General features: G+C 72.5%; 47 protein-coding genes (1 of these 47 cut by a window edge). 24 read left to right on the top strand and 23 right to left on the bottom strand.

The genetic code is table 11. The annotated features are described in order from the left end of the window. From AB0I79_RS14280 to AB0I79_RS14310, 7 genes are all read left to right on the top strand, one after another. A protein-coding gene (locus AB0I79_RS14280) for an AMP-binding protein (RefSeq protein WP_357871929.1) crosses the window boundary here: on the top strand, nucleotides 1–233 show its final stretch. 1,564 nt of this gene lie to the left of the window's left edge; only the last 233 of its 1,797 coding nucleotides appear in the window; the start codon falls outside the window, past its left edge; its stop codon occupies nucleotides 231–233. Further along, the gene (locus AB0I79_RS14285) at nucleotides 233–1,228 is read left to right on the top strand and encodes an acyl-CoA dehydrogenase family protein (protein WP_357871931.1); all 996 of its coding nucleotides are present in this window, start codon (nucleotides 233–235) and stop codon (nucleotides 1,226–1,228) included. The genes AB0I79_RS14280 and AB0I79_RS14285 overlap by 1 nt, the downstream gene beginning before the upstream one ends. Next, nucleotides 1,228–2,382, top strand: a complete 1,155-nt coding sequence (locus AB0I79_RS14290; protein ID WP_357871934.1) for an acyl-CoA dehydrogenase family protein — start codon at nucleotides 1,228–1,230, stop codon at nucleotides 2,380–2,382. Before AB0I79_RS14285 ends, AB0I79_RS14290 begins: the two co-directional genes overlap by 1 nt. After that, nucleotides 2,379–3,404 (top strand): bifunctional MaoC family dehydratase N-terminal/OB-fold nucleic acid binding domain-containing protein, encoded by a 1,026-nt coding sequence (locus AB0I79_RS14295; RefSeq protein ID WP_357871935.1) that lies wholly within the window; start codon nucleotides 2,379–2,381, stop codon nucleotides 3,402–3,404. Before AB0I79_RS14290 ends, AB0I79_RS14295 begins: the two co-directional genes overlap by 4 nt. After that, nucleotides 3,401–3,778, top strand: a complete 378-nt coding sequence (locus tag AB0I79_RS14300; protein WP_357871938.1) for a MaoC family dehydratase — start codon at nucleotides 3,401–3,403, stop codon at nucleotides 3,776–3,778. Before AB0I79_RS14295 ends, AB0I79_RS14300 begins: the two co-directional genes overlap by 4 nt. Continuing rightward, on the top strand, nucleotides 3,775–4,932 hold the full coding sequence (locus AB0I79_RS14305) for a lipid-transfer protein (RefSeq protein ID WP_357871940.1): 1,158 nt from the start codon (nucleotides 3,775–3,777) through the stop codon (nucleotides 4,930–4,932). The genes AB0I79_RS14300 and AB0I79_RS14305 overlap by 4 nt, the downstream gene beginning before the upstream one ends. A gap of 215 nt (nucleotides 4,933–5,147) precedes the next feature. Next, on the top strand, nucleotides 5,148–6,038 hold the full coding sequence (locus tag AB0I79_RS14310) for a sigma-70 family RNA polymerase sigma factor (protein WP_357871943.1): 891 nt from the start codon (nucleotides 5,148–5,150) through the stop codon (nucleotides 6,036–6,038). Nucleotides 6,039–6,090: 52 nt separating this feature from the next. Here AB0I79_RS14310 and AB0I79_RS14315 read toward each other — a convergent pair whose 3' ends face one another. Further along, a complete protein-coding gene (locus tag AB0I79_RS14315) occupies nucleotides 6,091–7,974 on the bottom strand; it encodes a hypothetical protein (RefSeq protein WP_357871945.1) in 1,884 nt (627 codons plus the stop codon). Between the two features lie 293 nt (nucleotides 7,975–8,267). Between AB0I79_RS14315 and AB0I79_RS14320 the strand changes: the two genes are divergently transcribed. From AB0I79_RS14320 to AB0I79_RS14340, 5 genes are all read left to right on the top strand, one after another. Continuing rightward, on the top strand, nucleotides 8,268–9,326 hold the full coding sequence (locus tag AB0I79_RS14320) for an ATP-binding cassette domain-containing protein (RefSeq protein WP_357871947.1): 1,059 nt from the start codon (nucleotides 8,268–8,270) through the stop codon (nucleotides 9,324–9,326). Then, on the top strand, nucleotides 9,319–9,999 hold the full coding sequence (locus AB0I79_RS14325) for an ABC transporter permease subunit (RefSeq protein ID WP_357871950.1): 681 nt from the start codon (nucleotides 9,319–9,321) through the stop codon (nucleotides 9,997–9,999). Before AB0I79_RS14320 ends, AB0I79_RS14325 begins: the two co-directional genes overlap by 8 nt. Further along, a complete protein-coding gene (locus AB0I79_RS14330; RefSeq protein WP_357871953.1) occupies nucleotides 9,996–10,688 on the top strand; it encodes an ABC transporter permease in 693 nt (230 codons plus the stop codon). Before AB0I79_RS14325 ends, AB0I79_RS14330 begins: the two co-directional genes overlap by 4 nt. Nucleotides 10,689–10,729: 41 nt before the next feature. Next, complete coding sequence (locus tag AB0I79_RS14335) at nucleotides 10,730–11,656, top strand: ABC transporter substrate-binding protein (RefSeq protein ID WP_357871956.1); 927 nt, start codon at nucleotides 10,730–10,732, stop codon at nucleotides 11,654–11,656. 130 nt (nucleotides 11,657–11,786) lie between these two features. Then, the gene (locus tag AB0I79_RS14340; protein WP_357871957.1) at nucleotides 11,787–12,275 is read left to right on the top strand and encodes a flavin reductase family protein; all 489 of its coding nucleotides are present in this window, start codon (nucleotides 11,787–11,789) and stop codon (nucleotides 12,273–12,275) included. A gap of 43 nt (nucleotides 12,276–12,318) precedes the next feature. On the opposite strand, the gene AB0I79_RS14345 is transcribed toward AB0I79_RS14340, so the two are convergent. The 3 genes from AB0I79_RS14345 to AB0I79_RS14355 form a co-directional block, all read right to left on the bottom strand. Continuing rightward, entirely contained in the window at nucleotides 12,319–13,767 is a 1,449-nt protein-coding gene (locus tag AB0I79_RS14345) for a sialidase family protein (RefSeq protein ID WP_357871959.1), read from the bottom strand. A gap of 214 nt (nucleotides 13,768–13,981) precedes the next feature. Next, nucleotides 13,982–15,679 carry a signal peptide peptidase SppA gene (gene sppA / locus AB0I79_RS14350; protein ID WP_357871962.1) on the bottom strand — a complete coding sequence of 566 codons (1,698 nt, stop codon included), beginning with the start codon at nucleotides 15,677–15,679 and terminating at the stop codon, nucleotides 13,982–13,984. A gap of 80 nt (nucleotides 15,680–15,759) precedes the next feature. Further along, a complete protein-coding gene (locus AB0I79_RS14355; protein WP_357871965.1) occupies nucleotides 15,760–16,749 on the bottom strand; it encodes an NAD(P)-dependent alcohol dehydrogenase in 990 nt (329 codons plus the stop codon). Nucleotides 16,750–16,907: 158 nt separating this feature from the next. On the opposite strand from AB0I79_RS14355, the gene AB0I79_RS14360 reads away from it, so the two are divergent. Further along, on the top strand, nucleotides 16,908–17,558 hold the full coding sequence (locus AB0I79_RS14360; protein ID WP_357871967.1) for a DUF2306 domain-containing protein: 651 nt from the start codon (nucleotides 16,908–16,910) through the stop codon (nucleotides 17,556–17,558). Here AB0I79_RS14360 and AB0I79_RS14365 read toward each other — a convergent pair. Beyond that, nucleotides 17,545–18,192 carry a response regulator transcription factor gene (locus AB0I79_RS14365; protein WP_357873050.1) on the bottom strand — a complete coding sequence of 216 codons (648 nt, stop codon included), beginning with the start codon at nucleotides 18,190–18,192 and terminating at the stop codon, nucleotides 17,545–17,547. The genes AB0I79_RS14360 and AB0I79_RS14365 overlap by 14 nt on opposite strands. Nucleotides 18,193–18,356: 164 nt before the next feature. After that, nucleotides 18,357–19,505 (bottom strand): histidine kinase, encoded by a 1,149-nt coding sequence (locus AB0I79_RS14370; RefSeq protein WP_357871970.1) that lies wholly within the window; start codon nucleotides 19,503–19,505, stop codon nucleotides 18,357–18,359. 163 nt (nucleotides 19,506–19,668) lie between these two features. Here AB0I79_RS14370 and AB0I79_RS14375 point away from each other — a divergent pair, with 163 nt between their 5' ends. Then, on the top strand, nucleotides 19,669–19,938 hold the full coding sequence (locus tag AB0I79_RS14375) for an SMR family transporter (protein WP_357871973.1): 270 nt from the start codon (nucleotides 19,669–19,671) through the stop codon (nucleotides 19,936–19,938). Nucleotides 19,939–20,017: 79 nt separating this feature from the next. Here AB0I79_RS14375 and AB0I79_RS14380 read toward each other — a convergent pair whose 3' ends face one another. The 4 genes from AB0I79_RS14380 to AB0I79_RS14395 form a co-directional block, all read right to left on the bottom strand. Beyond that, nucleotides 20,018–21,409 carry a S8 family serine peptidase gene (locus AB0I79_RS14380; RefSeq protein ID WP_357871976.1) on the bottom strand — a complete coding sequence of 464 codons (1,392 nt, stop codon included), beginning with the start codon at nucleotides 21,407–21,409 and terminating at the stop codon, nucleotides 20,018–20,020. Nucleotides 21,410–21,602: 193 nt separating this feature from the next. After that, a complete protein-coding gene (locus AB0I79_RS14385; RefSeq protein WP_357871979.1) occupies nucleotides 21,603–23,555 on the bottom strand; it encodes a S8 family serine peptidase in 1,953 nt (650 codons plus the stop codon). Between the two features lie 97 nt (nucleotides 23,556–23,652). After that, nucleotides 23,653–25,815 (bottom strand): 1,4-alpha-glucan branching protein GlgB, encoded by a 2,163-nt coding sequence (gene glgB / locus AB0I79_RS14390; RefSeq protein WP_357871982.1) that lies wholly within the window; start codon nucleotides 25,813–25,815, stop codon nucleotides 23,653–23,655. 200 nt (nucleotides 25,816–26,015) lie between these two features. Beyond that, a complete protein-coding gene (locus AB0I79_RS14395) occupies nucleotides 26,016–29,219 on the bottom strand; it encodes a BTAD domain-containing putative transcriptional regulator (RefSeq protein ID WP_357871984.1) in 3,204 nt (1,067 codons plus the stop codon). A gap of 90 nt (nucleotides 29,220–29,309) precedes the next feature. Between AB0I79_RS14395 and AB0I79_RS14400 the strand changes: the two genes are divergently transcribed. Beyond that, on the top strand, nucleotides 29,310–30,161 hold the full coding sequence (locus AB0I79_RS14400) for an NAD(P)-dependent oxidoreductase (RefSeq protein ID WP_357871987.1): 852 nt from the start codon (nucleotides 29,310–29,312) through the stop codon (nucleotides 30,159–30,161). On the opposite strand, the gene AB0I79_RS14405 is transcribed toward AB0I79_RS14400, so the two are convergent. From AB0I79_RS14405 to AB0I79_RS14415, 3 genes are all read right to left on the bottom strand, one after another. Beyond that, nucleotides 30,158–31,489: an aminoglycoside phosphotransferase gene (locus tag AB0I79_RS14405; RefSeq protein ID WP_357871989.1), complete on the bottom strand. Its 1,332-nt coding sequence runs from the start codon at nucleotides 31,487–31,489 to the stop codon at nucleotides 30,158–30,160. The two genes, AB0I79_RS14400 and AB0I79_RS14405, sit on opposite strands and share 4 nt — an antisense overlap. A 3-nt stretch (nucleotides 31,490–31,492) precedes the next feature. Continuing rightward, complete coding sequence (gene treS, locus AB0I79_RS14410; RefSeq protein WP_357871992.1) at nucleotides 31,493–33,193, bottom strand: maltose alpha-D-glucosyltransferase; 1,701 nt, start codon at nucleotides 33,191–33,193, stop codon at nucleotides 31,493–31,495. 72 nt (nucleotides 33,194–33,265) lie between these two features. Then, the gene (locus AB0I79_RS14415; protein ID WP_357871995.1) at nucleotides 33,266–35,356 is read right to left on the bottom strand and encodes an alpha-1,4-glucan--maltose-1-phosphate maltosyltransferase; all 2,091 of its coding nucleotides are present in this window, start codon (nucleotides 35,354–35,356) and stop codon (nucleotides 33,266–33,268) included. Between the two features lie 243 nt (nucleotides 35,357–35,599). Here AB0I79_RS14415 and glgP point away from each other — a divergent pair, with 243 nt between their 5' ends. Continuing rightward, nucleotides 35,600–38,182: an alpha-glucan family phosphorylase gene (glgP, locus tag AB0I79_RS14420; RefSeq protein ID WP_357871998.1), complete on the top strand. Its 2,583-nt coding sequence runs from the start codon at nucleotides 35,600–35,602 to the stop codon at nucleotides 38,180–38,182. Between the two features lie 89 nt (nucleotides 38,183–38,271). Beyond that, on the top strand, nucleotides 38,272–39,168 hold the full coding sequence (locus AB0I79_RS14425) for a MurR/RpiR family transcriptional regulator (RefSeq protein WP_357872001.1): 897 nt from the start codon (nucleotides 38,272–38,274) through the stop codon (nucleotides 39,166–39,168). On the opposite strand, the gene AB0I79_RS14430 is transcribed toward AB0I79_RS14425, so the two are convergent. From AB0I79_RS14430 to AB0I79_RS14450, 5 genes are all read right to left on the bottom strand, one after another. Further along, a complete protein-coding gene (locus AB0I79_RS14430; RefSeq protein WP_357872004.1) occupies nucleotides 39,131–41,044 on the bottom strand; it encodes a peptidoglycan recognition family protein in 1,914 nt (637 codons plus the stop codon). The two genes, AB0I79_RS14425 and AB0I79_RS14430, sit on opposite strands and share 38 nt — an antisense overlap. A 127-nt stretch (nucleotides 41,045–41,171) precedes the next feature. After that, nucleotides 41,172–42,992, bottom strand: coding sequence for an ABC transporter ATP-binding protein (locus AB0I79_RS14435; protein WP_357872007.1), 1,821 nt, complete (start codon nucleotides 42,990–42,992; stop codon nucleotides 41,172–41,174). Nucleotides 42,993–43,036: 44 nt separating this feature from the next. Next, nucleotides 43,037–44,923 carry an ABC transporter ATP-binding protein gene (locus AB0I79_RS14440; RefSeq protein ID WP_357872010.1) on the bottom strand — a complete coding sequence of 629 codons (1,887 nt, stop codon included), beginning with the start codon at nucleotides 44,921–44,923 and terminating at the stop codon, nucleotides 43,037–43,039. A gap of 123 nt (nucleotides 44,924–45,046) precedes the next feature. Then, a complete protein-coding gene (locus tag AB0I79_RS14445) occupies nucleotides 45,047–46,024 on the bottom strand; it encodes a zinc-binding dehydrogenase (RefSeq protein WP_357872013.1) in 978 nt (325 codons plus the stop codon). 74 nt (nucleotides 46,025–46,098) lie between these two features. Continuing rightward, nucleotides 46,099–47,028 carry a zinc-binding dehydrogenase gene (locus tag AB0I79_RS14450; RefSeq protein WP_357872016.1) on the bottom strand — a complete coding sequence of 310 codons (930 nt, stop codon included), beginning with the start codon at nucleotides 47,026–47,028 and terminating at the stop codon, nucleotides 46,099–46,101. Nucleotides 47,029–47,125: 97 nt separating this feature from the next. On the opposite strand from AB0I79_RS14450, the gene AB0I79_RS14455 reads away from it, so the two are divergent. Then, a complete protein-coding gene (locus tag AB0I79_RS14455) occupies nucleotides 47,126–47,764 on the top strand; it encodes a TetR family transcriptional regulator (protein WP_357872018.1) in 639 nt (212 codons plus the stop codon). A gap of 121 nt (nucleotides 47,765–47,885) precedes the next feature. Here the strand turns inward: AB0I79_RS14455 and AB0I79_RS14460 are convergent, their stop codons facing one another. After that, nucleotides 47,886–49,073, bottom strand: coding sequence for an XRE family transcriptional regulator (locus tag AB0I79_RS14460; RefSeq protein ID WP_357872020.1), 1,188 nt, complete (start codon nucleotides 49,071–49,073; stop codon nucleotides 47,886–47,888). Next, a complete protein-coding gene (locus tag AB0I79_RS14465; RefSeq protein WP_357872022.1) occupies nucleotides 49,066–49,824 on the bottom strand; it encodes a hypothetical protein in 759 nt (252 codons plus the stop codon). The genes AB0I79_RS14460 and AB0I79_RS14465 overlap by 8 nt, the downstream gene beginning before the upstream one ends. Nucleotides 49,825–50,070: 246 nt before the next feature. On the opposite strand from AB0I79_RS14465, the gene AB0I79_RS14470 reads away from it, so the two are divergent. From AB0I79_RS14470 to AB0I79_RS14485, 4 genes are all read left to right on the top strand, one after another. Then, nucleotides 50,071–50,850 (top strand): TIM barrel protein, encoded by a 780-nt coding sequence (locus tag AB0I79_RS14470; RefSeq protein WP_357872025.1) that lies wholly within the window; start codon nucleotides 50,071–50,073, stop codon nucleotides 50,848–50,850. 35 nt (nucleotides 50,851–50,885) lie between these two features. After that, nucleotides 50,886–51,764, top strand: coding sequence for a 2-hydroxy-3-oxopropionate reductase (locus AB0I79_RS14475; protein WP_357872028.1), 879 nt, complete (start codon nucleotides 50,886–50,888; stop codon nucleotides 51,762–51,764). Nucleotides 51,765–51,899: 135 nt separating this feature from the next. Further along, entirely contained in the window at nucleotides 51,900–52,520 is a 621-nt protein-coding gene (locus AB0I79_RS14480; RefSeq protein WP_357872031.1) for an HNH endonuclease family protein, read from the top strand. Continuing rightward, nucleotides 52,521–52,802: a hypothetical protein gene (locus tag AB0I79_RS14485; protein WP_357872034.1), complete on the top strand. Its 282-nt coding sequence runs from the start codon at nucleotides 52,521–52,523 to the stop codon at nucleotides 52,800–52,802. 331 nt (nucleotides 52,803–53,133) lie between these two features. Here AB0I79_RS14485 and AB0I79_RS14490 read toward each other — a convergent pair whose 3' ends face one another. Further along, nucleotides 53,134–53,886 carry a hypothetical protein gene (locus AB0I79_RS14490; RefSeq protein ID WP_357872037.1) on the bottom strand — a complete coding sequence of 251 codons (753 nt, stop codon included), beginning with the start codon at nucleotides 53,884–53,886 and terminating at the stop codon, nucleotides 53,134–53,136. A gap of 116 nt (nucleotides 53,887–54,002) precedes the next feature. Between AB0I79_RS14490 and AB0I79_RS14495 the strand changes: the two genes are divergently transcribed. Next, nucleotides 54,003–54,443 (top strand): PaaI family thioesterase, encoded by a 441-nt coding sequence (locus AB0I79_RS14495; protein WP_357872040.1) that lies wholly within the window; start codon nucleotides 54,003–54,005, stop codon nucleotides 54,441–54,443. A 42-nt stretch (nucleotides 54,444–54,485) separates the two neighbouring features. On the opposite strand, the gene AB0I79_RS14500 is transcribed toward AB0I79_RS14495, so the two are convergent. Beyond that, nucleotides 54,486–56,501: a CehA/McbA family metallohydrolase gene (locus tag AB0I79_RS14500; RefSeq protein WP_357872042.1), complete on the bottom strand. Its 2,016-nt coding sequence runs from the start codon at nucleotides 56,499–56,501 to the stop codon at nucleotides 54,486–54,488. Between the two features lie 81 nt (nucleotides 56,502–56,582). Between AB0I79_RS14500 and AB0I79_RS14505 the strand changes: the two genes are divergently transcribed. Further along, nucleotides 56,583–57,269, top strand: a complete 687-nt coding sequence (locus AB0I79_RS14505; protein ID WP_357872045.1) for a rhodanese-like domain-containing protein — start codon at nucleotides 56,583–56,585, stop codon at nucleotides 57,267–57,269. Between the two features lie 83 nt (nucleotides 57,270–57,352). Here AB0I79_RS14505 and AB0I79_RS14510 read toward each other — a convergent pair whose 3' ends face one another. After that, nucleotides 57,353–57,637, bottom strand: coding sequence for a Fe-S cluster assembly protein HesB (locus AB0I79_RS14510; protein ID WP_357872047.1), 285 nt, complete (start codon nucleotides 57,635–57,637; stop codon nucleotides 57,353–57,355). Nucleotides 57,638–57,671 lie beyond the last annotated feature (34 nt).

The raw sequence follows: 57,671 nt of genomic DNA on the forward strand, positions 1-57,671 counted from the left end.
GCCGTGACCTGGGCGCCAAGTCCCTGCCCCGCTTCATCCGGCTGTGCCGGGAGTTACCCCAGACGGCCTCGCACAAGGTCATCAAGCGGCACCTCGCCAGGGACGCCTGGCGCACCACCGACCCGGTCTGGATGCGCGGCCCCGACGGGCTGCGGCTGCTCACGGAGGCGGACGTGAAGGGGATCGAGGAGGAGTTCGTACGGCACGGCAGGCAACACCTCTTGGAGACGTAGTGGATTTCAACCTGGACGAAACCCAGCAGGATCTGAAGAAGCTGGCCGCCGAGGTCCTCGCCAAGGAAGGGGACGAGGACCGGCTGCGGCAGGCCGGGCTGATGGACGTGTGCGTGCCGGAGGAGGCGGGCGGGGCCGGGCTCGGACCGGTGGAGATGGCCGTGGTGCTGCGCGAGGTCGGTGCCCGGGCGGCCATGGTGCCCGCGCTGCCGACCCTGGCCGCCACGCTGCTCCTGGCCCGCCACGGCGACCCGGACCGGCGAGGCCGCCGCACCGGCCGCCTCACCCTCGCACTCCGCGAGCCCGCCCGCGCCCTCGCCGACCCGCCCACGACCACCGCCACCGCCACCGCCACGCCGGCGTCGGCGTCGGAAGGCGGGTGGGCGTTGACGGGGCGGAAGGTGTCGGTGCCCTACCCCTCAGCCGAGGTGCTGGTCACCGCCGGCGAGGGGCTGTTCCTGGTGACGGAGCCCGCGACGGCGGCCGAGTTCACCTCCACCGGTGAACCCGCCGCCACTCTCGTGCTCGACGGCACCCCGGCGGAGCGGGTGGCGGGCCAGGAGGCCGTCGCGGACGCGCGGCGGATCTTCATGGCGGCCGTCACCGCGCAGGCGAGCGGGGTGCTGGCCGGCGCGCTGGAGCTGACGACCGCCTACATCAGGCAGCGCAAGCAGTTCGGGCGGGCGCTGGCCGAGTTCCAGGCCGTGACGATGCAGATCGCCGACGTCTACATCGCCGCCAGGGCGCTGGACGTGGCCATGTGGTCGGCCGTCTGGCGGCTGGGCGAGGGGCTGCCGGCCGAGGAGGACCTGGCGCTGGCCGCCTACCACGTCAGCGAGGCGTCCAAGGCCCTCTACACCTGCCAGCACCTGCACGGCGGCCTCGGCCTCGACGTCACCTACCCGCTGCACCGCTACTTCGCCCAGGCCAGGCACCTGTCCCAGCTGCTCGGCGGGGCCGACGCCCAGCTCGACCTGATCGGAGCGCTCGTCTGATGCTCATCGACCTCACCCCCGAGCAGCGCAGGCTCCGCGACGAGCTGCGCGAGTACTTCCAGGGCTGCCTCACCGCCGAGGACCGCGCCAAGATCACCGAGGACCCGTTCGGCGGCGCGTACATGGAGCACTGCCGCCGGCTCGGCCGGGACGGCAAGCTGGGCCTCGGCTGGCCCAAGGAGTACGGCGGCAGTGGCTACGGCCCCCTGGAGCAGCAGATCTTCGCCAACGAGATCGCCCGCGCCGGGGTGCCGTACCCCATCATCACGGTGCAGACCGTGGGGCCGACGCTCATGCAGTACGGGACGGAGAAGCAGAAGGAGCACTTCCTGCCGCGCATCCTGGCCGGCGAGTGCCACTTCGCGATCGGCTACAGCGAGCCGGAGGCGGGCACCGACCTGGCCTCGCTGCGGACGACGGCGGTGCTCGACGGCGACCACTACGTCGTCAACGGCCAGAAGATCTTCACCAGCGGCGCCCACTACGCCCAGTACATCTGGCTGGCCGCCCGCACCAACCCCACGGCCAAGAAGCACAAGGGCATCACCATGATGATCGCCTCCACGGACGACCCCGGCTTCTCGTGGACCCCGATCGTCACCATGGACGGCCGCCACCACACCAACGCCACCTACTACTCCGACGTGCGCGTGCCGGTGGACATGGTGGTCGGCGAGGTGGACCGGGGCTGGGACCTGATCGTCAACCAGCTCAACCACGAGCGCGTCACGCTCGGCCCCGCGGGCAACCTCGGCCAGACCTACGACCGCTTCCGCGCCTGGGCCCGCCGCACCGGCCTGGACGCCGAGCCCGACGTGCGGCGGGCGCTGGCGCGGGTGTGGGCCGCCTTCCGCACGAACGAACTGCTCAACTGGCAGGTGGCGGCGAACATGGACCTCGGCTGGCTGGGCGCCCCCGACGCGTCGGCCACCAAGATCTACGGCTCCGAGCGCATGCAGGAGATCGGCAGGATCGTCGGGGACATCCTGGCCAGGTACGGCGACCCGTCGGACCCGGAGACGGCCGAGCTGCTCGAACGCCTCGACCACGGGGTGAAGGGGGCGGTGGTGCTGACGTTCGGCGGCGGGGTGAACGAGGTGCAGCGCGAGCTGATCGCCATGCTCGGCCTGAGCCTGCCGAGGCCGCCCCGATGACCGACCGCACCGACCGCACCGACCGCACCGACCGCACCGACCGTACGGAAAGCACCGCCGGCACCGACCGCACCGCCGACACCGACGGCACCGAGCGCACGGAGAGCACCGACCGCAGGGTGATGACGGACGAGGAGCTGCACGAGCTCGCGGGCAAGCAGGCAGCGCTGGGCGAGGTGCGCGGCGCCCCGGCCGCCGACCCGGTGAACGTCCCCATGATCAGGCACTGGCTGGCCGCCATGGGCGACGAGAACCCGCGCTACCTGGAGCAGGGCCTGGCCCCGCCCGCGATGGCCCAGGTGTGGACCATGCCCGGCCTGTCCAGAGGGCCGAAGGAACGCTCCCCGGTGGACGACATGATGAGCGCGCTCAACGACAGCGGCTACACGGGCGTGGTGGCGACCAACTGCGAGCAGACCTACCACCGTTACGTCCGCGTCGGCGAGCGTCTCACGCCCGCGACCAGGTTCTCCGGCCTGGCGGGCCCGAAGCGGACGGCTCTCGGCGTCGGCTACTTCGCCACCTGGAACATCACCTGGTACACCGAGGACGACGAGCCGGTCGCCGACATGATGTTCCGGGTCCTGAAATTTCGCCCACCGGCGGCAAAGGCCGCCGCCGAGCCGTATCCGCTCCAGCCCGCCGTCAACCAGGACACCGCGTTCTTCTGGGAGGGCGTGAACCGGGGCGAGCTGCGCATCCAGTCCTGCGCCGACTGCGGCGAGCTGCGCCACCCGCCCGGCCCGCTGTGCCCCCGCTGCCGCTCGGCCGAACGCGCGTACCGGCTCGCGAGCGGCACGGGCACCCTGTTCAGCTACGTCGTGCACCACCATCCGCCCGTGCCCGGCAGGCAGACGCCGTTCGTGGTGGGGGTGGTGGAGCTGCCGGAAGGGGTGCGGGTCGTGGGCAACGTCGTGGACTGCCCCGTCGAGGAAGTGAGGATAGGCATGCCGCTGCGCGTGACGTACCGCCGGATGGACGACCGGCTCGTCCTGCCCATGTGGGCGCCGGAGCAGCCATGATCGGGGTCGCGCTGCCGGAGCTGTCGATCGACCTCACGCCCACCATGGTCGTCTCCACGGCCCTGGCCACCATGGACTACACGCCGGTGCACCACGACACGGCACTCGCCCGCGCCCAGGGCTCCTCGGACATCTTCCTGAACATCCTGACCACCATGGGCCTGGTCGAGCGCTACGTCACCGACTGGGCGGGCCCCAGGGCCGTCATCAGGAGCATCGACATCAGGCTGGGCGTCCCCGCGTACGCCGGTGACCGCCTGACCTTCAGCGGCACGGTCGTCGCCGGCGAGGGCGACCGGCTCACCGTCGAGGTGCGCGGCCGGGTGAGCCTGGGCGAGCACGCCACCGGCACCGTCACGCTGGAGGGCCCGTGAGCACGGCCATCGCGGGCATCGGCGCCACCGAGTTCAGCAAGCGGTCGGGACGTTCGGAGCTGCGGCTCGCCGCCGAGGCCGTGCTCGCGGCGCTGGACGACGCCGGCCTGTCACCCGGCGACGTGGACGGCCTGGTCACCTACAGCCAGGACGCCAACCAGGAGATCGCCGTCGCCAGGGAGACCGGCATCGGCGAGCTGACCTTCTTCTCCCGCGTCGAGTACGGCGGCGGCGCGGCCTGCGGCACCGTCGCCCACGCCGCCATGGCGGTGGCCACGGGCGCGGCCCGTACGGTGGTCTGCTACCGGGCCTTCAACGAGCGCTCGGGCCGCCGCTTCGGCCAGCCGAACGCGGGGCTCACCGGACAGCCCAGCTCCCAGGGGCTGGAGATGAGCTGGCACGTGCCGTTCGGGCTGATGACGCCGGCGGCGTGGGTGGCCATGTTCGCGCGGCGCTACATGCATGTGTACGACGCCACCTCCGCGGACTTCGGCCGCGTGGCGGTGGCCATGCGCAGGCACGCGGCCACCAACCCGGCCGCCTGGTTCCACGGGCGGCCGATCACGCTGGAGGAGCACCAGGCCTCCCGGTGGATCGTGGAGCCGCTGCACCTGCTCGACTGCTGCCAGGAGAGCGACGGGGCGGTGGCGCTGGTGGTCACCTCCACCGAACGGGCCCGCGACCTGCGCCGCTCCCCGGCCGTGATCGCCGCCGCGGCGCAGGGGGCGGGAGCCGATCAGATGATGATGACCAGCTACTACCGGGATGACATGACCGGGCTGCCCGAGATGTCCGTCGTCGGGCGCCGCCTCTGGGAGCTCTCGGGCCTGTCGCCCGCCGACATCCAGACGGCCATCCTGTACGACCACTTCACCCCGTTCGTCCTGACCCAGCTCGAAGAGCTCGGCTTCTGCGGGCGCGGGGAGGCGCCCGGCTTCCTGGCCGACGGCGGCATCGAGCTGGACGGCCGCCTCCCGGTCAACCCGCACGGCGGGCAGCTCGGGGAGGCCTACATCCACGGCATGAACGGCATCGCGGAGGCCGTCCGCCAGATCAGGGGCACCGCGGTGAACCAGCTCCCGAACGTCACCAACGTCCTGGTGACGGCCGGGACCGGCGTCCCCACCAGCGGCCTCATCCTGTCGGCCGGTTAGCACCCCACGGACGCGGCTGCGCCTCCACAAGCCCGCGGAGGCTCAGCCCGTCCAGGTGCCCGCCACCTGGCGGGTGGCGGCCTCGGCGAGGACGAGGCCGGGCTGGCCCATCCGTGCTTCCATCGGTCACTCCAGGGGTCCCGGCGCCGATGACGTCACATCGACCCGCTTTCATGGGTCGAAGCAATGACGCGGGACGAGAAGGAATGTGACACGTGAACGACGACGCATCGCTGACCGGCCTCTTCGAGGCGCATCGCGGTCAGCTGAGAGCCGTGGCGTACCGGATGCTCGGGTCGGTGAGCGAGGCCGACGACGCGGTGCAGGAGGCGTGGCTCAGGCTCAACCGCACCGACACCGGCGACGTGCGGAACATGGGCGGCTGGCTCACCACGGTCGTGTCCCGCATCTGCCTGAACATGTTGCGCTCCCGCGAGCACCGCCGCGAGGACCCGCTGGAGGAGCGCATGCCGGAGCCGGTGGTGAGCCCGCCGGGCGGCGTCGATCCCGAGCAGGAGGCGCTCCTGGCGGACTCGGTGGGGCTGGCGCTGCTCGTGGTGCTGCAGCAGCTGGAGCCGACGGAGCGGCTGGCGTTCGTGCTGCACGACATGTTCGCGGTGCCGTTCGACGAGATCGCGCAGATCATCGACCGCACGCCGGCCGCCACCAGGCAGCTCGCCAGCCGGGCCCGCCGCCGGGTGCGCGGGGCCGCCCCGTCTCCGGATCCGGACGTGTCGCGGCAGCGTGAGGTGGTGGACGCGTTCATGGCGGCGGCCCGCGACGGTGACTTCGACACGCTCGTGTCGCTGCTGCACCCGGACATCGTGCTCCGCACGGACGTGGGGCCCGCCGCGGCCCGGGGCTGGAACGAGCTGCGAGGGGCGCTCACGGTCGCGCAGCAGGCGCTCATGTTCCGGCGGATGGCGCCCTTCGCCCGCCCGGTGCTGGTCAACGGCGTCGCGGGGGCGCTCATGGTGCTGGACGGTCGGACGACCGCGGTGGGGGCCTTCACGATCGTCGACGGCAAGATCCTGACCATGGACATCCTCGGCGACCCCGCACGGGTGGCCGGTCTCGACGTGGCAGCCCTCACCGGCCGGCCCTGACCGCGTATCCGGTGGCGGGGCCGGAGTTCCCGGCCCGCCACCGGAGCGGTCGTCACGGGTCCACGAAGACCGGCATGGAGAAGAAGACGATCATCGCGATCGCCACGCAGAGCAGGAACCCGACGAGCTCCCAGACCCAGTCGTGGTGGCGGTCCTTGCGGCGGCGCACCTTCTTCGGAGGCCGCCCGTTCTCCGGGCGCCGCTTGGGAGCGGGCCTGGCCCGCACGGGGCGCGGCGCCAGGACGGACGAGCCGGACTGCTCGGCCGCCGGGCGGTCCTTCCTACGCGGTTCCCCGCCCTGCCGGGGGCCTTCCAGCGGCCTTTCCAAGGGCCTTTCCCGTGGCCTCTCCAGCGGTCTGTCCAGGGGCCTTTCCCGCGGCTTCTCCAGCGGCCTGTCCAGCGGCTTCTCCAGGGGCCTCTCCAGCGGCCTGCCGAGTGACTCCGCCTGGTCCCGCTCGTCCTGGCGCGGGTCCGGCAGCCGGTACACCGGCTCGGTGCCGGGCTTGGCACGCGACTTGGCGCGGGGCTTGAACAGCGGGGCCGCCGGTCCGCGTACCGGCTCCTCCGCCCGCGACGGCCGCCGGCGCGGGGCGGCAGGGGCGGCCTGCGCCGACGGCGGCCGGTGGAACCCCTCCGGAGCCGACAGCGGCCGGTGGAACTCCTCGGGAGCCGACGGCGGCCGGCGGAACTCCTCCGGAGCCGGCTGCGGCTCCAGCGGCGACCGGCGGCGCTCCTCGGCCGGCGTCCGCCCCGGCGGGGGGAGCGGCCGGGAGGGGCCCTCATGGACGAGCACGTCGCCGGTCATGTACGGGTCCGGCGCGTCCTTGGGCAGGATCACGTCACCCGTCGCGAACGGCTCGGCGGCCATGGGATCGGGGGCCGCCATGAAGAACGGCCGCTCCTGCGGCGGCCGCCCGGCCACGGAACGGTCCCCGGCGGACGGCCCTGACGCCAGCGGGTCCCTGGCGGACGGCCCGGCGACCCACCGGTCCCCGGGCGACGGCACGCCATCCCGCCGATCGGGAACCCGCCGGTCTCCGGCGGAGGGTGCGGGCGGCCGGGACTCGTCCAGCGGGTCCCGCAGGGCCCGCGCCGACCCCAGCGGATCCCGCAACGGCGGGCTGGGGTCGAGCACGTCCCTCGGGGGCGAGAGCGGGTCGCGGAACTTGGGCATCGGGGCCGTGGTCGCCTCGTGCACGGGGGTCTGCGACGGCGAGGGCGGCGTCAGCAGCTCGGCCGGGAAGATCACCGTGCTGGTCGCCGGGTCGGCGTCCGCCAGCGGCTGCGGCCAGACCGGCGGGCTGGGCCACCGGGGCTTGACGAACAGCGGTGCGGGCGCCGCCGAACGGGAGCCCGCGAAGTGGATGCGCAGCGCCCCCGGCGGCTGGGGCCACGGCAGGCGGCCGAGCACGTCGTGCAACGGCGCGACCCCGAGCGCGCCGTAGATGTCGGCCACCGGCTTGGGCACACGCACCCCGGTCGAGGCCAGCGCCGCTCCGAGCGACTGCCTGAAGCGGTGCCCCGCCCCCACCGCCAGCTCCTCGGCGGTGTCGGGCGCGACGTCGAGCACCCATGCCAGCTCCGCCTTGCTGAGCCCGCACACCGCGCACAACATCAGCACCTCGCGCTGGTGCGGGCGCAGCTCGCGCAGGGAACGCTCGACGAGCGCGGTGGCCGGGTCGATGAGCGGGTCGACGGCGGGCGGGGAGTAGACGATGTCCCGCCGGTGGATCTCGCGGCGGGCGAAGGCGTAGAGCGCGGCGCGGGGCGGCGCGGTGGCGGGGACGCTGCTGAGTACGGCCACCAGGACGTCGGAGGCCGAGCCGAGGTCGCCGAGCTGGTCGGCGCAGTACGCGAACAGCCCGGCGGCATGGAGGTCGTAGAGCTCTGCGATCAGTTCTGCGCGCTGGCGCTGATCGGTGAGCGACAGAGACACGGGGCCGGTTCCTCTTGCTGGATGCGGACGCTGGGGGGTGAGGGGCGCGTCAGGAGTTTGTGAGCTGATGCGTCAGGAATTGTGAGGGTTATCATGCCAACTCACCGTGGTCCGGCGCACTACCAGATCCAGATTTCATCGGAATCTCCCAGCTCAAGTGAAACGCTTCAGGAAAACCCGAGGGGACAGCCCGGTACGCGCAGCCGTAGTCTGTGGGTTCAGCAGATCATGCGGCGGTCGTGGCACGGGGGCTGCGGCGCTGCCGCCGGAGGCCCCTAAGCGAGAGTTCGCGCGTGATCACATTCGAATCTGTCACCAAACGCTATCCGGACGGGACGGTCGCGGTGGACGACCTCAGCCTGGAGGCGCCCACCGGCGAGATCACGGTGTTCGTCGGCCCGTCGGGCTGCGGGAAGACGACCTCACTGCGCATGATCAACCGGATGATCGACGCCACGCAGGGCCGGATCCTCCTCGACGGGGAGCCGGTGCAGGGCATCGACCCGCCGACGCTGCGGCGCGGCATCGGTTACGTCATCCAGCAGGCCGGCCTCTTCCCGCACCGGAAGATCCTCGACAACATCGCCACCGTCCCCTACCTGCTGGGCTGGGACCGGAAGAAGGCCCGCGCCACGGCCATGGACCTGCTGGAGCGCGTCGGGCTCGACCCCGCGCTGGCCGGCCGCTACCCGTTCCAGCTCTCCGGAGGCCAGCAGCAGCGCGTCGGCGTGGCCAGGGCGCTGGCCGCCGACCCGCCCGTGCTGCTCATGGACGAGCCGTTCAGCGCCGTCGACCCCATCGTCCGCACCAACCTTCAGGACGAGCTGCTGCGGCTGCAGAGCGAGCTGAACAAGACGATCGTGTTCGTCACGCACGACATCGACGAGGCCATCAAGCTCGGCGACCGGGTGGCGGTGCTGCGCGTGGGCGGCAGGCTGGCCCAGCTCGCCGACCCCAGGACGCTGCTGTCGGAGCCGGCCGACGACTTCGTGCGCGAGTTCCTCGGGCAGGACAGGGGGATCAGGCGGCTGCGCTTCGTCTCCACGGCGGGGCTGCGGCTGCGTACCGACCTGACCGTGCCCGAGGACTTCGACGGCAGCACCTCCGAGCCGTGGCTGCTGGTCGTGGACGGCGACGGCCGGCCGGTGGGCTGGCGGCGCAGCGACCGGCCGGGAGATCTTGAGCCTGCCGGCACCTACGAGCACGGCCGCGACAACATGCGCTCCGCCCTCGACGCGGCGCTGCTGTCGCCGTCCGGCTGCGCGGTGGCGGTGGACGAGCGGGGCAAGGCCGTCGGCGTGGCCACCAGGCAGGCGCTGGACGAGGCGCTGGCGGAGGCCGCGGATGGGTGACGGGCCTCCTTCCATCTGGGAGTGGATCGCGCGCAACTGGGACACCGGCCGGGCCGACAGCATCAGGAACCTGCTGACCGACCACCTCACGATGTCGCTGGTGCCGATCGTGCTCGCGCTGCTGTTCGCGCTCCCGCTCGGCCTGGCCTCCGTGCGCTGGCGCTGGCTCTACCAGCCCACGGCGGGGTTCATGAACGTCGTGTACGCGCTGCCGTCGCTGCCGGTCTTCATGCTGCTGATCTCGGTGACCGGGCTGTCGCAGACCACGGTGATCATCCCGCTGACCTTCTACGGCATGGCCGTGCTGATCCCGGCCGTGGTCGACGGGATCGACTCGGTGCCCGACCACGTGCGCCAGTCGGCCGTGGCGATGGGCTTCACGCCGCTGCGCCGCCTGCTGCGGGTCGAGCTGCCGATCGCGGCGCCGGTGGTGCTGGCGGGCATGCGGGTGGTCGCGGTCTCCAGCATCAGCCTGGTCAGCGTGGGGGCGCTGATCGGGCAGGGCGGGCTCGGCGGGCTGTTCACGCGGGCGTACCAGAACCCGTTCATGCCGCCGGTGATCGTCGGCATCGTGCTCATCGTGCTGCTGGCGCTGATCGCCGACGGGCTGCTGGTGCTGACGCAGCGGCTGCTGACCCCCTGGGTGCGCGCGCGGAAGGGGCAGGCGTCGTGAACTGGCTGACCTCGTTCCTGAGCTGGCTGGGCGAGTTCTTCGGCAACGGCGAGAACTGGTCGGGCCCCGGCGGCATCCCCATGCGCCTGCTGGAGCACCTGGAGTTCTCGGCGCTGGCCCTGCTGCTGGCCGTGCTGATCGCCGTGCCGCTGGGCCTGGCGATCGGGCACACCGGGCGGGGCGAGCTGCTCGTCGTCGTGTCCGCGAACCTGGCCAGGGCGCTGCCCACGCTGGGCCTGCTGGTGATGTTCGTGCTGCTGCTGGGCACGGCCTCGATCTGGCCGGTGATCATCCCGCTGGTGCTGCTGTCGGTGCCGCCGATCCTGGTCAACACGTTCGAGGGGATCAAGGGGGTCGATCCCGAGCTGCGCGACGCCGCGTACGGGATGGGGCTGCGCGGCGGGCAGGTGCTCGGGCGGGTCCTGGTGCCGGTGGCGCTGCCGCTGATCCTGCTCGGCTGCCGGCTGTCGGCCATCCAGGTGGTGGCCACCACCACGGTCGCCGCCTACACCGGGCTCGGCGGCCTCGGGCGTTACGTGATCGACGGTTTCGCGACCAAGGATTACGCGAGCGTCGTCGGCGGTTCAGTACTGATTGTGCTGTTCGCGCTCGTGGTGCAGGTCCTGTTCGCGCTCGCCCAGAGGGTGACGGTCTCTCCTGGGGTGAGCCGGCGACTGAAGGTTCGATAGGTTCTCCTGTATTACCTCCCGCTTAGAAGGGAAAAGCAAAGATGAGACGCAAGTACGGCGTCGCCGGGGTGTTCCTCACGGCGATGCTCGCACTCGCCGCCTGCGGTGGCGGGGGCAGCACCGGGGGCAACCCGCTCGACACGACGAGCGCGGTCCCCACCGGCTCGGCTTCGGGCGCTGGGGGTAAGGCCGTCATCGGCTCCTTCGACTTCGACGAGAGCGTGCTGCTCGCCTCGATCTACGCCCAGGCGCTGGAGGCCAAGGGCGTGCAGGTGGAGGAGAAGCCCCGGATCGGCAGCCGCGAGGTCGTCTACGACCAGGTCAAGAGCGGCGGGCTGACGATCGTCCCCGAGTACAACGGCAACCTGCTCGCCTTCATCGACCCGAAGGCCACCGCCGCGACCACCGACGAGGTCAACACGGCGCTGAAGGAGAAGCTGCCGGCCGAGCTGGAGGTGCTCGACTCCTCCCCGGCCGAGGACAAGGACAGCCTGTCCATCTCCAAGGACACCCAGACCAAGCAGTCGCTGAACTCGATGGAGGACCTCGCCAAGGTCTCCAAGGACATGGTCGTCGGCGGCCCGCCCGAGTTCAAGAAGCGGTGGGAGGCGCGGTTCAAGGAGGTCTACGGCCTGGAGTTCAAGGAGTGGAAGCCGACGGGGCCGACCACGTCCGACGCGATCAAGGACGGCACGATCCAGGTCGGCAACGTCTTCACCACCGACCCGAAGATGGCCGCCAACAACCTCGTGGCGCTGCAGGACCCCAAGAACATCTTCCCCGCCCAGAACGTGACCCCGCTGCTGCACAAGGCCTCGGCCAGCGACACGATCAGGACCACCCTGAACGGCATCTCGGCCAAGCTGACGACGGACTCCCTCCTGCAGATGATGCAGAAGATCTCCGTGAACAAGGACGAGCCCGCGGTCGTGGCCAAGGAGTGGCTGACCACCAACGGTCTCGGATGATCCCCGTGCTCCGGGCCCCCGCCCACCGGGGGCCCGTGCGGGCGAACTCCGCGCCGTGGGCCCCTGGACGCCGCGGGTCCGGGCAGGCGATCTTCGCGCCGCGAACCCCCGGACGCCGGGCGGCCGCGCGGTGAGCGAGCTGTTCACGGAGGCGATGGCGCAGCTCGCGGCCGGGGTGGCGGTCGTGACCGCGCGCGACGGGCGCGACGACCTCGGCACCACGGTGTCGGCGCTGATGTCCGTCTCGCTGGAGCCGCCGCTGGTGCTGGTGAGCCTGGCCGGCCGCGGCTACCTCACCGAGGTCCTGCTCCGGCAGGACCGCTGGGCGGCCTCCCTGCTGTCGTCGGGGCAGGCCGCGATCGCCAGCCGCTTCGCCACCGCAGGACGGCCCAGCGCGCGGCTGCTGGTGGCGGGCACCCCGCACCATCGGGGGGCGCTGACGGAGGCGCTCGTGATCGAGGGCGGGGTGGCCGCGATCGAGGCCGAGACCACCAAGGTGGTCCCGGCCGGCGATCACACGATCTTCATCGCCGCCGTGCTGGCCGTCGACTACGTCGACGCGGCCCTGCAGCCCCTGGTGCGGCTGCGCGGCCGCTACCGCTCGACGGCCGCCTCCTGACCGGAGGCGGGGCCCGGTCCGGCCGGACCCCGCGCACGGCTGCTCAGCGGGAGAAGATCGCGCTGTGCAGGTCGACCGGGTTGGCGGCGTCGTCGGTGGCGACGCCGTACACGGCCGTGAAGGTGCTGCCGGTCGAGACCAGCCCGGTGTAGTCGCCGAGCAGGCGCCCGACGCTGGTCACCGGGACCTTCCGCGTGTCGAACGGCCCCTCGACGTGCCGCTCGCGCCAGGACCCCGGCTTGGTGCAGTCGCTCGCGCACGTGACGGCCCACAGGTCGGTGGGCAGGGTGGCGGGGTCGGGCGTGTTGTTGCGGAAGTCGTAGTAGGTGATCGCCACGGTGCCCGTCCTGGACGCGGCCACGACCGGTACGGCGGCCGAGCCCGTAGGCGTCTTGTCCACGCGGATCGGGCTGGACCAGCTCTTCCCGCCGTCCGCCGACCGCGAGTAGGCCACGTGGAAGGTGCCGTCGGGGTCCTGGCTCGGCCAGACGGCGTTGACCACCCGCGTGCCCGGCTGGGCGGCCAGCAGCGGCAGGGCGGCGTTGCGGATCGGGTCGCCCGAGTTGTCGGGGTCGGGGATGCGCGGCCCCACCGCGAGCGGGGCCGGGACGTTCAGCGTCGGCGCCGACCAGGTCCTGCCGCCGTCGGTCGAGCGGATGACCTGGGTCGAGCCGTCGGTGATCGTCTCGTGGTGCATGACGATCAGCAGCGTCCCGTCCGGAAGGGCCACGAGCTGGGTGCCGATGACGCCGCTGTTGGCCGGTACGTCGTAGACCTTGCTCGTGGTCCAGGTGCGCCCGTCGTCGGTCGACTTGGCCAGGTAGACCGGCTGGACCCAGTTCGGCGTCGTACTGGTGGACTGGTCGTCGATGCGGTCCCACACCGCGTAGACCACGCCCGGGCGGTACGGGTCCGCGGTCACCGACGGGCGGTCGTTGAAGAAGCGGGGGTTGTCGTCCCGCTGCAGGGTGACCGGCGCCTCCCAGGTCCGGCCGCCGTCACCGGAGCGGGACACCAGGATGGCGGTGACGTCGCCGGCGCGCGACATCGACAAGGACGCGGCCACGGCCGCGCCGGACGGGGTGACCGTGACCCAGTGGTCCGTCGCGACGTCGTAGTCCCCGCCGTCGCATCGGGAGAAGGCGGGCCGGTTCCCGGTCTGCCGCCAGGTCAGACCGTGGTCGTCCGACACGGCGACGCCCGTGCCGTTGCTGCCGTAGCGGTTCCAGCGGTCCTGCTGGAACACCGTGACGAGGCGTTCCGGGCGGTTCGGGTCCCGCGCCAGCATGGGCAGGACCTCGGTGTTCGGGTTGAGGGTGTAGCCGTCGGCAGGGGGAGGCCCGCAGTCGGCGGGCAGCGGGCTGGTACCCGAGACCGGCCGCACGATGGCGGGGCCGGGGGTTCCGGCGTCGTCCGCGGCGGCGGGTTGCGCGAGGGTGCAGGCCAGCAGGACAGCGGCTGCGGGTAAGAACGCCCTGGAGGGTCGGATCACGAGCCTTCCTATCTTCGTCGTGTCCACGAAGACGTCGCCGGACTCCCGGCGGAACGCATCCTCCGGGAGTCAGGCGAACGACGCAGGAAGTTTACGGGCACAAGATCAGTTTCGTTCGCGAAATACGCGGAAACCCTCAAGGTGGACGGCTGACCTGTGCCTTCGCCGTGATCGCGAGCTGACCGGCTCCCCGAACCGCGCAGCCGCCACGCAGTCAGCGGATGGAGTACCAGCCGGGCAGGACCAGCGGCCCCACCGCGGGCAGGCCCAGCTCGGCCGACAGCCGCGCGAGCGGCCCCCAGGCGTCCATCCGGATCCTGGCCAGCGCCGCCGACTTGTCCTCGCTCGACTCCGGCCCGCGCAGCCGCTCCAGCGGGTTGAGCCGCGGGAACGTACGCACCGGCGCGTCGTCGGCCAGGCCGGCCCGCTTCCTGGCCATGGCCAGCGCGTCCTCCAGCCCGCCCAGCTCGTCCACCAGCCCGCTCGCCCGGGCGTCGGCGCCCGTCCAGACCCGGCCGCGGGCCAGCTCATGGGTGCGCTCGCGCGACAGGTCGCGGCTCTGGGCCACCTTGCCCACGAAGTCGTCGTAGATGCGGTCGAGCCAGGCGTTGATGCGCTCCCACTGCTCGGGCGAGAAGCCGCGGGAGGTGGAGAACATGCCGGCGTTGGCGCCCTCGGCCACCATCTCCGAGGTGATGCCGGCCTTCTCCAGCAGCTCGGAGAAGACGGGCTTGCCGCCGTACACGCCGATCGAGCCGGTCAGCGTGCCGGGCTGGGCCACGATCACGTCGGCCGCCATCGAGATGAAGTAGCCGCCGGAGGCCGCCAGGTCGCCCATGGACACGATCACCGGCTTGACCTTGCGCGTCAGCGTCACCTCGCGCCAGACCGTGTCGCTGGCCACGTACGAGCCGCCGGGGCTGTCCACCCGGAACACGACCGCCTTGACGTGGTCGTCGCGCCTGGCCGCGCGCAGCGCCGCGCTGATCGTGTCGGAGCCCATCGCGCCGCCACCGCCGAGCGGGCTGCGACCGCTGCGGCCGGTCCTGATCATGCCGGTGGCGTGCACGAGCGCGATCGCGTCGGCCATCGGGTGCGACAGCTTGCGCACGGCCGCGCCCCTGGCGTAGCGGGAGACGTACAGCAGGTGCGCGTCGTCGCCCGCGGCCCGCTTGAGCTCGTCGTACACCTCGTCCCGGTAGGCCAGCCCGTCGACCAGCCCGGCCTCCTGCGCCTCGGCGGCGGTGAACGGGCCGCGGTCGATCAGCTCCCGCACCTTGCCCGGGTCCAGGCGGCGGCCGTCGGCGATGCCCGCGACGAGGCTCTCGGTGACCGACTCGACGATGCGCGCCATGGACTCGCGGTGCGGATCGGTCATGTGGTCCTGGGTGAAGGTGTTGGGCGCGGTCTTGTACTCGTGCCGCTGCCCGGCCTCGAACCCGACGCCCAGCTTGCCCAGCGCCCCCTTGACGAAGCGCTGCTCCAGCGCCACCCCGGTCAGCCCGACGTCGCCGCTGGGCTGCAGGTAGAGCCGCTCGAAGGCGGTGGCCAGGTAGTACGGCACGGTGCCGCCGCCGAACTCCCCGAACGTCTCGGAGAACGCGACGGTCAGCTTGCCCGAGGCGCGGAAGTGGATCACCGCCTGGCGCAGCTCCTGCACCATGGCCAGGCCCAGCGGCTGCCCGCCGATCTTCACGACCAGCGCCTTGACCCTCGGGTCCTGCCTGGCCCGCTTGAGCCCGGACAGGACGTCGGCCAGGCGCGTCTTGCGCATGGACAGCACCGCGGCGAGCGGATCCGCCGGCGGGCCCTCGGTGAGGCCTTCGGTGAGATCGAGCTCCAGGATCAGCGGGGCCGTGCGCCGCTGACGAAGCCTGTCGACGGTTTCGAAGATCGCCTTGCCTGCGTCCATAGAAGCCACCTTAAGCGACACATTCCGAAATGGGCTGGGGCGTTGCTCCCCCGAGCGTAGAGGTGCCGCGCGCGTCCGCGTCACACCCGGACGACGACCTTCCCCGGGGCTTGCCCCTCCTCCTGGTACCGGATCGCCGCCCGCAGCTCCGCGAAGTCGTACACGCGGTCCACGACCGGCGTGAGCCGGCCGTCCTTGACCAGATCCGTCAGCTCCTCCAGGTTCCGCCGGTTCCCCCTGGCGCTGAGCACGTCCGTCAGCACGGCCTTCTGCGAGACGAACGCCGACGCGGCGAGGGTCGCGAAGACGTGGCCGGCGGGCTGCAGCCAGCGGCTGGCCGCGCCGCCGATCAGGACGCAGACGCCCTTGCGCGCCAGCACCCTGCGGCACTCCGAGAACGAGCGGTTGCCCGCGATGTACAGCAGCACGTCGTAGACCTGCCCGCCGCGGGTGAAGTCCTCCTTCGTGCGGTCGACGACCTCGTCCGCGCCGAGCGAGCGCACCAGGTCCAGGTTGCGCGTACTGCACACGCCCGTGACATGCGCCCCGTACGCCTTGGCGAGCTGCACCGCGAACGTGCCCACGCCGCCCGAGGCCCCGTTGACCAGGACCCGCTGCCCCGGCCGCACCCGGCCCTGGTCGCGCAGGGCCAGCAGGGCGGTGCCCGCGGCCAGCGGCACGGCCGCCGCCTCCTCGAACGACAGCTTCGCGGGCTTCGGCGCGAGCTCGGTCTCCGGCACGCACACGTACTCGGCGAAGCCGCCGCCCTTGGCGGTCATCGCGAACACCTCGTCGCCCGGCTGGAACCGCGTGACGCCCGGCCCGACCGCCTCCACCTCCCCGGCCACGTCCGCGCCCAGGATGGTGATCCTCGGCCGGCGCAGCCCCAGAGGGCCGGGCATGAGCCGGGAGATGAACGGCTCGCCGCGCATGAGGTGCCAGTCCGCGGGCTGGACGGAGGCGGCGCGCACCCGTACCAGGACCTCGCCGGGGCCGGGGGCGGGCTGGGCGACGTGCTTGAGCTCCAGGGCGTCGGGGGAGCCGTACGAGGTGAGAACGTAGGCCTTCATCGGGATCTCCTTCCGGTGGTCGATGGGCCTCAGTGTGGGCGCGACCTGCGGGAAGGCTCAACGGTCGAAAGTACGAGCTGTTGACCGGCCGATCGGCTCATCCAGGTCCGGCCGTCAGGGCGATGAGCCGGGGCGGCCCCGGCGGCCACCATCGGGGCATGCCCAACGACCTCGCTGCCCGCAGGACGGGCTGGCTCGTGCCGGCCGGACTGATCGCCCTCAGCTTCGTCCCCCTGCTCGCGGGCGGCGTCCGCCTCACCGAGCTGGCCGCCGGAGCCGAGATCACGCAGGCCAACGCCCGCTTCTTCGCCTCGCCCGCGCCGATCGTGGCGCACATCGTGGCCGTGTCCGTCTACAGCGCGGTGGGCGCGTTCCAGTTCGCGCCCCGGTTCCGGCGGCGCAGGCGCGGCTGGCATCGGGCCGCCGGGCGGGCGCTGGTCGGGTTCGGGCTGGTGGCGGCGGTGTCGGGGTTGTGGATGACGGCGTTCGCCGAGCTGCCGCCCGGTGATGACGGGCTGCTGACCGTGTTCCGGGGGGTGGCGGGGACGGTCATGCTCGGCTCCCTCGTGCTCGGCTTCGCCGCCATCCGCCGCGGGGACGTGCGCCGGCACCGCGCCTGGATGATGCGCGCGTACGCCATCGGCGCCGGCGCCGGCACCCAGGCCGTGACGCAGGCGGTGTGGATCGCGGCCGCGGGCGAGCCGGACCACCTCACCCGGGCGCTGCTCCTGGCCGCGGGTTGGGCGATCAACGCCGCCGTGGCCGAGGCGATCATCCGCCGGCGGGGGTGGCGGGTCAGCGCTGCCTGACGCGGTTCGTCTCGTACGCCCACATGGCGATCTCGACCCTGTTGCGGACGCCGAGCTTGGTCATCAGGCTCGCCACGTGGCTCTTCACCGTGCTCAGCGAGATGTGCAGCTCGCCGGCGATCTCGCTGTTGGTCCGCCCGCGGGCCACGGTGAGCAGGATCTCCTCCTCCCGCTCGGTGAGTGGCTCGATCGGCTGCACCCGGGGCTGGGCGGGGCCGGTGCCGGCGAACGCGGACAGCAGGCGGGCCGTGATGCTCGGCGCGATGAGCGCGTCGCCGCCCGCCGCGGCCCGGACCGCCTGGGCGAGCAGGGCGGGGCCCGCGTCCTTGAGCAGGAACCCGCGGGCGCCCGCCCTGAGCGCCGCGTAGACGTACTCGTCGAGGTCGAACGTGGTGATCACGACGACGGCCATCGGGTCCGCCACGTCGGGCCCGGCCAGGGCGCGGGTGGCCTCGATGCCGTCGCAGCGGGGCATGCGGATGTCGAACAGGCACACGTCGGGCCGCAGCCGCCGCGCCAGCTCGACGGCGCGGTGCCCGTCGGCCGCCTCGGCGACGACCTCGATGCCGGGCTGGGCGTCGAGGATCATCCGCAGGCCGGTACGGGCGATCTCCTGGTCGTCGGCGACGATCACCTGGATGGGCCCGTCCCGGCCCGGCTCGCGCGCGTCACCGCCCGGCGCGTCCGCGTCCGTGATCCGGCCCGGTGTGTCCGTGTTCCAGGCCGGTGCGCCCGCGTTCCGGCCTGTTTCGCCCGCGTTGTGGCCCGGTGTGCTCGGGTGCTCCGCCGGCCCTGTGGTCATGTGGAGGCTCCCGTTCGAGGCAGTTCGGCGGTCACGGTCCAGCCGCGACCGGGGTTGGGCCCGGCTTCGCAGGTGCCGCCGAGCAGGCCGGCGCGTTCGATCATGCCGAGCAGCCCGTACCCGGGCGAGGCGACGGGACGGCCCGCGGTGCTGTCGCCGTCGTCGCTCACGCGCAGGCGCACGGACGTGTCGTCGGCGGCCACGCGGACCTCGATCCGGGTGGCGTGCCGGGCGTGCCGCCGGGCGTTGGTGACCGACTCCTGGGCGATCCGGTAGATCGCGGCCCCGACGGAGGCGGGCACGCCGTCGAGGTCGCCGTCGATCCGTACGTCCACGGCGGGGCCGACGCGACCCCGTCCGGCGAGTTGCCGGAGGTCGGCGAGGTCCGGGTTGGGCGCCAGCTCCGGCATCGCGGGCCCCCGGTCGCGGCGCAGGACGCGGACCATGGTGCGCATCTCGGCGAGCGTGCGGGACGCCTCGGCCTCGATCACCCGCAGCGCGTCGACGGCGGCGCCGGGATCGGAGGCGGCGGTCGCGATGCCCGCCTGGGCCCTGATCGCCATCGCCGAGACGTGATGGGCGACGGTGTCGTGCAGGTCGCGGGCCAGTTGCTCGCGTTCGAGCAGCTTGACCTGGTCGAGCTCGCGCATCCTGGCCCTGGCCCGGTAGCGGAAGGTGCCGCCCAGCGCGATCCCCGCGAACACGACGGCGTACGCGCTGGCGACGTCGGCCGCCCTGATGTGCCCGGTCACCACGGAGGCCGCCACGGCGACGCTGATCAGCAGCAGCCCCGCGGTGATCTCCCGGCCCGACCCCCAGCGGGACAACGCGTAGAGGAGGATCACGATGTAGGCCGACGAGGACATCTCGGCCGGGTCGGCGCCCGCGAGGATCTGGACCAGCGTCGAGGCCACGACGGGGATCGCCAGGGCGAGCAGCGGCCGGGTACGGCGCCATAACAGCGTGGGCACCATCACGATGGGGAAGATCACCGAGATGGGCCGCCACTGGAGGTCGGTCCGCAGCGTGCCTTCCAGCACGGCGGCCACGGCGAGCAGGCCCACGAGCGCCCAGTCGCGCCACACCCGGCGCGGCGCCTGGGGCGGACGGGGCTCGTCCCACCACGAGCGGAGAAGGCCCTGCACGCAATCATGGTACGAGAGCGGGGGCCGGTCCGGATCGGTCCGGAAGGGGGTTCGCGGCTCAGGCGCGGGTGAGCATGCCGCCCAGGGCACTGATCGCCGCGGCGAGTGCCGCGTCCGCCTGCCCGGCCTCCTCCAGCGCGCTCCTCAGCGTCTCCTCGTAGGTGTGGCTCGCCTCGGCGTACCGGGCGCGGCCCGGCTCTGGCCGTCGGTCTTCACCCTCCTGCCGGCCGCCGGCGGCATCTTCACCCTCAGCCTGGCGCTGAAGACCCTGGACGTCGGCGTCGGCTACACCGTCTGGACGGGCGTCGGCTCCATCGGCACGGTCGTGCTCGGCGCCCTCATCTACAAGGAGAAGATCACACCCGCCAAGCTCGGCTCGTTCGCCGCGATCACCGGAGGCGTCGTCCTCCTCAAGATCGCGGCGGGCGTCTGAGCAGGGGGGCGCCGGCGCCGCCGGTTCTCCGGACAGGCGAAAGGGGCCGGGGTGGCCCGGCCCCTTCGGTGGATCGTGGTCAGACGCCGGGATTGGCGGGCGCCTGGGTGCTCGACGTGGCGCGCTCCATGTCGATCCGCGACTTGATCACGGCCGTTCCCGACGAGTCGAACTGGACGGGCGTGCCGGTGTCCTGCAACCGTTGCAGGCTCTGCGCCACCGTGAACTCCGGGAACCGCTGCCGCATCAGCGCGAACGCGCCCGCCACGTGCGGCGCGGACATCGAGGTCCCGGCCTTCACCCCGTACGTGTCGTCCGGCACCGCGGAGTTGACGGCCACGCCCGGCGCGAACAGGTCGAGCAGGTTGCCGCGGTTGGTGAACGTCGCCAGCGTGTCGGCGTCGTCCGTGGCGCCGGTCGCGATGGCCGTGGAGATGCAGGCGGGCGAGGCGACGGCGTTCGGCAGGCCGGCGTTGCCCGCCGCCACCACCGGGGCCACCCCCAGGCTCACCAGCGCGTCGAACTCAGGCTTGACCGCCGCGGCGGTCGTGTCCGTGTCGCAGGCCTCGGTGTACCCGCGGGCGCTGCCCAGGCTCATGTTCACCGCCGCGATGTTGAACGTCCTGACCACCCGCGCCACGTACTCCAGGGCCAGCTTCTGGTCCGAGGTGTAGCTGAGGAAGCAGGGCGCGGTGGAGCCGCCGATCGCGCAGGTCAGCGGGTTGTCGATGCGGCTGAACACCTGGATCGGGAGCACGCGGGCCTCGGGCGCGACGCCGTTGCCCGGCGCGCCCGTGACCATCTTGCCCGCCGCGATGCCCGCCACGTGCGTGCCGTGCGAGCAGGCGTTCTGGCCGTTGACCGTGCACTGCGGGATCTCGACGTTGGCCGCGCCGGGGCCCGTCTGGCTGGGCTGGTTGTTCGGGCAGAGCGAGACGGCGCCGTCCCTCCCGCTGGAGGAGGAGAAGCACGCCTCGTCCGCGACCCGGCCGGTGAAGAACGGGTGGTCGCTGTCGATCCCCGTGTCGATCACGGCGATCGTGGTGCCCGTGCCGTTGAAGCCGGCCGCGTTCGCCTGGACCGAGCGGATCGTGGCGGTGCTGGTGTCGAGCAGGGGCATGCTCAGCTCGTCCTTGTAGACGGACTGGACGCGCGAATCCTGCTTGAGCTTCTCCAGCGTCGCGCCGTCGAGCTCGGCGACGAAGAAGTTGGGCGACTCCGCCGCCTCCAGGACGCGGCTGCCCTCCGAGGCCTGCTCGATGTCGGCGGCCACGGCCTCGACGCTCTGGCCGGGCTTGAGCTGGATGATGGAGCGTACTGCGCTCTTCTCCTGGATCTCCGAGACGAGCGCAGGGCTGATGATCGGATCACCAGTATCGGTGGTGTCGGCTTGGAGAGCCGGACCGGCGCAGAGGGCGCCGGACGTCATGGCCAGCGTTGTCACGCCGACCAGCAGAGACCGTAGCCTCACTTCTTCCTCCCGGAGGCTGGAGCCGTGAAGCTTTTGCGGCTCCCGGCTGCGTACAGCCGCTTACATCCCCACCTGCAACAACTGTGATGTCAGTGACGTATGTAACCCGAATAAACGTTGGAGGCTATTTTGCTTTTATGCGACACAAGGGAAAAGGCCGGTCTGATGTGACCGGCCTTAATCGGAAATGCTGTTATTTAACGGTTTTGAGGATGTTACTGGTGGCCTTCTTCAGCGCCGCCACGGACGGCTTGCTGCTGAGCCTGACCTTTTCGGCGGCGGTCAGCGCCGTCGTGCCGTTCGTGCCGTGCGCCCAGTTCAGCCAGGCCGTCAGCAGCGCGCTGTCCAGCTTGGCCTTGCGGGTCTTGGGGCTCTTCAGCACGCGGTACGCCTTGCCCAGCGACGAGGCCTTCGTCAGCTCGGGGAACACCTTGCTCGACTTGCCGATCAGCTTCAGGTAGCAGGACAGCGTCTCGTCCGGGATCGTGCCGCTGGCCCGGTGCAGCTCCACGGCCCACTGCGGGGTCGTCAGCCTCTGCGCGGCGGTACCCCGCGTGCAGACCGCGGCAGGCGGCTTCGCCGTCTCCGTCACGGTCACCGTGACCGTCACCGTCGGCAGCGGGACCGGGGTGGAGGACGCCGAGGGCGCCGGCTCCGCCGGGTCGTCGGGCGCGGGGGTGGGGCCGCTGCTGTCGCTGGGGTCGGGCTCGGGCGCGGTGTCGTCCGCCACCGGGGACGGGCTCTGGGTGACGGGCGGCTGAACGGCCGCGCCGGTCAGGGCCGCCGCCAGGTCCAGGCGCGGGGTGGTGACCTGGGCGCCGGCCACGTCGTACACGTACGGCCTGCCGGTCGCCTTCAGCGTGTCGATCAGCTCCGACATCGGCTTGTCCGGCGAGGCCGCCCTCATCAGCGCCAGCGCGCCGGTCACCTGCGGGGTCGCCATCGAGGTGCCGCTGTAGGCGATCGTGGTGTTGTCGGGCACCGCCGACTCGACGTCCACGCCCGGCGCGAACAGGTCGAGCAGGCTGCCCCGGTTGGACCACTCCGCGATGGCGTCGGCGTTGTCGTTCGCGCCCACGGCCACCGCCGTGGAGACGCAGGCGGGATGGGCCGTGCCCTCGTAGTACTCGTTGCCCGCGGCCACCACGGTCGCGATGTTCCTGGTCAGCAGCGCGTCGAACTTCTCCTTGAAGATCGCGCCTTCCTCGGTGGCGTCGCAGCTCGTGTCGTACAGCATGCCGCCGAGGCTCATGTTCACCGCCGCGACGGGCTGGTTCAGGCTCGCCACGTAGTCGAGGGCCTGGCGCAGCGACGACTCGTACGCCACCAGGCACGCCGGCTCGCCGCAGCTGTCCTCGTCGTTGAGCCGGCTGAACACCTGCACCGCCACGATGCCCGCGCCCGGCGCCACGCCTCCGGTGCCGGCCGCGATGCCCGCGACGTGCGAGCCGTGGTCGCACAGGTTCACGCCGTCGAGCAGGCAGTTGGCGGTCATCGCGTCCGCCGCGTTCCCGTCGGTCTGCTGGTTCAGGCCGTTCGGGCAGAGCGAGACGACCCCGCTGTCCTCCGTGGCGGAGAAGCACGCCTGGGCCACGATCCGGCCCTGGAACCACGGGTGGTCCACGTCGATGCCGGTGTCGAGCACGGCCACCACCTGGCCTGCCCCGGCGTTGCCCGCGGCGTGCACCTTGTCGGCGCCGATCAGGGACAGGCTCGGGGCGACCTCGGCCGGCGTGTACGTCCGGTCGCGGTGGATGGAGGAGACCCGCGGGTCCTCGGCGAGCTTGGCCAGCTCCTCCGCCGTCCCCTCCACGACCATGAACGACTGGCTCTGCGGCTGCAGCACCACGTCCACGCTCTCGGCCGCGGCCTGGGTGGCCACGGGCGCGGTCTCGGCGGGGCCGGTCAGCTCGACGATGGCGCGCTCGGTGCCGCCGTCCACGCCTAAGCCGTCCTCGACCTTGCTCTCCGGGTCGGCGGGATCCTCCGCGGGAGGGGTCTCCTCCGCTGGGGGCTGTTCCGTCGGGGTCTGCGTCTGCGTCACGCCCGGCGCCGGGGTCGGTGCCGGGTCCTCCGCGTAGGCGGGGCCTGACAGCGGCAGCAGGGCCAGGGCGATCGTGCTGACGATCAGGGGGCGGAATCGCACGCGTCCTCCGAGGGGGATGATCTCGGAGTTTAGGGCGATTTGCCCCAGAGGCACAGGCCTCCGGGCGGTTTCTCACCGAACTTTCAGCGGGTGCACCTCAATCGTTCAGCCGGTTCCCCTCGTGCGTGAGCCACACCGCGCCCAGCGGCGGCACGCGCAGCGTCGTGGAGTACGGCAGCCCGTGCCACGGCTCGTCCTCCGCCTCGACCGCCCCGAGGTTGCCCACGCCGCTGCCCCAGTAGTGGTAGGCGTCGGTGTTGACGGCCTCCGTCCACTGGCCGGCGTACGGGAGCCCGAGCCGGTAGTTCTCGTGCGGCCCGCCGCTGAAGTTCACCACGCACGCCACCGCCGAGCCGTCATTGGCGTAGCGGACGAACGAGAGCGTGTTCCCCGAGGCGTCGTCGGCGTCGATCCACCGGAAGCCCTCGGGCCTGGCGTCCTGCTCCCACAGCGCCGGGGTGTCGCGGTAGATCCGGTTCAGGTCGCGGACCAGCCGCTGCACGCCCTGGTGCCCGTCGAACTCCAGCACCCACCAGTCCAGCCCGCGGCTTTCCGACCACTCGGAGCCCTGGCCGAACTCGCCGCCCATGAACAGCAACTGCTTGCCCGGATGCGCCCACATGAACGCCAGCAGCGCCCGCAGCTGCGCGAACCGCTGCCACTCGTCGCCCGGCATCTTGCCCAGCAGCGAGCCCTTGCCGTGCACGACCTCGTCGTGGGACAGCGGCAGCACGTAGTTCTCGGAGTAGGCGTACAGCAGCGAGAACGTCATCTCGTGGTGGTGGTACTGGCGGAAGACGGGCTCGTGCTGCAGGTACTTGAGCGTGTCGTGCATCCAGCCCATGTTCCACTTGAACCCGAACCCGAGGCCGCCCAGATGCACCGGCCGCGAGACCCCGGGCCAGGCCGTCGACTCCTCGGCCACGGTCGTGATGCCGGGCGCCTCCCGGTAGCAGACCGAGTTCATCTCCTTGAGGAACTCGACCGCGTCGAGGTTCTCCCTGCCGCCGTACACGTTGGGCGTCCACTCGCCCTCGCGCCGCGAGTAGTCGAGGTAGAGCATCGAGGCCACCGCGTCCACCCGCAGGCCGTCGATGTGGAACTCCTTCAGCCAGAACAGGGCGTTGGCCACCAGGAAGTTCTTCACCTCCCTGCGGCCGAAGTCGAACACGTAGGTGCCCCAGTCGGGATGCTCGCCCCTGGCCGGGTCGGCGTGCTCGTACAGCGGGGTGCCGTCGAAGCGGGCCAGCGCCCAGTCGTCCATCGGGAAGTGCGCCGGCACCCAGTCGAGCAGTACGCCGATGCCGCGCTGGTGCATGCGGTCCACGAAGTGGCGGAACTCGTCGGGCGTGCCGAACCGCGCCGTCGGCGCGTAGTAGGAGGTCACCTGGTAGCCCCACGACCCGCCGAACGGGTGCTCGGCCACCGGCAGCAGCTCCACGTGGGTGAAGCCCAGGTCCGCGGCGTACTCGGAGAGCTGGTCGGCCAGCTCCACGTACGACAGCCCCGGCCGCCACGAGCCCAGGTGCACCTCGTAGATGCTCATCGGCCCGCTCTGCGCCTGCCGACCGCGCCGGTCGACCATCCAGGCGTCGTCCTGCCAGCTGTAGTCGGACTTGTCGATCACCGAGGCCGTCATCGGCGGCACCTCGGTCCGCCTGGCCATCGGGTCGGCCTTGTCACGCCACACCCCGTCGGCGCCCAGGACCTGGTACTTGTACCGCTGGCCCGCCCCCAGCCCCGGCACGAACAGCTCCCACACCCCCGACCGGCCCAGCGACCGCATCGGGTAGGCGACGCCGTCCCAGTGGTTGAAGTCGCCGACGACCCTGATCCCGCGCGCGTTCGGCGCCCAGACGGCGAACGCCGTGCCCTGGACGTCCTCGTGCTCCATCACGCGCGCGCCGAGCACCTCCCACAGCCGCTCGTGCCGCCCCTCGCCGATGAGGTGCAGGTCCACCTCACCGAGCGTGGGCCAGTGCCGGTACGGGTCACGCACCTCGTACGCCTCCGCGCCGGCGTACTTGACGCTCAGCGTGTACGACGGCACCTTGTCCAGCCCGGGCACCGTCACCTCGAACACCCCGTGGGCCTGGTGCTTCATGTCGTGGGCAGAGCCGTCCTCCAGCACCACCCGCACGCGTTCGGCCAGCGGTCGCAACGCGCGGAACACCACCCCGCCGGTCACGGGGTGTGCTCCCAGCACGGAGTGGGGGTCGTGGTGCGCACCGCCCGCGAGGCGGTCGAGCTCTGTCCTCATCGGCATGCTCCCAACACTGCCCTAAGATGACCGTCCATCCCAGGCACTGCCCGCTTTCACCGCGACAATCACCGGATGTGCAAAATCCCGGGTTTATCACAAGAAGATGCCGAGGTGGTCTAGCGATCCTTTTCCGGCCCTTGGCACTGACGGGCGCCGATCCCAGCCGTCCGTCCCGATCCCAGCCGTCCGTGCCGATCTCAGCCGTCCGTGCCGACCGCCGCGGAGATGACGCTCTCCAGCGGAAGGGCCGCGCCGGCGCTCATGGCCGCCGCGAGGGCGCCCGCTCCCGAAGCCCGCGCCACCGCCGCCGCGATGCGCTCGACGTCGCCCCGCTCGCCCTCCGGCAGCGGGGCGCCCACCGACTCCCGCAGCGCGGCGGCCTTGCCCAGCAGCTGCCCGGCCTGCTCGTGCCGCCCGCCGAGCGCCAGCGCGCCCGACAGGCCCTCCAGGGCCAGCGCGACGGCCCGCGGGTCGCCCACCTTGCGGGCCAGGGCCAGCCCCTGGCGCTGCAGGTCCAGCGCGCCCGCCGCGTCGCCGCGCTGCTCGGCCACGAACCCCAGCTCGGCCAGGATCAGCGCCGCGCCGGGGTCGCCCGACACGTCCTCGACCCAGCCCAGCCAGGCCCGCAACCGCCGCTCGGCCTCCTCCAGCCGGCCCTGCCTGCGCGCGCTCAGCGCCAGGCCCAGCTCGGCGAACTCCTCGGCCGGGCGGTTCGACTGCGCCGCCGCGAGCCTCCTGGCCCGCTCGTGGTAGTCGTCGGCCCGCCCGTGATCGCCGGTCAGCATGGCGATCCTGCCCAGCCGCGACAGCGCCTCCGACACCGAGCTCCACAGCCCGAGCTCCTCGGCCATCGCCAGGACCTCCAGGCGCAGCGCAGTCGCCCGCTCGTAGTCGCCCGTGATCTCGGACAGCGTGCCGAGGTTCTCCGTGGCCCGCAGCTCGCCCCACCGGTCGCCGATCGCGCGGAACAGGCTCTGTCCCTGCTCCGCGCTGTCCCGCAGCGCCGCCAGGTCGCCGCGCATGGCGGCGTGCCGGCCGAGCAGGGTGAGCGCGGCGGCCGTGCCCCACTCGTCGCCGAGCCGCCTGAACTCCGCCAGCGCCGTCTCCACCAGGTCATGGCTCGCCGACAGGTCTTCGTAGCCGAACAGGGCGAACCCGGCGGACCACCGCGCCCGTGCCCGTGCCGACGGGTCCTCGATGCTCTCGAACAGCGTGGTGTCCAGCCGTACGAGGCGGCCCGCCAGCATCTCGAACCCGGCCAGCCACACTCCGGCCTGCGCGGTGGCCGGGTCGCCCGGCGTCGCCACGGACAGGGCCGACTCCAGGGCGCGGCAGGCCTCGCCCAGCCTGCCGCGCAGCACCCAGTACCAGGCCAGGTTGTTCACCAGGGCCAGCGCCTGGCCGGCCGCCCGCATGCGGACCGCCGTGTCCAGGGCCGTCCTGAGGTTGGCGGCCTCGGCGTCGAGCCGGGCGAGCGCGTCGCGCTGCCCGGGCCCGCGCAGGGCCGGCTCCAGGCGTGCGGTGAGGGCGGCGTAGTGGTGCACGTGCCTGAGCCGCACGTCGTCCAGCTCGCCCGCCTCCCGCAGCCGCTCCTGGCAGTAGGCGGCCACCGACTCCAGCAGGCGATAACGCGGCCCCGCCTGGGGCTGCCGCCCGGGTGCCGGTTCAGGGGCGGGGTCCGGCCGGGGGTGCTGTCGTGGCGCGGGTTCAGGGCCGGGCTGCGGCCGGGAGTGCTGTCCCGGTGCCGGGCCGCGGCCGGTGCCCGCCGTGCGTACCACGAGGGAGCGGTCCACCAGGCGGGCCAGCAGGTCGAGCACGTCCAGGCCCGGCTCGGCGCAGACGTCCTCGGCCGCCTCCAGCGTGCAGCCGTCGGCGTGCACGGCCAGGCGCCGCAGCACCACCCGCTCGGCCTCCGTCAGCAGCTCCCAGCTCCAGTCGATCATCGCGCGCAGCGTCTGCTGCCGCGCCGGCGCGCCGCGCAGGCCGGAGGCGAGCAGCCGGAAGCGGTCGTCGAGGCGGTCGGCGAGCTGCCTCGGAGTGAGCGCGCGCATCCTCGTGGCCGCCAGCTCCAGGGCCAGCGGGATACCGTCGAGCCGCTCGCAGATCTCCGCGACGTCGCCGTCGGGCTCGATCCCGGCCCGCGCGGCGAACAGCTCCATCGCCGCCTCCGGCCCCAGCGGCGGCACGGCCCACAGAGCCTCGCCCTCGATCCGCAGCGACTCCTGGCCGGTCGCCAGCACGCGCAGCCCGGGAGCGGCCCGCAGGAGCCGGGCGGCGAGCGTGGCGACCTGCTCGACCACGTGCTCGCAGTTGTCCAGCACCAGCAGCGTCGGCCTGGCCGCCAGGGCGCCGGGCAAGCGGTCCATGATGCAGCCCGGCGCGTCGTCGCGCAGGCCGAGCACGCCCGCGATCACCTCGGCCACCTCGACGGCCTGCGCCCCGGCCCCGAGCGAGGCCAGCTCCACCAGCCACACCCCGCCGTCGAACCCGTCCAGCCCTGACGCGGCGGCCAGGGCCAGCCGGGTCTTGCCGACGCCGCCGGGGCCCGTGAGCGTGATGAGCCGGTTCGCGCGCAGCAGCGCCCGTACCTCGGCCACCGCCTCCTCCCGCCCCACCAGGCTCGTCAGGGGCGCGGGCAGGTTCGTACGGGGCGGCGCGGCGGGCGCGTCCAGCGCGGGGTCCTGTTCCAGGATCGCCTGGTGCAGCGCCGCCAGCTCGGGCCCGGGATCCAGGCCGAGCTCGTCGGCGAGCCGCCGCCTCAGTTCTGCGTAGCTCGCCAGCGCCTCGCCCTGCCGCCCGGCCCGGTACAGGGCCCGCATGTGCACGGCCCGCAGCCGCTCCCGCAGCGGATGCCCGGCCACCAGGTCGGCCAGCTCGGCGGCGAGCGGCCCGTGCTCGCCGAGCCCGAGCCGCGTCTCGGCCAGCTCCTCCAGCGCCACCAGCCGCTGCTCGTCCAGCCGGGCCACCGCCGCCCTGGCGAACGGCTCGTCGGCGAACTCGGCGTACGCGCCGCCCCGCCACAGCCCCAGCGCCTCGCGCAGCAGCGCCGCCCGCGCGTCGAGGCCGCCGGTGCGCCGGGCGCGCAGGAGCAGCGACTCGAACAGCCCGGCGTCCACGGACTCGGGCTCGGCCCGCAGCACGTACCCCGGCGCCCGGTACGCCACCAGCTCCCGATCGCCCAGCACCCGCCGCAACTGGGACACCTTCACCCGCAGCGCCGCCGGGGCGTCGGCGGGCGGCCGGTCGCCCCACAGGTCCTGGATCAGCCGGTCGGCGGAGACCGTCCGGCCCGCCTGGATCAGCAGCCCCGCCAGCAACGCCCTGACCTTGACCTCGGGCACCTGGACCGGCCGTCCGTCCGGCGTCCACACCGCGAGCGGGCCAAGTACCCCGAACCGCATCAAGCCCCCCATAACGAACTCCGAAGGCGACCATAACCGCCCACGAGCAGGGTGGTCGCAGAGACATCCTCACCCGTAAGGAACACCGAAATGTCGGAAAATATCTCCGTGCTCGGCCTCGGGCTCATGGGCACCGCGCTCGCCGAGAGCCTCCTGGCCGCCGGGCACCAGGTCACCGTCTGGAACCGGACGCCCGCCAAGGCCGAGCCCCTGCTCGCCAAGGGCGCCAAGCAGGCGGCCACCCCCGAGGAGGCCGTCGCGGCGAGCCCGCTGGTGATCGTCTGCCTGCTCGACTACCCGTCCGTGGAGTCCACACTGGCGGGCGCGCCGCTGGAGGGGCGGGTCGTCGCCAACCTCACCACCGGCCGCCCCGCCGAGGCCCGCGAGATGGCGGCGTGGGTGGCCGAGCGCGGCGGCGAGTACCTGGACGGCGGCATCATGGCCGTCCCCCAGATGATCGCCCAGCCCGGCGCGCTCATCCTCTACAGCGGCTCGCAGGCGGCCTTCGACCGGCACGAGGAGGCGCTGTCCGCCATGGCGGAGGCCCGCTTCACCGGCGCCGACCCCGGCATGGCGCCACTGCTCGACCTGGCCATGCTGACCGGCATGTACGGCCAGATCGCCGGCCTGGTGGAGGCCGCCGCGCTGGTCAGGTCGGCCGGTTACCCGCTCACGGACTTCGTGTCGTCGCTGCTGGTGCCGTGGCTGAACGCGATGGCCGCGCAGCAGCCGCTGTGGGCCGAGAAGATGGCCTCGGGCGACCACAGCACCGAGGTCTCCAACCTGGAGATCAACCGGGCGGGCGTGGAGAACCTGGTGCGGGCCTTCCACGAGCAGGGCGTCAAGCCGGACCTGCTGCTGCCGCTGAAGGCCATCATCGACCAGCGCACCGCCAGGGGGCTGGGCCATGAGGGACTGTCGGGTTTGATCGAGGAGCTCTAGCCCGAGCGGGGGCGGAAGGCGGCGAGCGGGATCGAGATCCAGGAGGGCCGGTTGCGGGCCTCGTACACGACCTCGTAGACCGCCTTCGACAGCTCGAACGCCCGTAGCAGCGCCGCGTCCGCCGGGGAGATGACGCCGCCGCCCTCGGTGTAGCCGTCGAGGAAGGCGGCCCGGTTGCGGTCGGCCCACTCCTGGGCCCGGGGCTCCAGCTCCTCTGCCTGGGCGTGGCCGGCCAGCAGGTGCCTGGCCGCGTAGTCGAACGAGCGCAGCATGCCCGCCACGTCCCGTAGCGGCGAGTACAGCGCCCGCCGTTCGGCCAGCGGCTGGCCCGGCTCGCCCTCGAAGTCGAGGATGACCCAGTCCCTCGGCGTCCGCATCACCTGCCCGAGGTGGTAGTCGCCGTGAACGCGTTGCACAGGCACCTCGCTGGTGAGCAGCTCGACCTGGTGGTAGGCGTCCTCAATGGCTCTCACATGCTGGCGCAGCTCGGGCACCTCGGCCACGGCCCGCCCCAGCCGGCGCCTCAAACCCTCGGCCATGCGCTTGATCTCGTGGATCTCCACGACGCCTGTGGGGAACGCCGCCGCCAGCTCGTGGTGCACGCGGGCGGTGGCGCTGCCCAGCCGCACCGCCTCGGCCGCGAAGTCCCCGCCCGCCTCGGCCGCCGGCAGCTCGGGCAGCGAGGCGTACAGGTCGCGCACGCTGGCCAGCGCGAGGTCCCAGCCGTCGTTGGCGGGTGTCAGGAACTCCTGCATGATGGCGAGCGTCGTGTTGGTGCCGTCGAGATCGGTCTCGATCCATCCGTACGGCTGCGCGATGTGCGGCGCATGGCGGCCGGCCAGCGCGGTGATGATCTCCAGCTCGGGGTTCACGCCGGGGATGAGCCGGCGGAAGAGCTTGCAGATGTAGGAGTCCCCGTACACCAGCGAGGTGTTCGACTGCTCGGCGCCGAGGACGAGGCTGCGCGGGGTGGTGTCGATGGTGACGCCGGGCACGTGCCGCATGCGCAGGCCGCTGCGGGTCTCGTCGCGGGCCATGCCGTCGAGCAGCCAGCTCGTGCGCTCGGAGTCGTGCAGGGCGTCGTAGAGGTAGCTGTCGCCGACGGTGCCGATGAGGGCGTGGGAGAGCCGGTCGGGCAGCTCGTCCCGCTCGCCCAGCAGGATCTGGTAGCGGTCCCGCGAGCCCTCCTGCCAGACGGCGACGATCAGGTGTCTCAGCCCGGGCGTCAGCTCGACGTCCGAGTCGATCGACAGTTCGTCGATCGGGCGCCCCTTGCCGCCGAACCAACGTTGACGGCTGATCCATGCGGCAAGGAGCTCGTCATGCACGGCTTACTCCTCCTGGGTGATGGCCGGCGGGAGTGTGAACCAATAGAACCCATGCCCGGGAAGCGTCAAAAGATACGGAAGTTCGCCAATTGCCGGAAATGGTACGCCTCCCATGGTTTCCACGGGGGAGACGCCGACGAACCTGCGCAGGTCGAGCTCGACCGGTTGCGGGAAGCGTGACAGGTTGTTCACGCAGAGCATCCGGTCGTCGCCCAGCTCCCTGACGAAGGCGAGCACGCTGGGGTTGGAGGAGTTCAGCTCCGCGTAACCGCCCAGCCCGAAGACCGGGTGCCGCTTGCGGATCTCGATCATGCGCCGCGTCCAGTGCAGCAGCGAGCCGGCGTTCTTCTGCTGGGCCTCGACGTTGATCGCCTGGTACCCGTAGATCGGGTCCATGATCACCGGCAGGTAGAGGCGGCCGGGGTCGCAGTCGGAGAAGCCGGCGTTGCGGTCGGGGTCCCACTGCATGGGGGTGCGCACGCCGTCACGGTCGCCGAGCCAGATGTTGTCGCCCATGCCGATCTCGTCGCCGTAGTAGAGCACGGGGGAGCCGGGCAGCGACAGGAGCAGGGCGGTGAAGAGCTCGATCTGGTTACGGTCGTTCTCCAGCAGGGGCGCCAGGCGGCGGCGGATGCCGACGTTGGCCCGCATGCGGGGGTCCTTGGCGTACTCGGTGTACATGTAGTCGCGTTCCTCGTCCGTGACCATCTCGAGCGTCAGCTCGTCGTGGTTGCGCAGGAAGATGCCCCACTGGCAGTGCTCGGGGATCTTCGGCGTCTGGGCGAGGATCTCGGAGATGGGGTAGCGCGACTCCCGGCGCACGGCCATGAAGATGCGCGGCATCAGCGGGAAGTGGAAGGCCATGTGGCACTCGTCGCCGCCGCCGACCGGGTCGCCGAAGTACTCCACGACGTCCGAGGGCCACTGGTTCGCCTCGGCCAGCAGCACCCGGTCGGGGAAGAGCCGGTCCACCTCGGTCCTGATCCGCTTGAGGTACTCGTGCGTCCTCGGCAGGTTCTCGCAGTTGGTGCCCTCCTCCTCGAAGAGGTACGGCACCGCGTCCAGCCGGAACCCGTCGATGCCGAGGTCCAGCCAGAACCGCAGCACCTCCAGCATCGCCTCCTGCACGTCCGGGTTCTCGTAGTTGAGGTCCGGCTGGTGGTGGAAGAAGCGGTGCCAGTAGTACTGGCCGCGGACCGGGTCGTAGGTCCAGTTGGACGTCTCGGTGTCGATGAAGATGATCCGGGCGTCCTGGTACTTCTCATCGGTGTCCGACCACACGTAGAAGTCGCCGAACGGGCCCTCCGGGTCGTGCCGGGAGGCCTGGAACCACGGGTGGGCGTCGCTGGTGTGGTTCATGACGAGGTCGGCGATGACGCGCATGCCGCGCTTGTGCGCCTCGTCGACCAGCTTCACGAAGTCCCCGAGATCGCCGAACTCGGGCAGGATCTTCATGAAGTCCGCGATGTCGTAGCCGCCGTCACGCAGCGGCGACTCGTACAGCGGCAGCAGCCAGAGACAGTCGACGCCCAGCCATTGCAGGTAGTCGAGCTTGCTGATGAGCCCTCTGACGTCGCCCGTCCCGTCGCCGTTGGAGTCGGCGAACCCGCGGATCAGGACCTCGTAGAAAACCGCGCGCTTGTACCAGTAGGGATCGCGCGGCTTTTCCTCGTCAAAGGTGTTGGGAATGGGTGTGGAGCTCATGAGCCGCCCCGCAGGAGGCTCATGAGGGAGGCGCTAACACACACGTTGAAGACTCCCCGCTGAATTCAGTATCTACCGTGGCGCGGCTCGTACGGTGAGAATGTGGGCAGGCTGGATGTGGGGGTCGAGGCGCACGTAGTTGCTCTGCCGCCATCGGTACGACTCGCCCGACAGCTCGTCGTCGACGACGAACTCGGCGTTCCAGTCGAGGCCGAGGGCGGGCAGGTCAAGGTCGACCGTCGCCTCGTGGGTATGGTGCGGATCAAGGTTGATGACCGCCAGAACGACGTCGCCCAGCCCGTGCCTTCGTGTGGCCGTGTCATAGGCGCCCGGGAGTCGTTTGGAGAAGCAGACGATGTCCGCCTGGTCGACCCTGTGGAACCGTAGATTACGCAATTCCTGAAGCGCCGGATGCGCTCTTCGGAACAAATTCAGATGCGTGATGAAGGGAGCCAGGCTCCACCCTTCACGTTCAGCCGCAGCCCAGTCGCGCGGTTTGTATTGATATTTCTCGCTATCCAGATATTCCTCGCTACCCGGGCGTACCGGGACATTTTCCCCGAGTTCGTACCCCGAGTAGACGCCCCAGGTGGGCGAGGCGAGCGCCGCCAGGACGGCCCTGATCTTGAACGCGGGCACGCCGCCGTGCTGCAGGTACTCGTGCAGGATGTCCGGCGTGTTCACGAACAGGTTCGGCCGCAGATAGCAGGAGGTCTCGTGGGCGAGCTCCGTCAGATATGTCTCCACATCGTGTTTGGAGTTCTTCCAGGTGTAGTACGTGTATGACTGGTGGAAGCCGGTCTTGGCCAGCGCGCGCATCATCGCCGGCCTGGTGAACGCCTCCGACAGGAAGATCACGTCGGGGTCGGTGCGGTGGATGTCGGCCAGCAGCCGCTCCCAGAAGGCCACCGGCTTGGTGTGCGGGTTGTCCACCCTGAAGATGCGCACCCCGTGGTCCATCCAGTGCCGCAGCACCCGCCTGACCTCGGTGTAGACGCCCTCCGGGTCCTTGTCGAAGTTGATCGGGTAGATGTCCTGGTACTTCTTCGGCGGGTTCTCGGCGTACGCGATCGACCCGTCGGCCCTGATCGTGAACCACTCGGGGTGCTCCTTGACCCACGGGTGGTCGGGGGAGCACTGCAGGGCGAAGTCGAGGGCGATCTCCATGCCGAGCTCCCTGGCCCGGCCGACGAACTCGTCGAAGTCCTCGATCGTCCCCAGGTCGGGGTGGACCGCGTCGTGGCCGCCGTCCTCCGAGCCGATCGCCCACGGCGAGCCCGGCTCGTCGGGCTCGGGGCTGAGCGTGTTGTTGCGGCCCTTGCGGAACGTGGTGCCGATCGGGTGGATGGGCGGCAGGTAGACGACGTCGAAGCCCATCTTGGCGATGGCGGGCAGCCGTTTCGCGGCTGTCTGGAAATTTCCGGACTTGGAGATGCCGAGCTCGTTGACCACCGCGCCTTCCGAGCGGGGGAAGAACTCGTACCAGGAGCCGTAGAGCGCCCTGCGCCGGTCCACCCTGATCTTGTGGGACTTCGACCTGGTCACCAGCTCCCGGAACGGGTGCGCCTCCAGCAGCGCCGCCGTCTCGGGGAGCTGGGCGATCGAGAGCCTGGCCCGGGGGTCGAGGTCCTGGTCGCGCAGCGTGGCCGAGATCGACAGCAGCGCCGCGCGGTGGCCGCAGGCGCTGTCGCCGTTGCCGTTCTGCCTGCGCCCGCCGTTCTGCTTGGACGCGCCGTTCGCGCCCGTCGCGCCGTTGGGGCAGTCGGCGGCGCGCACGGCCTTGGCGGCCCGCTCGAACAGCCGCGCGCCTTCCTCGCACATGAGATCGACGTCCATGCCGCGCGGGATCTTGATCTCGGCGTCATGCAGCCAGGTGCTGATCGGGTCGCTCCACGCCTCCACGCGGAACAGCCAGTCACCCTCGGTGGGCAGGCTCACGTCCACACCCCACCGGTCGGTGCCGGGGGCGAGCTCGCGCATGGGTTTCAGGCGGCCTCGCTGGCCGTCGGGCGCGGTGAGCACCACGCCCGAGGCCACGGCGTCGTGGCCCTCTCTGAAAACGGTCGCCGAGACCTGGAAGGTCTCGCCGGCGACCGCCTTGGCGGGCCACTGCCCGCAGTCGACGACGGGGGAGATGTCCGTGATGGGAATTCGTCCGATCATCGCATTCGAGAGTTTGCGGCGGCACTCCCGGTGCCGCCGGAGGCTTCCCTGGCAGGAACGATCCTTGCATGTAAATTGTGGACAGCAGCGGATAGACCTCCCGTCGGTGTGTACGGGAGAGCCCAACAACCTGGAAAGTTGCCCCAATAGTCGCTCTTCATGCTTGTTCCCGGAAGGGGTTTGAACGGCCTTCATGAGGGTGAAGGACTCAGAGGTCCCTCCTAGCCCGTAGGGTGCAGAAACGTGAGAGCTATCCGCCGGTTTACCGTCCGCACCGTCCTGCCCGCGGAGCTGGCCGCCCTCGGCGAGCTCGTCCACAATCTCCGATGGTCCTGGCACCCGGAGACGATGGACCTCTTCGCGGAGGTGGACGCCGCCCTGTGGGAACAGGTCGGGCACGATCCCGTCGCGCTGCTCGGCGCCGTCACGCCGGCCAGGCTGAGCGAGCTGGCGGCAGACCGCCGCTTCCTGCGCCGCCTCGCCGACGCCGCCGACGACCTGCGCGAATACATGACATCCCCGCGGTGGTACCAGACGCTGCCCCAGGGCGCGCGGGCCATCGCGTACTTCTCCCCCGAGTACGGCATCGCCGCCGCGCTGCCGCAGTACTCCGGAGGCCTCGGCATCCTCGCGGGAGACCACCTCAAGGCGGCCAGCGACCTGGGCGTGCCGATCCTCGCCGTCGGCCTGCTCTACCGCCACGGCTACTTCACCCAGTCGCTGTCGCCCGAGGGCTGGCAGCTCGAGCACTACCCGTCGCTCGACGCGGGCGGGTTGCCGCTGAGCCTGCTGAAGGACGCCGAGGGCGCGCCCGTCAAGATCCGCCTGGCCCTGCCCGACGACCGGGTGCTGCACGCGCAGGTGTGGGTGGCGCAGGTCGGGCGGATCCCGCTGCTGCTGCTCGACTCCGACGTGGCCGACAACGACACCGCCGCCCGCGACATCACCGACCGCCTCTACGGCGGCGGCACCGACCACCGGCTCATGCAGGAGCTGCTGCTCGGCGTCGGCGGCGTGCGCGCGATCAGGGCCTACTGCAAGATCACCGGTCATGCCGAGCCCGAGGTCTTCCACACCAACGAGGGCCACGCCGGCTTCCTCGGCCTGGAGCGCATCCGCGAGCTGACCGAGGCGCGGATGACGTTCGACGAGGCGCTGGAGGCGGTGCGCGCCGGCACGGTGTTCACCACGCACACCCCCGTCCCCGCCGGCATCGACCGCTTCCCCGTCGACATGATCGAGCGCCACTTCGGCGGCGCCAACGCCTGGCCGACGGTGCCGGTGGAGCGCATCCTCGCGCTGGGCGCGGAGTCCGACCCCGGACGGTTCAACATGGCCGTCATGGGCATGCGGCTGGCCCAGCGGGTCAACGGGGTGTCCCAGCTCCACGGCGAGGTCAGCCGGGAGATGTTCAAGACTCTTTGGCCGGGATTCGACCTCGACGAGGTGCCGATCGGCTCGATCACCAACGGCGTGCACGCGCCCACCTGGGTCGGCAGGGAGCTCATGGAGCTCGCCGGGCGCGAGGTGCCCTCGCTGCTGGAACGGGCCCGCGGCTGGGACGCCATCCAGAAGATCTCCGACGCCGACATCTGGGAGATCCGCGGCGTGCTGCGCCGGCGGCTGGTCGAGGGGGCCAGGGCGCGGCTGCGCAGGTCGTGGCGCGAGCGCGGGGCCTCCGACGCCGAGCTGGGCTGGATCGACGACGCGCTCGACCCCGGGGTGCTGACGATCGGGTTCGCCCGGCGGGTGCCGTCGTACAAGCGGCTCACGCTCATGCTGCGCGACCCCGAACGGCTCACCGAGCTGCTGCTCGACCCCGACAAGCCGGTGCAGATCGTCATCGCCGGCAAGGCCCACCCCGCCGACGAGGGCGGCAAGAAGCTCATCCAGCAGATCGTCAAGTTCGCCGACCGCGCCGACGTGCGGCACCGGATCGTCTTCCTGCCCGACTACGACATGACGCTCGGGCAGCTCATGGTCCAGGGCTGCGACGTGTGGCTGAACAACCCGCTGCGGCCCCTGGAGGCGTCCGGCACGTCCGGCATGAAGTCCGCGCTGAACGGCGGGCTCAACCTGTCGATCCGCGACGGCTGGTGGGACGAGTGGTACGACGGCACCAACGGCTGGGCCATCCCCACCGCCGACGGGGTGAGCGACCCCGACCGGCGCGACGAGCTGGAGGCCGCCGCCCTGTACGACCTGATCGAGCACGAGGTGTCCGACCGGTTCTACGACCGGGCGCTCGACGGCCTGCCGCGGCGCTGGATGGAGATGGTCAAGCACACGCTGACCTCGCTCGGGCCGAAGGTGCTCGCCGGCCGCATGCTGCGCGACTACGTCGTCGACCTGTACAACCCGGCCGCCGCCGCGGCCCGCGCCCTGAGCGCCGACTCCTACGCCCCCGCCAAGGCGTTCGCCGCCTGGCGGGTGCGGGTCACCCGGGCCTGGCCCGGGGTGCGGGTGGAGCACGTGGAGGCCGCGGGCGTGGGCGACACCCCCGAGGTCGGCGCCGCCATGGAGCTGCACGCCACGATCGCACTCGGCGACCTGGAGCCGGACGACGTGCTGGTGGAGGCCGCGCACGGCAAGGTCGGCCCGCACGACGAACTCGTCCACCCCTCGTACACGAAGCTGACCGTGCGCTCGGTGGACGACGACGGACGGGCCCACTACACGGGCGGGGTCCCGCTCGACCGCACCGGCGCCTTCGGCTACACGGTCCGCGTGGTCCCGGCCCATCCACTGCTGGCCACCCCGGCCGAGCTGGGCCTGATCGCCGTCCCGGAGGAGCCCGCAGGCATGACGAACGGCACGCTGCGGTAGGTGTACCGGCCGCGGTCGTCGGTGACAGTCACTTCGAACGGTGAGAAACGTGGCGCTCGCTTATCGGGCACAGGCGGCATAATCGGTCCGTGGACGACAGTAGGAACGGCTTGCGCGCCGACACTCTTGTGGCCACGGTCCGCGGTGTGCTGCCGTCCCTGACGCCTGCCGCCCAGACCGTCGCCCGCCTCATCCTGGAGGACCCGGCGACGGTGGCCAGGAGCACCATCACGGAGCTCTCCGCCGCCTCGGGCACCAGCGAGGCCACGATCGTACGCACGGCGAGGCTGCTCGGCTTCGCCGGATACCCGCAGCTCAGGCTGGCCCTGGCGGCGGCGGCCGCGCAGCCCGACCGGCTCGTGCCCGGCGACCTGGCCCCCGACGACCCCCTGTCGGAGGTCATCCAGAAGGTGGCGCGGGCCGAGTCGGAGGCGATCAACGACACCGTCGCCCAGCTCACCTCCGAGCGGCTCGGCCTGGTCGTGGACGCCATCGTCGGGGCCAGGCGGATCGACGCCTTCGGGGTCGGCGCCTCCGGGCTGGTCGCCGAGGACGTCGCCCAGAAGCTGCTGCGCATCGGCCTGTCCAGCCACGCCTTCCAGGACGCGCACCTGGCGCTGACCAGCGCGGTGCTGCTGCGCAAGGGCGACGTCGCCATCGGCATCAGCACCTCGGGCGAGACCCCCGACGTGATCGAGCCGCTGAGCCGGGCCAAGGAGGCCGGGGCCACCACGGTCGCGATCACGAACAACCCGCGCTCGTCCATCGCGGAGCTGGCCGAGCACGTGCTGATCTCGGCCGGGCGCGAGACGGAGTTCCGTCCCGGCGCCCTGGCCAGCCGGATCAGTCAGCTCCTCGTGGTCGACTGCGTGTTCGTCGGCGTCGCCCAGCGCACGTTCGACTCCTCCCAGGAGGCGCTGGCGAGCACCAGGCGCGCCGTCAAGGAGTTCACCCGGAGAACGTCACCTGCACGTCGTCAGCCTTGACGAACATCACGCGGTGCCCGAACTGGATCTCCAGGTACTTGGTCCTGCCCCTGACCACCTTGTGGTCCTCCAGGTTGAAGGTGACCGCGCGGTAGTACTCCGTGGCGGCCGGGCCCGCGAGCGTGTACTTCTCGCCGGCGGAGAACGTGTACTGCAGCGGCGTCACCGCCTGGTACGGGACGCCCTCCGGGTACGCCTCCTGCTCCGGGTACGCCCTGCCGTACACCGGGACCGTCGCCTTGCCCGGCTTCGGCGTGACGACCAGCCCCATGGACGGCACCGCGGTCGGCGCGGCGGCCGGGTTGTGGAACCAGGCCTTCTGGCCGAGGTACCAGATGGCCGTCCAGTCGCCCTGGCGGTCGGCCACGGCGAAGCGCTGGCCGGTGCTGGCGCGGGCGCTGTGGTCGTACACGCTGTAGAGGGATTCGCCGGTCGGATGCTTGCCGATGTCCTTGACCAGCGGCGCGTCCGCGCGGGGCTCGGTACGCAGCCAGACGGTGCCGGCGGGCAGCGGCGGGCAGGCGGCTTGCGGGTTCTTGCGGTCGCAGCCGTAGAAGTAGGGCTTGTTGGTGGCGAAGTCCGGCTTGATCATGATCGATCCCGCGCGGGGGCTGCCGAAGCCGTGCAGCGGGGCGCCCATGAGCTGGAAGTAGTGCGCCCAGTCCCAGAACGGCCCCGGGTCCTCGTGCATGCCGCGCACGGTCGTCGGCAGGGTGCCGGGGACGTTGTCGTGGCCCAGGATGTGCGCGCGGTCCAGCGGCACGGCGTGCTTGAGCGCCAGGTAGCGGACCAGGCGGGCGCTCGACCGGTACATCGCCTCGGTGTACCAGGTGCCGCCCTCGGCCAGGAAGCCCTCATGCTCGAGGCCGATGGACTTGGCGTTGATGTACCAGTTGCCGGCCTGCCAGCCGACGTCCTTGGTCTTGATGTGCTGGGCGATGTGGCCGTCGGACGAGCGGATGGAGTAGTGCCAGCTCGCGCCGTAGTTCGGGTCCTGATTGAGGCGGATGGAGGGCAGGAAATATCCCTCCATGTCGTGGATGATGATGTAGTCGACCTTCTGACTGAACGGGCGGTTCGCCAGGTCGTAGTGGCCGTAGTCGTTGTCCGGCAGCTCCTGGTAGGCGGCCGGGATCCACTCGCAGGAGATCGAGGCGGGGCACTCCACGCCGTCGGGGCGTGACGGGCGCAGGCCGAGCTTCTCCAGCCACTTCTCGATCTTCTCCAGGCCGGGCACGGCCTTGAGCGCGACCTGCTCCCCGTCGTCGGTCGTCCGGGTGGCGCCCTGCTCGATCACCGAGAAGACCTCGTCGGCGAAGAACTTGGCCGCCCCGGCCTCCTCGGCGCCCGAGTAGCGGGCGACGGCGCCGTACCACTCGCCGGGGTCGTCGCTGAGCGGCGCGCCGAGCGCCTTCTGGTAGTCGGCCAGCAGCGCCGCGCCGCCGCGGATGTTGGCGGCGTCGTCCGTGCGCAGCTTCTCGTGGCTCTCACCGGTCAGCGCGGCGGCCCGCTCCATGGTGCGCAGCGAGGCGGGGACGTCGGCGGGCGCCGGCTGCTCGCCCGGCGCGGGCAGCGGGCGGCTCTCGTCGCCGCGGGCGTCCTCCGAGCCCTCGCTGTGGTGGTTGGCGGAGGTGAACGCGGCGGCGTCGGTCAGGTGCATGGGCCCGAAGCCGGCGTCGCTGGAGGGCTGCCCGGCGTGGGCGTCCCAGCGGGACTCCAGGTAGGAGACGCCCAGCAGCACGCTCTCCGGCACCTGGAACTCCTCGGCGGCCGCCGCGAACGCCTGCTGCCGGTCGGCGGGATCCTGGGCGTGAGCTGCGCTGAGATTGCTTAACGGGAGGACGGCGATCAGGGAGATCGCCAGTAGTCTGCGCATGGGCACTCCTCGGGACTGGGGGGCGCGTCGTGCAGGCTCAGCGTCTCAACATTTTCCTTCGTAGGCGAGATCTTTACGGAGATATTTTTCAGCTTTGACGTCCGTGCTCGTGCTCACCGGCTGGGCCTCACCGGCCGTGCCAGGAGTGCCAGAGGTCCGCGTACGCCCCGCCTGCCGCGACCAGCTCGTCATGCGTTCCCAGCTCCGTGAGCCGGCCCTCCCGCATCACCGCCACCCGGTCCGCGTCGTGCGCGGTCTGCAGCCGGTGGGCGATGGCGATGACCGTGCGGCCCCGGAGCACGGCGGCCAGCGCGCGCTCGGTGTGCCGGGCCGTGCGCGGGTCCAGCAGCGCGGTCGCCTCGTCGAGGATCAGCGTGTGCGGGTCGGCCAGCACCACGCGGGCCAGCGCCAGTTGCTGGGCCTGCGCGCCGTCCGGGCGGTGGGCGCCGTGGCCCAGGTCGGTGTCCAGGCCGTCGGCGAGGTCGCCGACCCAGTCCGCGCCCACCGCCGCCAGGGCCGCGCACAGCTCGGCGTCCGTGGCGGAGGGGGCGGCGATGCGCAGGTTGTCGCGCACGGTGCCGAGGAAGACGTGGTGCTCCTGGGTGACGAGGACGACGCGCTCGCGCAGCTGGGCCGGGCCGAGGCCGGACACGGGGACGCCGCCCACCGTGACGGAGCCCGCCTTGGGGACGTCCATGCCCGCAAGCAGCCTGCCCAGCGTGGTCTTGCCCGCGCCGGAGGGCCCGACGATCGCCAGGCGCTCGCCGGGGCGTACCCGGAGATCCACCCCGTGCAGGACGTCGGGGCCGCCGTCGTAGGCGAAGCGCACGCCGGAGACCTCGATGCGGTCGTCGGCCGGCACGGGGGAGGCCTCGGCAGGGCGCGAGGTCAGGGCCAGCCCCTCCACGCGGGCGAACGAGGCGGTGCTGCTCTGCAGGCGTTCGAGCTGCTCAAGGATGGTGTTGAGCGGCTCGGAGAGCTGGGTCAGGTAGAGCGCCGCGGCCACCACCGTCCCCAGCGTCACGGCGCTCGGCTCCCGCATCAGCAGCGCGCCGCCGAGCAGGAGGACGGCGGTGACCGGCAGCACGTGCGAGACGTCCACCACCGGGAACAGCACGCTGCGCAGGAACAGCGTCCTGAGGCGGGTGCGGCGGCACTCCTCGATCGCGCCCTGGCAGGCGTCGATGCGGCGGCGCTCCAGGCGCAGCGCCTCCATCGTGCGGGCGCCGCCGGTGGTCGAGGCCAGCTCCTCGGCGAGCGCCGAGTTCGCGCTGCCCTCGTCCAGGTACGCCGTGACAGCCCGGCGCAGGTACCACCGGGAGGCGAACCAGATGCCCACCAGCCCGAGCAGCCCGCACGCGCCCAGCCGCGGATCCAGCACGAAGACCGCGACCAGCACGAACAGCGCCCGCACCGCCGCGATCGCCACGTCCGGCCCCGCGTCACGCAGCGTGGCCCCGACGGAGGCGACGTCGGTGGTCCCGCGGGTGGTCAGGTCACCCGTGCCGGCCCGCTCGACCGCCGACGACGGCAAGGCGAGTGCCCGCTCGGCGAACTGCTCCCTGATGCGGGCCAGCGTGCGCTCGCCGAAGCGGTGGCCGACGTAGCTCGCGTACCGGGACAGCAGGAGCTGGGCCACGGCGCAGACCAGGATGGCCAGCGCCAGCCGGTCCACGGTGGCCAGGCTCGCGCCGGCCTTGACCTCGTCGATGATGCGGCCCAGCAGCCACGGCGCGGCCAGGCCGGCGGCCGCGGCCAGGGCGTTGAGCGTGAGCATGCCGGCGAAGGCGCGGCCGTCCAGGCGGATCAGGCGCAGCGCGGCCCGCCGGGTCTGCCTGGGCTCGGCGATCGGCAGGCCGCCGGTGGTGTCGTCCTGGGCGGCAGCGGCCGGCCCCCGGGTGGTGGCGCTCGTCGAGTCCGCGGCCGGCCGCGGGGTGGCGGCGCTCATCGAGCCCGCTCCTCGGTCGCGACGTCGCCTGGGTTTGCCGCCGCTCATCGAGTTCGCTCCTCGGTCGCGACGCCGCCTCGCTTGCCGCCGCTTCCGCTGTCACCGTCAGCGCCGCCGGCGTCCGCGTCGTGCTCGTCGTCATCGGTGCTGCGCGAGACCAGCGCGCGGTAGCCGGGTTGGTCGCGTAGCAGGTCGTGGTGGGAGCCCGAGGCCGCCACCACGCCGTCCACCAGGTAGTGCACGAGGTCCGCGCGATCCAGGAGGAGCGGCGAGGTGGTGGCGACGGCCGTGGTCCGGCCGGCGCGAGCCGCGCGCAGCCGTTCCGCCACCGTCGACTCCGTGTGGGCGTCCAGGGCCGAGGTGGGCTCGGCGGCCAGGAGGATCTCCGGGTCGGCCAGCAGCGCGCGGGCCAGCCGCAGCCGCTGCCGCTGCCCGCCCGACAGGTTGCGGCCCTGGGCGGCGACGGCCGAACCGAGCCCGTCCGGCAGCGCCTGCACGATGTCGTCGGCCATGGCCGCGTGGATCGCCCGCGCCACGTCCTCGTCCAGCGGGCGTGTGCGGATCCTGGCATCCTCGTCCAGCGGGCGTGTGCGGATCCTGGCATCCTCGTCCAGCGGGCGTGTGCGGCCCCTGGCATCCTCGTCCGGCGCATCGAGGCGGCCGGCGACGACCGAGCGCAGGGTGCCCGCGAACAGGTCCGCCTCGTTGTCGGCCACCAGGATCCGCTCGCGCAGCCGTACCGGATCGATGTCGCGCAGGCGCACCCCGCCCCAGGTGGCCTCCGACGCGGTGAACCCGCCCAGCCGGTCCAGCACCGCGACCGGCTCCGACGGCCGGGCGCTGACCAGCGCGGTCAGCTTGCCGGGCGCGATCTCGACGCCGGACACCGGATCGTGCAAGGGGGCGGGCGCCGGCGGAGGGGCCAGGTCGCCGCCGGAGGTGTCGGGCTTCAGGGTCAGGAAGTGCACGACCCTGCGGGCGGCGACCAGGCCGCGGCCGATGTCGTAGCCGCCCTCGACGAAGAACGAGACCGGCACCACCAGCACGGCGGCGTACCCGTACACCGCCACCAGCTCCCCGACCGTGATGTCCCCCTGCACGGCCATCCGGGCCGCCAGCCACGTCACCGCGCCCAGGAACAGCGTGGGCAGGCCCACCCCAAGGGCGTGGATCCAGCTCGTCACGGCCCCGACCCGGTAACCCTGGTCCCGCAGCTTCCGGGAGCCGTGCCGGTAGCGGGCGGCGTAGACGTCCTTGCCGCCGATGCCGTTCAGCACCCGCAGCCCTCCCGCGATGTCGGCGAACCGGGCGGCGAGCTCGCCCTGCCGTACCCGGTAGGCCGTCTCCACCCCGCGCAGCCGCCCCAGCAGCGGGCCGAGCAGCACGACGAGCAGCGGCACGCCCAGCAGCACCACGGCGGCCAGCAGCGGGGAGACGGTCAGCAGCAGCCCGGCCACGACGGCGTAGGCCAGCACCGCGCCGACGCCCGGGCCGGTCACCGTGAGAGTGCCGCTCATCACGGCGGCGTCGCCGAACCCGATCGTGACCACCTCCCCGGCCGTCACCTTGCGCGGTAGCGCCGCACCCAGGCGCGTCGCCTGCAGGGCCACCACCTGTACGGATCGGAACGCGGCGTCCATGCGCACCCGGGTCATCGTCCGGTGACGCATGATGGCCAGCCAGGCGTTCAGCAAGCCGATGCCGAACACGGCGGCGGCCCACCCGGCCAGCACGGGCCAGCGCCCCTTGGCCAGGCCGTCGTCGATGGCGCGGGACAGGAAGTACGGCGGCAATGTCAGGCAGACCATCCACGCGGTGCCCAGGCAGGCGCCCGCCAGGACCCGGCCGCGCTGTTGCGTCACGAGCCACCACAGGTATCGCCCGGCGCTGCGGCAGTCAGGGGTGCCCGGATTCATTGTCCGATCCGCCACGCCTTGCACCCTATTGAGCGCAGAGTCCGGATCCATCGGTAGGGGGCACCGCGAGCGGGACAGCGTGGTACGCGCCCTGGCGGCTCTCGTCACGCGATCACGGCACGAGGGCGGCCCGCGTTATCACGGCACGAGGACGACCTTGCCCGTGGTCTGCCGGGACTCCAGCGCCGCGTGCGCCGCGGCGGCCTGCGACAGCGGGAACACCTGCACGTCCGGCACCAGCGTGCCGTCGGCCGCCGCCGCCAGGGCCCTGACCTCGTACGCCGGCCGCTCATCCGGCCGGCCGAGCAGCAGGAGCAGGGCGTTGGTCACGGTCAGGCCGCGTTCCCGCACGGTCTCGGGGTCCGGCGTGAAGTCGCCCTGGGAGGCGTTGCCGATGGTGACGTACCGGCCGCCGTCGGCCAGCAGCTCGAACGCCGCCCGCGCCTTGTCGCCGCCGACCCCGTCGAGCAGGGCGGTGACCTTCCTGCCGCCCAGCCACGAGCCGACCTCCTCCTGCCAGGAAGGAACGTCGTAGTCCACGGCGAAGTCGGCGCCCAGCTCGCGGACGGCCGCCACCTTGCCGGGGCCGCCCGCCGCGCCGATCACCTGGGCGCCGAGGCGGCGCGCGTACTGGATGATCAGCCGCCCGATCCCGCCCGCCGCCGAGGTCACCAGGACGACGTCCGAGGAGGTCAGCTCGGCCACGTCGAGGAACTGCAGCGTGGTGACGCCGGTGACGATCATCGCGACGGCCGCCTCGTGGCTCAGCCCGGCGGGCAGCCGGTGCAGGCCGTCCACGCCGGCCACGGCCAGCTCCGCGTACCCGCCGGGCTGCCCGCCCGAGGTGACCACGTCACGGCCGATCCAGGCGGGGTCCACTCCCGGCCCCACGGCGTCCACCTGCCCGGACACCTCGCCGCCGAAGACGGCCGGCAGCTCGGGCAGGGGCGGCAGCGAGTCGCTGGCCAGGCCGGCGCGCATCATGGTCTCGACCAGGTGCACGCCGGCCGCCTTGACGGCGATGCGCACCTGGCCGGGGCCGGGCTCGGGGTCGGGGACGGTCTCGTAGCTGAGGTTCTCGGCGGGGCCGAAGGCGTGCAGGACGACGGCGTGCATGGTGTTCTCCCGTAGGGCTCTGTCCGGTTGCTCCCTACGAGGGTGCAACCTCAACTTTGCTTCAGGTCAACCCGTCAGCCGACGTCGAGCACCGCCTTGCCGTGCAACCGGCCCTCCACCAGGGCGGCGACGGCCTCGTCCGCCCGCTTCCACTCGCCGCGCCAGGAGATCCCCGGGTCGAGGTCGCCGGCGGCCACGCGGGCGGCCAGCCAGGTCAGGTCGGGGACCAGGTCCGCGCCGTCCAGCAGGTAGAAGGTGACGACGGAGCGGTCGTGCCGGCCCTCGTTGCCGAAGAGCGCGCCGAACGGGAAGACCTCCGCCTCGCCCGTGCCGTGGCCGACCGAGACCAGCGTGCCGTGCGCCGCGAGCCGGTCGAACGCCGCCACGAGCTGGGGCCCGCCGACGTTGTCCACCACCCCGTCCACCAGGCCGTCCACCAGCTCCGGGCGGGCGACCACCTCGTGGGCGCCCAGCGCGCGCAGCCCGTCGCCGTGCCCCGCCGGGTCCCCGGTCGAGGCGATGACGTGGGCGCCGGCGCGGCGGGCGAGCTGCACGGCGTACCGGCCCACACCTCCCGTGGCGCCCGTCACCAGCACCCGCTTGCCCAGCAGCGGCCCGATCCTGCGCAACGCGCGCAACGCGCTGGCGCCCGCCACCGGGACCGTGCTGATCGCCCCGAGGTCGGCCCCGGCCGGTACGACGCCGAGCGTCGAGGTGTCCGCGGCACGCAGCTCCGCCCACGCGCCGTCGTAGCCGATGGTGATCACCGGGGTACCGGCGGCCGGGCCGGAGCCGTCGGCCGCGGCGCGCTCGACCACCCCCGCGGCGTCCCAGCCCAGCACGGCGCCGTCGCCGGCGTGCTCGATGCCGTGCTTGACCTCGCCGAAGTTGAGCGACGTGGCGTGCACCCGGACCAGGGCCTGGTGCGGCTGGGGCACGGGATCGGCGGTCTCGCCGAGGCGCAGGCCGGAGGGGGTCGAGTGGTCGATCAGCAGAGCACGCATGGGTTCGCGCCTTTCAGGAAGGGGACAACGGCTCATTTATGCCACTCAGCGGCATAAGCGTGCAAGTGGCGTTCGCCGCTCGCCTACACTTCCCTGCATGACCTCCGCACCGCCCCTGCGCGAACGCAAGAAGCAGCGCACCCGGCAGGCCCTGATCGACGCCGCACTCGACCTGTTCGGCAGCCGCGGCTTCGGCGGGGTCACCCTGGACGAGCTCTGCGAGGAGGTGGAGGTGTCCAAGCGCACGTTCTTCCGGTACTTCGCCGGCAAGGAGGACGTCGCGATGGCGCCGCTGCATGACATGTGGGGCGTCTTCCTGGAGGAGCTGGAGACGATCCCGGCCGATGGGCGGCCGCTGGTGGAGCAGATGCAGGCGGCCCTGCTGGCCGCGCTGGAGCGGGTGGCCGACGAGGCCTGGGCCGGGCGGGCCGTGCTGAGCTACCGGCTGTCCCAGGAGACGTCCACGATGGACGCGCACAACCTGCACTTCTGCGAGAGCACCATGGGATCGGTGGTGGAGGTGCTGCACCGGCGGCTCGACCTGCCGGACGATCCGCGTACCCGGCTGGCGGGCGACATGCTGGTGGCGGCGTGGCGGGTCGCGGTCGGCGGGTGGGCGGCCGAGGCGGGGGACCCGCCGTCCGTGCCGGCGCTCGCCGCCCGCGTCCGCGACGCGGTGGCGGCCCTGCCCGGAAGCCTCACGCTGACCGCCACCTCCCGCCCGGAAGCACGCTGACCGCACGCCCCCTCGGCTCACCCGCGCTCATCGGCGCTCATCGGCGCTCACCCGCGGGCCGCGCCTCGGATCACCCGCGCTCATCGGCCATCGCCTGCGGGCCGCACCTCGGCGCGGATCGCTAGGGCACGAGCTTCAGCGAAGGGCGTCGGTCGGGCAGGCCGATCAGCTCGCGTACGCGGGCGATGGGCCAGGCCAGCTCCTGCGCCAGCGTGGCGACGCTCAGCCCGCTCTCCCGGCCGGCCAGCTCGAACGCCTGGGCCAGCAGCACCGGCTGCTCGCCCGGATAGCCGGAGACCGGCTCGTTGGTGAAGCCCGGCTGGTCGCGCAGCGCGGCCAGGCGCTGGTAGGCGCGGCCGGCGGCGGAGTCGGACAGCAGCCCCGTCTCCCTGCACCGGTAGAGCAGCGAGTCGACCGACACCCCCCACGTCAGCCGCAGCTCGGCCAGCCGCCGCAGGTCGGCGCGGAGCGGGAGCTGGGGCAGGATGCTGTCGCGCGGCGTGAGGAACTCGGCCGCGAACGCGTCGGCCTCCCGCTCCTGCTGCGGGTCGCCCGCCGCCGTGTCGCCGTGCAGCACCAGGTGACCCAGCTCGTGGGCCGCGGTGAAGCGGTGGCGGTAGATGTCGTCGAACCGGTTGGGCGTCAGCACCACGATCGGCCGCGGCAGGCTGGAGGTGGAGAAGGCGTCGACGGTGACCGCGTCGGGGTCGTGGCGGGGGAAGGCCACGACGATGCCGTGCGACTCCATGCGGCGCACGAGATGGCCGATCGGGCCGGTGCCCAGCCCCCAGTGGGCGCGCAGCGCGCGGGCCGCGCCCGCCGGGTCGCGCGGCAGGTCGGAGTGCATCTCGCCGCCCGCGAACCCGGGCAGGTCGACCGGGGGGAGCTGGACGCGCTTCTCCAGCGCGTAGGTCAGCTCCCACACCTGCTCGACGAAGGCCACGGCCTTGGCCCGCTGGTAGGCGCGGGTGGAGCGGAGGCTGCGGAAGTGCGCCATGGAGCCGTCGAGCTTGCCGTGCGGGCGCCCCGACAGGAAGAACGCCACCGGCACCGACAGCACCTCGGCCAGCCGCGGGATCAGGTCGGGGCGGGGCCGGGTGACGCCGGACTCGTACTGGCCGACCGCGGCGGGGGAGACGCCGAGGTGCTCGGCGACCTCCTTCTTGGTGAGCGCGGCCAGGTGGCGGGCCTGGGTGAGGCGGGTGGCGTCGAACGCGTCGGCGACCGCCTGCGGGCTCGGCCCGCCCACCCTGGAACTCCGGCCGCCCGCGTCACGCGGCGGCCGCCCGCCCGTGCCGGAGTCACGCACCGCTGGCGGCTTCTGGCCCGAACGGCAGCGGCTCGGCGACCGGCGCCCCGAGGTGCGCGGCGCCCCTGCGCGGGTTGAGCGCCGGCGCGGGCGGCACCCCCTGGTCGAACGCCGCGGCCTCGCCCTCGCGCCGGGCGGGCGCCGCGCTCTCCTGCACCAGCGGGATCTCCTCGCAGTGGTGCCAGCGCAGGCTGCCGGTACGGTCGAGCAGCTCGGCCTCGCCCCACCAGGCGTCGAGCAGCCCGGCGTGCGCGTTGCAGGCGTAGGCGATCAGCACCAGCCGGGTGTCCTCCGGCAGGTCGCCCAGCGCCTCGGCGACCGGGACGGCGTGCGGCGCGACGTCGTGCAGCGCGAGCTGCCGCATCCGCGGCTCGGGCCCGAACCGGTTGAACAGCGCCTGCACCAGCGCCGACGGCCGCCCGTCGCCGATGCGCGCGCTCATCACGCTGATCGAGCGGTCCTTGGCGTAGCGGAACGGGAACAGCAGCTTGCCGTCGAGCACGACGAGCTCGTGCTGGGAGCCGCCGGGCTTGACGACGCGCACGTCGCCCAGGTCCTCGAAGGCCTCGGCCAGCGCCTCGAACTTGCGAGACATCAGCGTGAACCCGAACGGATGCAGATGATCGGTCTGCGCCACCTTCTGGGCGTCGAGCGCGTTCTCCAGCGCCACCGACAGCGCCTCGGCGATGCCCTGTCTGATCAGGGGAACGCGCTGCCCGAACGTGTCGTGGGCCCACTGGGACATCCGCATGCCCGACCTCCCGCCGCTTTACTTTCCAACATCATAGACCCGCTCCGGCTTCATGTTGCCCGCACGGCACACCTGCCCCATGCCGTCCCTCCGCGCCGCACCACCGACCCGATGAACGCGCTGCACGAGCACGACGACATACTCGGAGGCATCGGCGACGGCGACCCCGAGCGGGCGCGGCAGCGCCTGCCGAGCCCGCTCCGCCGCGAATGACCGGACCGTGAAGAATCGGGAAGAGGCCCGCGCGTGACCAAGTGGACCGTCAACTGCTCCATCCTCTACACCGACCTGCCGCTGCTCGAACGCCCCGCCGCGGCGGCGGCCGACGGGTTCACGGCGGTGGAGTTCTGGTGGCCGTGGCCGGTGGCGGTGCCGGGTGACCGTGACGTGGACGCGTTCGTCCGCGCGATCGAGGACGCCGGCGTCCGGCTCACCGGGCTCAACTTCTTCGCCGGCGACATGCCCGGCGGCGACCGCGGCGTGGTGTCATGGCCGGGCCGCTCGCGCGAGCTGCTCGACAACATCCCCGTGGTGGCGGCCATCGGCGAGCGGCTGGGCTGCCGCGCCTTCAACGCCCTGTACGGCAACCGCGTCGACGGGGCCGGCGCCGAGGCGCAGGACGAGCTGGCCGTCGAGATGTTGTCCGCCTGCGTGGCGGGCGTGCCGGGCACCGTGCTGCTGGAGCCGGTCAGCGGCGCGCCGCGCTACCCGCTGCTGACGGCCGCCGACGCGGTGGCCGTGCTCGACCGCGTGCCGGGGGCAGGGCTGCTCGCCGACTTCTACCACCTGGCCGTCAACGGTGACGACGTGCCCGCCGTCATCGAGCGGTACGGATCGCGTGTCGCCCACGTACAGATCGCCGACGCGCCGGGCAGGGGCGCGCCGGGAAGCGGCGAGCTGCCGCTGCGCCAGTGGATCGACGACGTGCGCGCCGGCGGGTACGACGGGCACGTCGGCCTCGAATATCTCGCGAAGGGGCCGGACGCGTTCGCCTGGCTGCCCAGGGAGCAGCGGCCGTCCGCGTGACGCCCACCGAACTCGACACGGAAGGATCTTTCGACGTGACCGCCATCGCCTTCATCGGCCTCGGCATCATGGGCAGCCCCATGGCCGTACACCTGGTCAAGGCCGGGCACGCCGTGGCCGGCTACAACCGCACGCCCGAGAAGGCCGGGCCGCTGGCGGCGGCCGGCGGGCGGGCTGCGGAGTCGATCGCCGACGCCGTGACGGGCGCGGAGGTCGTCGCGCTCATGGTGCCCGACTCTCCCGACGTCCAGGACGTGCTGGCCGGCCCCGGCGGCGTCTTCGAGCACGCGGCCCCCGGCACGCTGATCATCGACTTCTCCTCGATCCGCCCCGACGTCACGCGCGAGCTGGCCGAGGAGGCGGGCCGCCGCGGCCTGCGCCACCTCGACGCCCCCGTCTCGGGCGGGGAGGCCGGCGCCAGGAACGCGGCCCTGTCGATCATGGTCGGCGGGGACGCGGACGCGTTCGAGGCCGCCAGGCCCGTCTTCGAGGCGGTGGGCAGGACCGTCGTGCACGTCGGGCCGAGCGGCTCCGGCCAGACGGTCAAGGCCGCCAACCAGCTCATCGTGGCGGCCAACATCGAGGCGCTGGCGGAGGCGGTGGTGTTCCTGCGGGCGTACGGGGTGGATCTGGAGGCGGCGCTGGAAGTGCTCGGCGGCGGCCTGGCGGGCTCCGCGGTGCTCGAGCAGAAGGGCGCCAACATGGTGGGCCACTCCTTCGAGCCCGGCTTCCGCATCGAGCTGCACCACAAGGACCTGGGCATCGTCACCTCGGCCGCCCGCGAGGCCGGGGTCGTGCTGCCGCTCGGCGCCCTGGTGGCCCAGCTCGTCGCGTCGGCGAACGCGGTCGGCGACGGCGCCCTCGACCACTCGGCGCTGCTCCGCGGCGTCGAACGCCTCTCGGGCACCGCCTGATCAAGCCGAACCCAATTCCGTCACTCTAAGTGACAAGTGAGACCCGTCATTGATTACTTAGCGTAATCATTGCAGTAGTCGTGGGCCATGTTCTCATCGCGATCATGGCCCGCCCGCACGGCGACCGCCGCAACCATGACCATCCTGGCCCTGGTTCCGGCGGCCGGCGCGGGCGCCGCATCTCCCGCCGAACTCCCGCCCACCCTCTCCGCCCCCGCCGCCTACGCGCAGCTCCACCAGCTCGCCATCGCCGAACCCCGCTCGATGGCCGGCTACAGCCGCGCCCGCTTCCCGCACTGGACGTCGCAGGGACACTCCTGCGACACCCGCGAGACCGTGCTCGCCCGCGACGGCGTCGACGTCAAACAGGACGAGAACTGCCGGGCCATCAGCGGCACCTGGCACAGCGTGTACGACGGCAAGGACTTCACCGACGCTTCGAACCTCGACATCGACCACATGGTGCCGCTGGCCCAGGCGTGGCGGTCGGGCGCGAACACGTGGACCGACGCCCGCCGCAGGCAGTTCGCCAACGACCTCGAAGGACCGCAGCTCCTCGCGGTCTCGGCCGCCTCGAACCGCTCCAAGGGCGACCAGTCACCCGACCAGTGGAAGCCGCCGCTGCGCTCGTACTGGTGCACCTACAGCCGGGCCTGGATCGACGTCAAGTCCCGCTACGACCTCACCGTCACCGAGGCCGAACGGGACGCGCTGACCGAGATGGTGGCGACCTGCTACGGGGACACCGGGGCCTGAGTGAGCGCCGAGACCTACCAGAGCAGCGTCGTCGCCGGGCCCGGCGGGGTGATGACCGAGGAGGTCGGCGTCATCACCGGTGAGGTGACGGTGCGGACGGTGGTGGCCGGGGGCCGGGTGACGGTACGCGTGCAGTACCTGGACGCCGACGAGTGGTACGAGGTCGAGGGCAGCCCCCTGGGGCGGGCCACCGACCCCGGCCCGCGCCTCCACCAGGAGATCGTCCAGGCCGTACGGCGCGGCATGCCCGAAGGCCTGACCGGCTTCCACCCACCCACCTGAACCCGTCCACTCACCTGAACCCGTACACCACCTGACCCGTCCACTCGCTGGCCCGTCCACCCACTGGCCCGGCTCGCCAGCCCGCCGCCAGCCCGCCGCCCGACGCGCCGGGCCGGCGGCGCGCCGGCCCGGCACCCTTGTGCGGCAACGTGCCGCCTCGGCACCGCACCTGGCGACTCGTCGCGTCGGCGGCGGGGTGTAGGCGTGTTGCCTCGGCGCGCCAGGTGGCACGTCGCCTCAGCGTGCCCGGTGGCGGCGCGTTGTCTTGATGGGCCGGGTCGGCGGGCCGTTGTGCGGTGGGGCTCGGCGCAATGCGGACGGCGCCCGGGCCCTATCCGGAAACGTGCCGGGCCAGCTCCTCGGCCGTCAGCGCCGCGCCCGGCGGGGTCGGCGCAGGGTGCGCGCGCATCCCGGCGAGCACCAGGCGCGCGGCCCGCTCCCGCAGCTCCTCGCCCAACCCGGCGGGCACCGTGGGCAGCCCCCGCACGAGCAGCCCGACGACCCCCACCACATCCCCCACGCCGACGTCAGCACGCAGCGCACCCTCGTCGTGGCCGGCCCGCACGATGTCGTCGAGCACCTTGAGCAGGCGATCACGTGTCGCACCGCTCTCCGGCCCGGCGGCCGCATCGGGCGTCCGTTCGCCAGCGGCCGTGTCCGGCGTCCGCTCGCCTGCGGTCGTGCCGGGCGTCCGCTCGCCTGAGGTCGTACCGGGCGTCCGCTCGCCTGAGGTCGTGCCGGGCGTCCGTTTGCCTGCGGTCGTACCGGGCCCCCGTTCGTCCGCGGCCGCATCGCGGGTCAGCCCGTCCGAGACCGCAGCGTGCGCCGCAGCACCGCCGCCGCCCGCGTCGCGACCCCCCGCCCCCTCGACCGCCGCGAGCGGATCCAGCCCCAGCCCCGCACACCCCGCCACGAACCGGCTGAGCGCGTCGAACGCCCACGTCTCCTCCGACCGCGCCTCCTCCGCCAGTGCGATCATGCGATTCACCTGGTCGGCGAGCATGGCCCCCTGGTCCCTTCCGGCCTCCGCTGTCAGATGGCCCGGCGCGCTCATGCGGTCAGCCGCCTTCCTCTGCTCGTCCATCGGCTTCCTCACAGCAGCCTAACCCCGAGTGTGCGAGGCCCGATTTCCGCAGACCAGCCCACGCGCACGGCGCCACCATCCCGGATCTGTCGGTGCCCTCACGTTGAATGGCCCGCATGGAGACACCCACGCGCGAAGGGCCGTTCTGGGACGTGATGGCCGGCCGGGCGGCCCCGCCTCCCGCCGCCACCACCCTCGGCTGGGAGTTGCTGCACGTCGATCCCGGCCAGGGGACGATCGAGGTGGCGTTCACGGCCGGCGAGAGCTTCACCAACCCGATGGGCGTGGTCCAGGGCGGCTTCCTGGCGGCGATGCTCGACGACACGCTCGGGCCCGCGCTGGTCGCGACGCTGCCGCCCGGGCAGTTCGCGCCGACGCTCGACCTGCACGTCCAGTTCCTCCGCCCGGCCCGCCCAGGCCGGCTGGTGGGCCGGGGCAGGGTCGTACGGCGAGGGCGCCAGGTGTGCTTCATGTCCGGCGAACTGCTGGCCCCCGACGGCGAGCCCGTCGCCGTGGCCACCGCGACCGCGTACATCCAGACGATCGAACAGGCGTGACCGGCCGGGCGCGACGATCAGGCGAGCGCGGGCAGGGGCGTTTCAGGTGAGCCGTCGCCGGTAGACCTCCCTGGCGCGCTCGTACAGGGCCAGGTGGTCGCCGAGCTGCTCGGGCGTCTCGAACGTGCCGAACCTGCGCAGCACCACCTCCAGCCGGTCCAGCCAAGCCAGGCACCACCGCACGTCCGCCTCCCTGGCCACGTGCCCGCCCGCGACGTCCACGTACACCGGGCTGGTGTGGGCGTAGGCGCCGGAGCGGTGCATGCTGCGCGGGTGCGGCCCGCCGGAGGCCACGGCGACCACGTACGTCGGCTCGCGCACCGACACGAAGGCCGTCAGCCGCCCGGGCGGGCCCTGGGCCAGCACGCCGTCCGCGGTGCGGATCTCCAGCGTCTCGACCTCCGGCCCGATCGAGGAGACCGCGATCTCCACCCGCTGCCCGGGCGAGAGTTGCAGCGTGTCGCCGGGGCCGTGCCCGTTCACGGTCAGCTCCAGCCACGGCCCGGTGGTGGCGAAGGTGCGGCCGAGCAGGATGGCCTCGGCGTACGACTCGGCGGTGAGCGGGCCGGCGACGTTGGCGTACACGCGTTCCCAGCCGGGCGGGGAGGAGGCCGTGCCGCGGCGGCAGAACGACAGCACGGCGTCGGTGCCGGCCGTGACCGCCAGCCGGTTGCCCGCGCCGATCAGGCGGCGGTAGACGGCGGCGGTGGCCGCGATCGAGGAGTGGTTGAGCACGTCGAGGGTGTCGATCAGGCCGAGCGCCGCGTCGGCCACGATCTCCCTGGCCGCGCACGAGCGCCCGCGGTCGATCACGACGTCCGGCGGGTCGTCGTCGCCGAACGGCGTGTGGAACGGGTGCCCGTACCCGGTCACCCCGCCCAGCGCCCGCAGCTCCTCCAGCGCCACGGCGTTCGGCGGCCAGTCGGCCGTGCCGCGGAAGCCCGAGTGGTAGCGGCGCGGCGGCTCGCGCAGCCCGAACGCGGTGCAGTGGCCGATCACGTCGTTGCGGTACTCGACGCCGAGCCTGGCCAGGTGCCGGTCGTCGGACCACGGCAGGTCCTTGCCCGCCCAGTGCTCCAGCGCCTCCACGTCGTAGACCCGCTCGCCGGCGACGTTGCCGGCCACGAGGTTGAGCACGTGCAGGTCCTCGCCGTGCTGCGCCGCGGCGGCCAGGGCGGGCGCGGCCGGCTCCTCGCCCATCCAGTTCAGGTGGACGTGCAGGTCGCCGCCGTACCAGCCGCGGGCGGCGGCGTCGTACAGCCGCTCGGGGGCCAGCTCGACCAGCGTCGCCGCACCGGCCTCCGGGGTCACCACGATCTCGGCGGTGGTGTACTCCATGCCCCTGGCCACGCCGACGGTGATCGGCTCGGCGGGCACCTCGACCACGAGATCGTCGCCGTGGAAGTACGGCCGCCGGTGCGCGTCCCGCTTGGGCGGGACGCCCCGCGGATACCAGCCCTGCCCGTTCGCCCCCATGACGCTCCACCGGCAGGGGAACCCGGCCCGCACCCTGATCACGGCCGTCTCCGCCCGCCTGCTCAGCGGTGACAGGTCGACCGGCCGCCCGCCCACCAGCACGGACTCGGCCACCTCGACCACCTTGGCGGCGCGCGGCCCCAGGGTGTACGGGATCCCGTCCACGACCACGGTGACCGGCTCGTCCCGGCTGGAGTCGAGCAGCAGCCCCGTACGGAAGGGACTGTCGCCCAGCACCACCTGCGTGTCGGCCTCCAGCAGGCACCCCTCGGGGGTCAGGCGCAGCGCGGCCAGGTTGTCCAGCACGTCACCGCCGAGCGCGTCGCGCACGACCCGGTCGGGGTCCACCTCGCCGAGGTAGTCCTCCAGGTCCTCCGCGGGCACGCCGGGATGGTGCTCGGCCGCCTGGCGCAGGGCCGCGGCCCAGTAGCCGTAGCGGTTGTCGAGGAAGACGGTGGCCCAGGCCTGCACCACGTATCCCAGGGGCGGCTCGCCCCAGCGGACGTCGAAGGTGTTCCGCAACGATCGGTAGTCCGCCAGTGCGGCGGCGACGGCGGGAGGCAGCAGCGGATCGTCACACATCGGATACTCCCTGAAGAGGACGCGCCGTCATCGTGACACGAATCGTCCGCTGCGTCCTCCGACTCTGGGTACGGGGAGGTCATGACGCACATCATCGATCGCGAGGCCGTGCACGACCTGCTCGCCACCAGGCAGGCGCAGCTCGTCGAGGTGCTGCCGGAGCGTGAGTACCAGTGGGCGCACCTGCCGGGGGCCGTCAACCTGCCGCTGGGCCGCATCGACGGCTCGCCGCCGCTGGAGCGGGGGCGCCCGGTCATCGTGTACTGCCACGACTGGCTCTGCGACCTGAGCCCGCGGGCCGCGCACCGGCTCGAACGCCTGGGGTTCGGCGAGGTGTACGACTACGGGGTGGGCAAGATGGACTGGTTGTCCGCCGACCTGCCGTACGACGGCCACGCCGCCCTGGTGTCCAGGAACGTGCGCAGGGACCCGGTGACCGCCGGGCTGGACGACCCGCTGGGCATGCTGACCGAGCGCATCATCGCCGACCCGGCAGGGCTGGCCGTCGTGGTGGACGAGGACGACGTCGTCCAGGGCGTGATCGGCTCGCGCGAGCTCAGGGGCGGTGACCTCGACGGCACCGCCGAGAGCGTCATGCGGGTCGGCGCCACCACCGTGCGCCCGAGCGAGGAGATCGACCCGCTGGTCCAGCGCATGGACCAGGCGAAGGTGGACCACGTGGTGGTCACCCAGGCGGACGGGACCCTGGTGGGCCTGTTCGGCCTCGGCGACACCCGCCCGCCCGAGAACGACTCCGACCAGGGCTGACGGTCCCGGCCCCGACCCGCCGGCCCGGTCCCGACCCGCCGACGGATCCACCGGTCAGGCCGGGACCCCGCCCGGCCGGGGCGTCAGGTCCGGCGGTCGAGGCGGAACGTCGGGTGCCCGGGCTTGCCCGGCTGGGCGTCCAGCGACTTGTCATCGAGGATCGGCACCGCGTCCTCGGCGACGAACACGCGCACGTCCTCCTTCTCCACCACCTGGTCACCGGCCTGTGGGGTGCTCGCGAGCGAGACCTCCAGCGTGCCCGCCTCGTCGGCCTTGGGCGAGATGCGCAGGCCGGCATCGGGAGGCACGTCCTCCCCGACCATGAGATCCCGGATGGCCTCCACGGCGTTGTCGGTCAAAGTCAGCACGGCCTGCTCCTTCACTTGCGGGAGAACTCCGCCT

The sequence above is a fragment of the Nonomuraea sp. NPDC050202 genome (assembly GCF_040656115.1).
Taxonomy (GTDB): Bacteria; Actinomycetota; Actinomycetes; order Streptosporangiales; family Streptosporangiaceae; genus Nonomuraea.

Bases quoted from the DNA above. Each gene is read 5' to 3' on its own strand.
- AB0I79_RS14290 (WP_357871934.1), top strand. From the start codon at position 1,228: ATGCTCATCGACCTCACCCCCGAGCAGCGCAGGCTCCGCGACGAGCTG.
- AB0I79_RS14295 (WP_357871935.1), top strand. From the start codon at position 2,379: ATGACCGACCGCACCGACCGCACCGACCGCACCGACCGCACCGACCGT.
- AB0I79_RS14300 (WP_357871938.1), top strand. From the start codon at position 3,401: ATGATCGGGGTCGCGCTGCCGGAGCTGTCGATCGACCTCACGCCCACC.
- AB0I79_RS14325 (WP_357871950.1), top strand. From the start codon at position 9,319: ATGGGTGACGGGCCTCCTTCCATCTGGGAGTGGATCGCGCGCAACTGG.
- AB0I79_RS14335 (WP_357871956.1), top strand. From the start codon at position 10,730: ATGAGACGCAAGTACGGCGTCGCCGGGGTGTTCCTCACGGCGATGCTC.
- sppA (WP_357871962.1), bottom strand. From the start codon at position 15,679: ATGGACGCAGGCAAGGCGATCTTCGAAACCGTCGACAGGCTTCGTCAG.
- AB0I79_RS14355 (WP_357871965.1), bottom strand. From the start codon at position 16,749: ATGAAGGCCTACGTTCTCACCTCGTACGGCTCCCCCGACGCCCTGGAG.
- AB0I79_RS14360 (WP_357871967.1), top strand. From the start codon at position 16,908: ATGCCCAACGACCTCGCTGCCCGCAGGACGGGCTGGCTCGTGCCGGCC.
- glgB (WP_357871982.1), bottom strand. From the start codon at position 25,815: ATGAGGACAGAGCTCGACCGCCTCGCGGGCGGTGCGCACCACGACCCC.
- AB0I79_RS14395 (WP_357871984.1), bottom strand. From the start codon at position 29,219: ATGCGGTTCGGGGTACTTGGCCCGCTCGCGGTGTGGACGCCGGACGGA.
- AB0I79_RS14400 (WP_357871987.1), top strand. From the start codon at position 29,310: ATGTCGGAAAATATCTCCGTGCTCGGCCTCGGGCTCATGGGCACCGCG.
- treS (WP_357871992.1), bottom strand. From the start codon at position 33,193: ATGAGCTCCACACCCATTCCCAACACCTTTGACGAGGAAAAGCCGCGC.
- AB0I79_RS14415 (WP_357871995.1), bottom strand. From the start codon at position 35,356: ATGATCGGACGAATTCCCATCACGGACATCTCCCCCGTCGTCGACTGC.
- AB0I79_RS14430 (WP_357872004.1), bottom strand. From the start codon at position 41,044: ATGCGCAGACTACTGGCGATCTCCCTGATCGCCGTCCTCCCGTTAAGC.
- AB0I79_RS14435 (WP_357872007.1), bottom strand. From the start codon at position 42,992: ATGAGCGCCGCCACCCCGCGGCCGGCCGCGGACTCGACGAGCGCCACC.
- AB0I79_RS14445 (WP_357872013.1), bottom strand. From the start codon at position 46,024: ATGCACGCCGTCGTCCTGCACGCCTTCGGCCCCGCCGAGAACCTCAGC.
- AB0I79_RS14450 (WP_357872016.1), bottom strand. From the start codon at position 47,028: ATGCGTGCTCTGCTGATCGACCACTCGACCCCCTCCGGCCTGCGCCTC.
- AB0I79_RS14455 (WP_357872018.1), top strand. From the start codon at position 47,126: ATGACCTCCGCACCGCCCCTGCGCGAACGCAAGAAGCAGCGCACCCGG.
- AB0I79_RS14465 (WP_357872022.1), bottom strand. From the start codon at position 49,824: ATGCGGATGTCCCAGTGGGCCCACGACACGTTCGGGCAGCGCGTTCCC.
- AB0I79_RS14480 (WP_357872031.1), top strand. From the start codon at position 51,900: ATGACCATCCTGGCCCTGGTTCCGGCGGCCGGCGCGGGCGCCGCATCT.
- AB0I79_RS14490 (WP_357872037.1), bottom strand. From the start codon at position 53,886: ATGGACGAGCAGAGGAAGGCGGCTGACCGCATGAGCGCGCCGGGCCAT.
- AB0I79_RS14495 (WP_357872040.1), top strand. From the start codon at position 54,003: ATGGAGACACCCACGCGCGAAGGGCCGTTCTGGGACGTGATGGCCGGC.
- AB0I79_RS14500 (WP_357872042.1), bottom strand. From the start codon at position 56,501: ATGTGTGACGATCCGCTGCTGCCTCCCGCCGTCGCCGCCGCACTGGCG.
- AB0I79_RS14505 (WP_357872045.1), top strand. From the start codon at position 56,583: ATGACGCACATCATCGATCGCGAGGCCGTGCACGACCTGCTCGCCACC.